58 protein-coding genes and 1 tRNA gene (1 of these 59 cut by a window edge) are annotated in these 54,919 nt (G+C 68.0%); 26 read left to right on the plus strand and 33 right to left on the minus strand.

Annotated elements, in window-relative coordinates:
* Positions 1-318 precede the first annotated feature (318 nt).
* Positions 319-2,475, plus strand: a complete 2,157-nt coding sequence (locus tag J0F76_RS08135) for a YjbH domain-containing protein (protein WP_242690071.1) — start codon at positions 319-321, stop codon at positions 2,473-2,475.
* On the plus strand, positions 2,472-3,122 hold the full coding sequence (locus J0F76_RS08140; protein WP_207467729.1) for a YjbF family lipoprotein: 651 nt from the start codon (positions 2,472-2,474) through the stop codon (positions 3,120-3,122). Before J0F76_RS08135 ends, J0F76_RS08140 begins: the two co-directional genes overlap by 4 nt.
* Positions 3,123-3,166: 44 nt before the next feature.
* Here J0F76_RS08140 and J0F76_RS08145 read toward each other — a convergent pair whose 3' ends face one another.
* The 8 genes from J0F76_RS08145 to J0F76_RS08180 form a co-directional block, all read right to left on the minus strand.
* The gene (locus J0F76_RS08145; RefSeq protein ID WP_207467731.1) at positions 3,167-4,639 is read right to left on the minus strand and encodes a mannitol dehydrogenase family protein; all 1,473 of its coding nucleotides are present in this window, start codon (positions 4,637-4,639) and stop codon (positions 3,167-3,169) included.
* A 30-nt stretch (positions 4,640-4,669) separates the two neighbouring features.
* Complete coding sequence (locus tag J0F76_RS08150; protein ID WP_207467733.1) at positions 4,670-5,443, minus strand: L-iditol 2-dehydrogenase; 774 nt, start codon at positions 5,441-5,443, stop codon at positions 4,670-4,672.
* Positions 5,443-6,444 carry an ABC transporter ATP-binding protein gene (locus J0F76_RS08155; protein WP_207467735.1) on the minus strand — a complete coding sequence of 334 codons (1,002 nt, stop codon included), beginning with the start codon at positions 6,442-6,444 and terminating at the stop codon, positions 5,443-5,445. The genes J0F76_RS08150 and J0F76_RS08155 overlap by 1 nt, the downstream gene beginning before the upstream one ends.
* A 12-nt stretch (positions 6,445-6,456) precedes the next feature.
* Entirely contained in the window at positions 6,457-7,281 is an 825-nt protein-coding gene (locus J0F76_RS08160; protein ID WP_207467737.1) for a carbohydrate ABC transporter permease, read from the minus strand.
* Positions 7,282-7,291: 10 nt separating this feature from the next.
* Positions 7,292-8,161: a carbohydrate ABC transporter permease gene (locus J0F76_RS08165; protein ID WP_207467739.1), complete on the minus strand. Its 870-nt coding sequence runs from the start codon at positions 8,159-8,161 to the stop codon at positions 7,292-7,294.
* A gap of 92 nt (positions 8,162-8,253) precedes the next feature.
* Positions 8,254-9,576 (minus strand): ABC transporter substrate-binding protein, encoded by a 1,323-nt coding sequence (locus J0F76_RS08170; protein ID WP_207467741.1) that lies wholly within the window; start codon positions 9,574-9,576, stop codon positions 8,254-8,256.
* 141 nt (positions 9,577-9,717) lie between these two features.
* A complete protein-coding gene (locus tag J0F76_RS08175) occupies positions 9,718-10,677 on the minus strand; it encodes a sugar-binding domain-containing protein (RefSeq protein WP_207467742.1) in 960 nt (319 codons plus the stop codon).
* A complete protein-coding gene (locus J0F76_RS08180; RefSeq protein ID WP_207467744.1) occupies positions 10,674-11,348 on the minus strand; it encodes an HAD-IA family hydrolase in 675 nt (224 codons plus the stop codon). Before J0F76_RS08180 ends, J0F76_RS08175 begins: the two co-directional genes overlap by 4 nt.
* Positions 11,349-11,455: 107 nt before the next feature.
* Between J0F76_RS08180 and J0F76_RS08185 the strand changes: the two genes are divergently transcribed.
* Complete coding sequence (locus tag J0F76_RS08185; RefSeq protein ID WP_207467746.1) at positions 11,456-12,670, plus strand: glycosyltransferase; 1,215 nt, start codon at positions 11,456-11,458, stop codon at positions 12,668-12,670.
* On the opposite strand, the gene J0F76_RS08190 is transcribed toward J0F76_RS08185, so the two are convergent.
* Complete coding sequence (locus J0F76_RS08190) at positions 12,642-13,253, minus strand: DUF2585 family protein (protein ID WP_207467754.1); 612 nt, start codon at positions 13,251-13,253, stop codon at positions 12,642-12,644. The two genes, J0F76_RS08185 and J0F76_RS08190, sit on opposite strands and share 29 nt — an antisense overlap.
* Before the next feature lie 57 nt (positions 13,254-13,310).
* Here J0F76_RS08190 and crtY point away from each other — a divergent pair, with 57 nt between their 5' ends.
* From crtY to J0F76_RS08205, 3 genes are read left to right on the plus strand one after another with little or no spacing between them, the layout of a single operon-like run.
* Positions 13,311-14,465, plus strand: a complete 1,155-nt coding sequence (gene crtY, locus J0F76_RS08195; RefSeq protein ID WP_207467761.1) for a lycopene beta-cyclase CrtY — start codon at positions 13,311-13,313, stop codon at positions 14,463-14,465.
* Positions 14,462-15,934 (plus strand): phytoene desaturase, encoded by a 1,473-nt coding sequence (locus tag J0F76_RS08200; RefSeq protein ID WP_207467763.1) that lies wholly within the window; start codon positions 14,462-14,464, stop codon positions 15,932-15,934. Before crtY ends, J0F76_RS08200 begins: the two co-directional genes overlap by 4 nt.
* A complete protein-coding gene (locus J0F76_RS08205) occupies positions 15,931-16,848 on the plus strand; it encodes a phytoene/squalene synthase family protein (protein ID WP_207467765.1) in 918 nt (305 codons plus the stop codon). Before J0F76_RS08200 ends, J0F76_RS08205 begins: the two co-directional genes overlap by 4 nt.
* Here the strand turns inward: J0F76_RS08205 and J0F76_RS08210 are convergent.
* Entirely contained in the window at positions 16,792-17,226 is a 435-nt protein-coding gene (locus J0F76_RS08210; RefSeq protein WP_207467767.1) for a sterol desaturase family protein, read from the minus strand. The genes J0F76_RS08205 and J0F76_RS08210 overlap by 57 nt on opposite strands.
* An 80-nt stretch (positions 17,227-17,306) precedes the next feature.
* On the minus strand, positions 17,307-18,266 hold the full coding sequence (locus tag J0F76_RS08215) for a polyprenyl synthetase family protein (protein ID WP_207467769.1): 960 nt from the start codon (positions 18,264-18,266) through the stop codon (positions 17,307-17,309).
* Positions 18,267-18,334: 68 nt separating this feature from the next.
* Between J0F76_RS08215 and fni the strand changes: the two genes are divergently transcribed.
* Complete coding sequence (gene fni, locus J0F76_RS08220) at positions 18,335-19,438, plus strand: type 2 isopentenyl-diphosphate Delta-isomerase (protein WP_207467771.1); 1,104 nt, start codon at positions 18,335-18,337, stop codon at positions 19,436-19,438.
* Here fni and J0F76_RS08225 read toward each other — a convergent pair.
* Positions 19,389-19,892 (minus strand): cytochrome b, encoded by a 504-nt coding sequence (locus J0F76_RS08225; RefSeq protein WP_242690072.1) that lies wholly within the window; start codon positions 19,890-19,892, stop codon positions 19,389-19,391. The two genes, fni and J0F76_RS08225, sit on opposite strands and share 50 nt — an antisense overlap.
* A gap of 141 nt (positions 19,893-20,033) precedes the next feature.
* On the opposite strand from J0F76_RS08225, the gene J0F76_RS08230 reads away from it, so the two are divergent.
* From J0F76_RS08230 to J0F76_RS08250, 5 genes are read left to right on the plus strand one after another with little or no spacing between them, the layout of a single operon-like run.
* Complete coding sequence (locus tag J0F76_RS08230) at positions 20,034-20,789, plus strand: CDP-alcohol phosphatidyltransferase family protein (protein ID WP_242690073.1); 756 nt, start codon at positions 20,034-20,036, stop codon at positions 20,787-20,789.
* An 11-nt stretch (positions 20,790-20,800) separates the two neighbouring features.
* Entirely contained in the window at positions 20,801-21,778 is a 978-nt protein-coding gene (locus tag J0F76_RS08235; RefSeq protein WP_242690074.1) for an ABC transporter substrate-binding protein, read from the plus strand.
* Positions 21,768-22,559: an ABC transporter ATP-binding protein gene (locus J0F76_RS08240; protein WP_207467784.1), complete on the plus strand. Its 792-nt coding sequence runs from the start codon at positions 21,768-21,770 to the stop codon at positions 22,557-22,559. The genes J0F76_RS08235 and J0F76_RS08240 overlap by 11 nt, the downstream gene beginning before the upstream one ends.
* Entirely contained in the window at positions 22,556-24,103 is a 1,548-nt protein-coding gene (locus tag J0F76_RS08245; RefSeq protein WP_207467786.1) for an ABC transporter permease, read from the plus strand. Before J0F76_RS08240 ends, J0F76_RS08245 begins: the two co-directional genes overlap by 4 nt.
* Positions 24,100-25,158, plus strand: a complete 1,059-nt coding sequence (locus J0F76_RS08250; RefSeq protein WP_207467788.1) for a glycosyltransferase family 4 protein — start codon at positions 24,100-24,102, stop codon at positions 25,156-25,158. The genes J0F76_RS08245 and J0F76_RS08250 overlap by 4 nt, the downstream gene beginning before the upstream one ends.
* Before the next feature lie 49 nt (positions 25,159-25,207).
* On the opposite strand, the gene J0F76_RS08255 is transcribed toward J0F76_RS08250, so the two are convergent.
* Together J0F76_RS08255 and J0F76_RS08260 are read right to left on the minus strand one after the other, a co-directional pair.
* The gene (locus tag J0F76_RS08255; RefSeq protein ID WP_207467790.1) at positions 25,208-25,711 is read right to left on the minus strand and encodes a YciE/YciF ferroxidase family protein; all 504 of its coding nucleotides are present in this window, start codon (positions 25,709-25,711) and stop codon (positions 25,208-25,210) included.
* Between the two features lie 249 nt (positions 25,712-25,960).
* Positions 25,961-26,866: a LysR substrate-binding domain-containing protein gene (locus J0F76_RS08260; protein WP_207467792.1), complete on the minus strand. Its 906-nt coding sequence runs from the start codon at positions 26,864-26,866 to the stop codon at positions 25,961-25,963.
* Positions 26,867-26,954: 88 nt separating this feature from the next.
* Here J0F76_RS08260 and pcaD point away from each other — a divergent pair, with 88 nt between their 5' ends.
* The 5 genes from pcaD (at position 26,955) to J0F76_RS08285 (ending at position 30,565) form a co-directional block, all read left to right on the plus strand.
* On the plus strand, positions 26,955-27,740 hold the full coding sequence (gene pcaD / locus J0F76_RS08265; RefSeq protein ID WP_207467794.1) for a 3-oxoadipate enol-lactonase: 786 nt from the start codon (positions 26,955-26,957) through the stop codon (positions 27,738-27,740).
* Positions 27,737-28,120 (plus strand): 4-carboxymuconolactone decarboxylase, encoded by a 384-nt coding sequence (pcaC, locus tag J0F76_RS08270; RefSeq protein WP_207467796.1) that lies wholly within the window; start codon positions 27,737-27,739, stop codon positions 28,118-28,120. Before pcaD ends, pcaC begins: the two co-directional genes overlap by 4 nt.
* Positions 28,117-28,845: a protocatechuate 3,4-dioxygenase subunit beta gene (gene pcaH, locus J0F76_RS08275; protein ID WP_207467798.1), complete on the plus strand. Its 729-nt coding sequence runs from the start codon at positions 28,117-28,119 to the stop codon at positions 28,843-28,845. The genes pcaC and pcaH overlap by 4 nt, the downstream gene beginning before the upstream one ends.
* A gap of 1 nt (position 28,846) precedes the next feature.
* A complete protein-coding gene (pcaG, locus tag J0F76_RS08280) occupies positions 28,847-29,419 on the plus strand; it encodes a protocatechuate 3,4-dioxygenase subunit alpha (RefSeq protein ID WP_207467799.1) in 573 nt (190 codons plus the stop codon).
* A gap of 93 nt (positions 29,420-29,512) precedes the next feature.
* On the plus strand, positions 29,513-30,565 hold the full coding sequence (locus tag J0F76_RS08285; protein ID WP_207467800.1) for a 3-carboxy-cis,cis-muconate cycloisomerase: 1,053 nt from the start codon (positions 29,513-29,515) through the stop codon (positions 30,563-30,565).
* A gap of 30 nt (positions 30,566-30,595) precedes the next feature.
* Here the strand turns inward: J0F76_RS08285 and J0F76_RS08290 are convergent, their stop codons facing one another.
* On the minus strand, positions 30,596-31,858 hold the full coding sequence (locus tag J0F76_RS08290; RefSeq protein ID WP_207467801.1) for an MFS transporter: 1,263 nt from the start codon (positions 31,856-31,858) through the stop codon (positions 30,596-30,598).
* A 172-nt stretch (positions 31,859-32,030) separates the two neighbouring features.
* A complete protein-coding gene (locus tag J0F76_RS08295; protein ID WP_207467802.1) occupies positions 32,031-32,873 on the minus strand; it encodes a 3-oxoadipate:acetyl-CoA acetyltransferase in 843 nt (280 codons plus the stop codon).
* Positions 32,874-33,050: 177 nt separating this feature from the next.
* On the opposite strand from J0F76_RS08295, the gene aroQ reads away from it, so the two are divergent.
* Positions 33,051-33,497: a type II 3-dehydroquinate dehydratase gene (aroQ, locus tag J0F76_RS08300; protein WP_207467803.1), complete on the plus strand. Its 447-nt coding sequence runs from the start codon at positions 33,051-33,053 to the stop codon at positions 33,495-33,497.
* 4 nt (positions 33,498-33,501) lie between these two features.
* Here aroQ and dinB read toward each other — a convergent pair whose 3' ends face one another.
* Complete coding sequence (gene dinB / locus J0F76_RS08305) at positions 33,502-34,614, minus strand: DNA polymerase IV (protein WP_242690075.1); 1,113 nt, start codon at positions 34,612-34,614, stop codon at positions 33,502-33,504.
* Positions 34,615-34,799: 185 nt separating this feature from the next.
* On the opposite strand from dinB, the gene J0F76_RS08310 reads away from it, so the two are divergent.
* The gene (locus tag J0F76_RS08310; protein ID WP_207467805.1) at positions 34,800-35,450 is read left to right on the plus strand and encodes a cysteine hydrolase family protein; all 651 of its coding nucleotides are present in this window, start codon (positions 34,800-34,802) and stop codon (positions 35,448-35,450) included.
* Here J0F76_RS08310 and J0F76_RS08315 read toward each other — a convergent pair.
* Both J0F76_RS08315 and J0F76_RS08320 read right to left on the minus strand, forming a co-directional pair.
* Positions 35,438-35,674: a hypothetical protein gene (locus J0F76_RS08315; RefSeq protein ID WP_207467807.1), complete on the minus strand. Its 237-nt coding sequence runs from the start codon at positions 35,672-35,674 to the stop codon at positions 35,438-35,440. The two genes, J0F76_RS08310 and J0F76_RS08315, sit on opposite strands and share 13 nt — an antisense overlap.
* 3 nt (positions 35,675-35,677) lie before the next feature.
* The gene (locus tag J0F76_RS08320; RefSeq protein WP_207467810.1) at positions 35,678-35,893 is read right to left on the minus strand and encodes a hypothetical protein; all 216 of its coding nucleotides are present in this window, start codon (positions 35,891-35,893) and stop codon (positions 35,678-35,680) included.
* A gap of 181 nt (positions 35,894-36,074) precedes the next feature.
* Here J0F76_RS08320 and J0F76_RS08325 point away from each other — a divergent pair, with 181 nt between their 5' ends.
* From J0F76_RS08325 to J0F76_RS08350, 6 genes are all read left to right on the plus strand, one after another.
* On the plus strand, positions 36,075-36,932 hold the full coding sequence (locus tag J0F76_RS08325) for an SDR family oxidoreductase (protein ID WP_207467812.1): 858 nt from the start codon (positions 36,075-36,077) through the stop codon (positions 36,930-36,932).
* Between the two features lie 12 nt (positions 36,933-36,944).
* Complete coding sequence (treZ, locus tag J0F76_RS08330; protein ID WP_207467814.1) at positions 36,945-38,654, plus strand: malto-oligosyltrehalose trehalohydrolase; 1,710 nt, start codon at positions 36,945-36,947, stop codon at positions 38,652-38,654.
* A complete protein-coding gene (gene treY / locus J0F76_RS08335; protein ID WP_207467816.1) occupies positions 38,651-40,897 on the plus strand; it encodes a malto-oligosyltrehalose synthase in 2,247 nt (748 codons plus the stop codon). Before treZ ends, treY begins: the two co-directional genes overlap by 4 nt.
* A 94-nt stretch (positions 40,898-40,991) precedes the next feature.
* Positions 40,992-42,107, plus strand: a complete 1,116-nt coding sequence (locus J0F76_RS08340; protein ID WP_242690081.1) for a sugar phosphate nucleotidyltransferase — start codon at positions 40,992-40,994, stop codon at positions 42,105-42,107.
* Between the two features lie 11 nt (positions 42,108-42,118).
* Complete coding sequence (gene glgX, locus J0F76_RS08345; protein WP_207467820.1) at positions 42,119-44,194, plus strand: glycogen debranching protein GlgX; 2,076 nt, start codon at positions 42,119-42,121, stop codon at positions 44,192-44,194.
* 16 nt (positions 44,195-44,210) lie between these two features.
* A complete protein-coding gene (locus J0F76_RS08350; RefSeq protein WP_207467822.1) occupies positions 44,211-44,555 on the plus strand; it encodes a DUF2934 domain-containing protein in 345 nt (114 codons plus the stop codon).
* 42 nt (positions 44,556-44,597) lie between these two features.
* Here J0F76_RS08350 and J0F76_RS08355 read toward each other — a convergent pair whose 3' ends face one another.
* The 10 genes from J0F76_RS08355 to J0F76_RS08400 form a co-directional block, all read right to left on the minus strand.
* A complete protein-coding gene (locus J0F76_RS08355; RefSeq protein WP_207467824.1) occupies positions 44,598-45,137 on the minus strand; it encodes a DsbE family thiol:disulfide interchange protein in 540 nt (179 codons plus the stop codon).
* A complete protein-coding gene (gene ccmD / locus J0F76_RS08360) occupies positions 45,130-45,273 on the minus strand; it encodes a heme exporter protein CcmD (protein ID WP_207467826.1) in 144 nt (47 codons plus the stop codon). Before ccmD ends, J0F76_RS08355 begins: the two co-directional genes overlap by 8 nt.
* Positions 45,270-45,995: a heme ABC transporter permease gene (locus J0F76_RS08365; RefSeq protein ID WP_207467828.1), complete on the minus strand. Its 726-nt coding sequence runs from the start codon at positions 45,993-45,995 to the stop codon at positions 45,270-45,272. Before J0F76_RS08365 ends, ccmD begins: the two co-directional genes overlap by 4 nt.
* Positions 45,996-46,037: 42 nt before the next feature.
* Positions 46,038-46,694: a heme exporter protein CcmB gene (gene ccmB, locus J0F76_RS08370; protein ID WP_207467830.1), complete on the minus strand. Its 657-nt coding sequence runs from the start codon at positions 46,692-46,694 to the stop codon at positions 46,038-46,040.
* The gene (gene ccmA, locus J0F76_RS08375) at positions 46,691-47,317 is read right to left on the minus strand and encodes a heme ABC exporter ATP-binding protein CcmA (protein ID WP_207467832.1); all 627 of its coding nucleotides are present in this window, start codon (positions 47,315-47,317) and stop codon (positions 46,691-46,693) included. Before ccmA ends, ccmB begins: the two co-directional genes overlap by 4 nt.
* Positions 47,314-47,667 carry an Mth938-like domain-containing protein gene (locus J0F76_RS08380; RefSeq protein WP_207467833.1) on the minus strand — a complete coding sequence of 118 codons (354 nt, stop codon included), beginning with the start codon at positions 47,665-47,667 and terminating at the stop codon, positions 47,314-47,316. Before J0F76_RS08380 ends, ccmA begins: the two co-directional genes overlap by 4 nt.
* Positions 47,667-48,647, minus strand: coding sequence for a protein translocase subunit SecF (secF, locus tag J0F76_RS08385; protein WP_207467836.1), 981 nt, complete (start codon positions 48,645-48,647; stop codon positions 47,667-47,669). Before secF ends, J0F76_RS08380 begins: the two co-directional genes overlap by 1 nt.
* 10 nt (positions 48,648-48,657) lie before the next feature.
* Positions 48,658-50,322 (minus strand): protein translocase subunit SecD, encoded by a 1,665-nt coding sequence (secD, locus tag J0F76_RS08390; RefSeq protein ID WP_207467837.1) that lies wholly within the window; start codon positions 50,320-50,322, stop codon positions 48,658-48,660.
* Positions 50,323-50,358: 36 nt separating this feature from the next.
* Positions 50,359-50,691, minus strand: coding sequence for a preprotein translocase subunit YajC (gene yajC / locus J0F76_RS08395; RefSeq protein WP_207467845.1), 333 nt, complete (start codon positions 50,689-50,691; stop codon positions 50,359-50,361).
* Positions 50,692-50,814: 123 nt separating this feature from the next.
* Entirely contained in the window at positions 50,815-51,981 is a 1,167-nt protein-coding gene (locus J0F76_RS08400) for a M20 aminoacylase family protein (protein ID WP_207467847.1), read from the minus strand.
* A gap of 61 nt (positions 51,982-52,042) precedes the next feature.
* On the opposite strand from J0F76_RS08400, the gene mazG reads away from it, so the two are divergent.
* Positions 52,043-52,861, plus strand: coding sequence for a nucleoside triphosphate pyrophosphohydrolase (gene mazG, locus J0F76_RS08405; RefSeq protein ID WP_207467855.1), 819 nt, complete (start codon positions 52,043-52,045; stop codon positions 52,859-52,861).
* Positions 52,862-52,920: 59 nt separating this feature from the next.
* On the opposite strand, the gene dusA is transcribed toward mazG, so the two are convergent.
* The 4 genes from dusA to J0F76_RS08425 form a co-directional block, all read right to left on the minus strand.
* Positions 52,921-53,907, minus strand: a complete 987-nt coding sequence (gene dusA, locus J0F76_RS08410) for a tRNA dihydrouridine(20/20a) synthase DusA (protein ID WP_207467863.1) — start codon at positions 53,905-53,907, stop codon at positions 52,921-52,923.
* 29 nt (positions 53,908-53,936) lie between these two features.
* Positions 53,937-54,011, minus strand: a tRNA-Val gene (locus J0F76_RS08415).
* Positions 54,012-54,069: 58 nt separating this feature from the next.
* Entirely contained in the window at positions 54,070-54,357 is a 288-nt protein-coding gene (locus J0F76_RS08420; RefSeq protein ID WP_341351572.1) for an HU family DNA-binding protein, read from the minus strand.
* A gap of 168 nt (positions 54,358-54,525) precedes the next feature.
* Positions 54,526-54,919: the 3' end of a DEAD/DEAH box helicase gene (locus tag J0F76_RS08425; protein WP_207467868.1), read on the minus strand. 1,466 nt of this gene lie beyond the right edge of the window; only the last 394 of its 1,860 coding nucleotides appear in the window; its start codon lies off the right edge, out of view; the stop codon is at positions 54,526-54,528.

A 54,919-nucleotide genomic window follows, 5' to 3' on the forward strand; every position in this document is an offset into this window, starting at 1 on the left:
GCACGGCGGATCTGCCGCCCCCGCCCGCGACCGGCACCGCGCCCGCCGAAGCACCGGCCGAAGCACCGGCCGATGCCGGGACTCCGGCGACGCCGCGGCTTCCCGTTGCCCCCGCCACCCCGGCGGCCCCGGCCTCTGGCACGACCACGACCGAACCCGCCGAATGACGGTCTGACCGCCCCTGCGGCAGCCATGACGCACCTTGTCCACCAAGTTGCGTCACCGGGCTGTCAGGGGGACGGTTTCTGTCTATGATCCGGCCAAAAGCAGAACGAGGACACGCCACCCATGCGCCGATCCCCCCTTACAGGACGCCTGTTGGCGACCACCCTGCCCGTTGCCCTGGTGCTGGGATCGGTCAGCTCGACCGCGGTGGCCGAGCCGATGTATGGCCGGAACATGTCCACCTATGGCCTGCCCGGCGGGATCGATACGCCCACGGCGGAAACGCTGCCCGACGGCACGCTGGGCGCGACGGTGTCATGGTCGGACTATGGCCGGCGCAGCAGCGTCGTGTTTCAGGCGCTGCCGGGGCTGACGACCGTGCTGCGCTATTCGCGCGTGGACGGCATCAACGACTATCGCAACGACGGCTACATCTCGGACCGGTCGCTGGACGTGCGCTACCAGGTGCTGGATGAACAGGGCTGGCGTCCCGCCGTGGCGGTGGGCCTGCAGGACTTCCTAGGGACCGGCGTCTATTCGGGCGAATACATCGTCGCCACCAAATCGGTGACGCCAAGCGTCCGGGTCTCGGCCGGTCTGGGCTGGGGCGTTCTGGCGGGCAAGCCGCGCACCATCGACATCAACGACGAAGGCGGCACGCCGAATGCCGACGACTGGTTCCGGGGTGGCGCCAAGCCCTTCGCCTCGGTCAGCTGGCAGGTCAACGACCGGCTGAGCCTTGTCGCGGAATATTCGAACGAGGATTATGTCGCGAAATACAGCAGCGGCCAGGTGTTCCAGCAGGGCGAGGAGCCCGGCAGCGGCCTGAACCTTGCGGCCTTCTACCGCTTCGGCCAGAACTACGAGGCGGGCGTCTACGCGATCGGCGGGGAAACCATCGGCGCGCAATTCACCATCGCGCTGAACCCGCGCCAGGCACCCTACCCCTCGGGCTTGGAAAAGGCGCCCGCGCCGGTGCGCCCGCGCCCGGCACCCGCCGCCGATCCCGATGGCTGGTCCGGTGTCTGGGCCCAAGACCCGACCGCGCAGCCCGCCATCCAGACCGCCCTTGGCGAGGCGATGGCCAAGGAAGGCCAGACCCTGGAAAGCATGGCCCTGTCCGCGAACCGGGCCGAGGTCCGGCTGCGCAACGGCCGCTTCATCAACCAGGCCGAGGCCATCGGCCGCACCGCGCGGCTGATGTCCCGCGCCCTGCCGCCGTCGGTCGAGACCTTCGTCATCACCTCGACCGCCGACGGGGTGCCCACGTCATCGGTCACCGTCCGCCGCGCCGATGTCGAGCGGCTGGAGAACACCGAGGCCGGCCAGATCGCCGCCGCATCCGCCCTGTCGGACGCGCCCACGGGCGCGCCGGGCCTGGTGCGCAGCGAAGGCGTCTATCCGCGCTTCCGCTGGTCGATCAAACCCTACTGGGACCTGGGCATCTTCAGCGCCGAGGATGGCGTGACCCACGAGGTCGGCGCCGAGGCGCGCGCCAGCTACGAGATCGCCCCCGGCCTGGTCCTGACCGGCGCCCTGCGCCAGCGGGCCTTCGGCAACATCGACCAACGCGGCCCCGGCATCCCCGGCCAACGCGGCGAACACTACACGCCCGAGGAATATCTGGCCGATCCGTCGCTGGAAACCACGCCCGAAGGCGTGCCGCGGGTCCGGTCCGATACGCGCATGTATACCGGCAACAGCGACCCGGTGATCCCGGAACTGACGCTGGCCTGGTATGCCAAGCCCACCCCCGCCGTCTATACTCGCGTCACGACCGGCTTGCTGGAACGCGCCTATGGCGGCGTCTCGACCGAGGTGCTGTGGAAGCCCGCCAATTCGGCCCTGGCCCTGGGGGCCGAGATCAACCACGTCAAGAAGCGCGACTTCGACCAGTTGTTCGACTTCCGCGACTACGAGGTCACGATGGGCCATGTCTCGGCCTATTACGAATTCGCCCAAGGCTTCACGGCGCAGCTTGATGTCGGCAAGTATCTGGCCGGCGACAAGGGCGCGACGCTGACGCTGACCCGAGAATTCGCGAACGGCTGGCGGATCGGGGCCTATGCGACGAAGACCGACCTTTCGGCCGAGGAGTTCGGCGAGGGGAGCTTCGACAAGGGCGTCACGCTGTCGATCCCGCTTGGCTGGGCGACCGGGCAGCCCTCGCGCGAGCGGGTGGACGCCAACCTGCGGTCGCTGTCGCGCGATGGCGGTGCGCAGCTGAACGTCCGGGATCGCCTGTACAACCACGTTCGGGACAGCCATTCCGTCAAACTCTATGAAGGCTGGGGGAGGTTCTGGCGATGAACGGCACGTTGAAGATCACGCTGGCGGCGTCCCTGGTGGCCGGCCTTGCGGGCTGCGGCAACGACAGCGAAGGCAACGGCTGGGTGGGCGTGCTGGCCCAGGCCGCCGGTCAGGCGGTGGCACAGCGCCGCGCCGCGGATCAGCCGGCCGCACCCGCCAAATCGCCCGAGGAAGCCGCGGCCGAGGCGCTGCGCGTCAATCCCGGCCCGCTGATCCAGGCGGGCTTCGAAGGCCTGGGCCGCACGCAGGTGATGGCGATGACCGGGCAGAACGGCGCCATGCGCACCTTCATGACCCCCGCCGAGGAGGCGCTGATCCTGCGCGGCGGAATGCTGGTCGGTACGCGCGGCCTGGGCCATGACCTGTCCGTGGCCGAACCGGGCACCGAAGGGCTGATCCGCGCCGGCGCGTCAGGCAGCGGCACCCGCGTGATGCGCTACTTCGCGGGCGACGGGGTGGAACGGCCGCTGCAGTTCGCCTGCACCGTGGGCGCAGGCCCTGCGCCGGGCGTGACGGTTGAAAGCTGCGAAGGCCACGGCGCCAGCTTCCAGAACAGCTACATGGTGCAAGGCGGGCAGATCGCCGTGTCGCGCCAGTGGATCGGGCCAGACTTGGGCTATGTGACGATCCAGACGCTGCGACCCTGATCCTGCCGCAATGAAAAACTGGCCCTTTCGGGCCGGTTTTCCTGTCAGCTTCCCGACAGATAGCTGTCGATCGCGGCCCGGACGCCTTGTTCCTGCACGATTTTCAGCCTGCGTGCGAAGGCTTCCTGGAAACGCGGATTGGTGGCCAGGGGACCGAACACCGTCTCGTTCGCCAGGAAGGCCAGCGGATCGGCGCGCGAGGCGATGGCATGGTCGCGCAGGGCGTCGCTGTTGTCGTCGTTGGGCGCGATCTCATTCCCCGCCTCGTCGGTGCGTTCGCAATAGCGGCACCAGAAGGCGACCTCTTGCGCGAGGCCCTCGATGTCGCGGTCGTCCTTCAGCGCGTCGGCCAGCGTGGGAAGGATGAACTTGGGCTGGCGGTTCGACCCGTCCAGGCACAGGCGCGGGATCGTGTCGCCCACCTCGGGGTTGGCGAAGCGGCTGACGATCAGGTCCAGGTAGTCGTCATAGCTGACGCCGGGGATCGGCTGCAGGGTCGGAACGATCTCGCGCGTTTCCAGCGCGCGCAGCCAGGCGGCGATCTGCGGGTCTGCCATGGCGTCGTGGACGAAGTGATGGCCCAGCAGCGCCGAGGGATAGGCGATGGCCGCGTGCCCGCCGTTGAGGATGCGCAGCTTCATCAGCTCGTGCTTGCTGACGTCCTCGACAAATTCGGCGCCGACCTTTTCCAGCGGCGGGCGCCCCTGGGGGAAGTTGTCCTCCAGCACCCACTGGCGGAACGGCTCGCAGACCACGGGCGCGGCATCGGTGATGCCGAAGCGGTCGCTGACAAGCGCCCGTTCGCGGTCCGAGGTGGCGGGGGTGATGCAATCGACCATGGAATTCGGAAAGGCCACGTTGGCGCGTATCCACTGCGCCAGTGCCGGGTCGGACAGTTGCGCCAGTTCCGTCACCGTGCGTTCGCAGACATGGCCGTTTTCCGGCAGGTTGTCGCAGGACATGACGGTGAAGGGCTCTGCCCCCGCGTCACGCCGCCGGCGCAGCGCGGCCAGGATCATGCCGAAGACGGTCTTCGGCGCATCCGGATTGGCCGCGTCATGGGCTATGTCGGGATGGGCCGCGTCAAAGCCGTCGGTCTTGGCATCGACATAGTATCCGCCCTCGGTGATCGTCAGCGACACGATGCGGATCGCGGGGTCGGCCATGGCGGCGATCACCGCCTGCGGATCGACCGGGACGAAATCGACCATGGACCCGATCACGCGCGCGTTCAGCCCGTTCGGGTCCAGTTCGACCACGGTGGTCAGCCAGTCCTGCGCGGCCAGCCGGTCGCGCATGGCCGCGTCGCCCGGACGCACTCCCGCGCCGATCAGCGCCCAGTCCTGCCCCTCGCCCATGTCGAACAGGCGGTCGAGGTAATAGGCCATGTGGGCGCGGTGGAAGTTGCCGACGCCGACATGGACGATGCCGGGGCGCAGCGCCGCGCGGTCGTATCCGGGGCGGCCCACGGCGTCAGGCAGGTCATGCAGGGCGGATGCGTTCAGTGAAACGGCCATGGCCGAACCTTTCTTCTTGAGGGATGGGCGTCAGCTCATCCAGTTGCCGCCATCGACGTTGTAGGTCTGGGCGACGATGTAGTCGGCTTCGCTTGATGCCAGGAAGATCGCCATGCCGGTCAGGTCGGCGGCGGTGCCCATGCGACCGAAGGGGACGGCCTCGCCCACTTCCTTCTTCTTCTGGCCGGGGGCCTTGCTTTCGTACTTGGCGAAGAAGGCGTCCACGCCATCCCAATGCTCGCCATCGACCACGCCGGGCGCGATGGCGTTCACGTTGATGCCGTGTTCGATCAGGTTCAGTCCCGCCGATTGCGTCAGGCTGATCACGGCGGCCTTGCTGGCGCAATAGACGGCCACCAGGGCCTCGCCCCGACGGCCGGCCTGGGACGCCATGTTGATGATCTTGCCGCCCTGGCCGCGCTGGATCATGCCGCGCGCGACGGCCTGCATCATGAACAGCGTGCCCTGGACGTTGACGGCGAAGATGCGATCATAGTCGGCGCGGGTGATCTCGACGATGGGCGCGGCGGTGAACAGGGCGGCGTTGTTGACCAGGATGTCGATGCCGCCGAAGGCCGCCTCGACCTCGGCCACGCAGGCGTCGATGGAGGACTGGTCGGTCACGTCCAGCCGCACGGCGATGGCGCCATCGCCCAAGCCCTCGGCCGCCTGCCGGGCCGCGTCAATGTTGATGTCGCAGATCGCCACGCGGGCGCCTTCCGCCATGTAGGCGCGGGCGAACTCCAGTCCGATCCCGCGCGCCGCGCCGGTGATCAGCGCGCGCTTGCCGTCCAGTCGTCGCATCAGATGCGGTCTCCGTTCGTGTCGAATTTGTGGATCTTGTCTTCGTCCGGGGTGAGCCAGACGGTATCGCCGTGATGGAGGTTGACCTCTCCGGTGGAGCGGACGGTGATGGTCTCGGCCAGGCCGGTGTCCTCGACATAGAAGAAGCTGTCGGAGCCCAGGTGTTCGCTGACGCCGACCCGGCCCTTCCATTTCCCTTCGGTGGCCGAGATGCGGATATGCTCGGGCCGCACGCCGATGGTCTGGGCACCGTATTCGGCGGCGGGCGCGCCCGAGAACAGGTTCATCCGGGGGCTGCCGATGAAGCCCGCGACAAACACGTTGCGGGGGCGGTGATAGAGTTCCAGCGGCGATCCCACCTGCTCGATCCGGCCGGCCTGAAGGACCACGATCTTGTCGGCCATGGTCATGGCTTCCACCTGGTCGTGGGTGACATAGATCATCGTGGTCTTGAGGCGGTTGTGCAGCTCGCTGATCTCCAGCCGCATGCCTACCCGCAGCGCGGCGTCCAGGTTCGACAGCGGCTCGTCGAACAGGAAGGCCGCCGGTTCGCGCACGATGGCGCGGCCGATGGCGACGCGCTGGCGCTGGCCCCCGGACAGCTGGCCGGGGCGGCGATCCAGGTAGTTGGTCAGGTTCAGCGCCTTGGCCGCGGCCTCGATCCGGCGGTTCTGCTCAGCCTGCGGCACGCCCGCCATCTTCATCGGGAAGGCGATGTTCTTCCTGACCGACATGTGCGGGTAGAGCGCATAGGACTGGAACACCATCGCCAGCCCGCGTTTCGCGGGCGAGGCGTCGGTCGCATCCGCCCCGTCGATCAGGATGCGCCCGCCGCTCACGTCCTCCAGCCCCGCGATCAGGCGCAGCAGGGTGGACTTGCCGCAGCCCGAGGGGCCCACGAAGACCACGAACTCGCCGTCATCGATGCTCAGGTCCAAGGGCGGGATGACCTCGACCTCACCGAACCGCTTGGCCACGCCTTGCAGGGTAATCTGTCCCATCGTGTGTTCCCCTTATTTCACGGCGCCGAAGGTCAGGCCTCGGACCAGTTGCTTCTGGCTGAACCAGCCCAGGATCAGGATCGGCGCAATCGCCATGGTGGAGGCCGCCGACAGCTTCGCCCAGAACAACCCCTGGGGGCTGGAGAAGGAGGCGATGAAGGCCGACAAGGGCGCGGCATTGGTGGTGGTCAGCTGGATCGTCCAGAACGCCTCGTTCCAGGCCAGGATGATGTTCAGAAGCAGCGTGGACGCGATGCCTGGCACCGCCATGGGCGTCAGCACATACAGGATCTCGTCGCGCAAGCTGGCGCCGTCCATCCGCGCGGCTTCCAGGATCTCGCCCGGGATCTCGCGGAAATAGGTATACAGCATCCAGACCACGATCGGCAGGTTGATCAGCATCAGCAGGATCGTCAGCCCGATGCGGGTGTCCATCAGCCCGGTGCGCAGGAAGATCAGGTAGATCGGCACCAGCACCGCCACGGCGGGCATCATCTTGGTGGACAGCATCCACATCAGGATGTCCTTGGTCCGCTTCGTGGGCGAGAAGGCCATCGCCCAGGCCGCCGGGATCGCCACGATCAGCGCCAGGATCGTCGATCCCACCGACAGGATGACCGAGTTCAGGAAGGGACGGACATAGTTGTTCTGGCTTTGGACCGTTTGGTAGCTTTCCAGCGTGAACGAGGGCAGCAGATCGAAGCCCGCGATGGCCTCCTGTTCCGTCTTGAGGCTGGTGATGATAGTGTAAAGGATCGGAAAGAAGATCAGCAGGGCCACGAACCATGCGGCGATGGTCCAGCCGATCTTGGCGTTCCGGGTGACTGCGCGTGCCATGTGTTCCCCCTCAGTCCAGGTTGCGGCCGACGGCGCGCATCAGGAAGATGGCGATCACGTTTGCCAGCACGACGGCGATGATGCCCCCCGCCGCGGCGCCCCCGATGTCGAAGTTCAGGCGCGCGGCGCGGTAGATCAGGAAGGTCAGGTTGGTCGAGGCAAAGCCGGGGCCGCCGTTGGTCGTGACCAGGATCTCGGCATAGATGCCCAGAAGGAAAATCGTCTGGATCAGGATGACGACCGTGATCGCGCGGGCCATGTGCGGCAGCGTCAGGTAGAGGAAGCGGCTCACGGCGGGCGCGCCGTCCATCTCGGCCGCCTCCATCTGTTCCGTGTCCAAGGATTGCAGCGAGGTCAGCAGGATCAGCGTGGCAAAGGGCAGCCATTGCCAGGCCACGATCAGGATGATCGAGGTCAGCGGATACTGCGCGAACCAGTCCACCGGACTTGCCCCGAAGAAGCGCGCCACGTCCGCCAGCACGCCATAGCTCGGGTGCATGATCATGTTCTTCCAGATCAGCGCGGCCACCGGCGGCATCACGAAGAACGGGCTGATCACCAGGATGCGCACGATCCCCTGCCCCCAGATCGGCTTGTCGATCAGCATGGCGATGAAGGTGCCGCCGACCACGGTGATGAACAGCACGCCCAGCACCAGGACCAGCGTGTTCTTGATCGACTCGAAGAAAGCAGGGTCGGTGTAGAAATACTGGTAGTTGAACCACCCCGCCCAGCTGGTCATGCCCGGGTTCAGCAGGTTGTAGTTCAGGAACGAATAATACAGCGTCATGCACAGCGGCACGATCATCCACACGAACAGCAGGATGATCGCCGGCGCGCGCATCAGACGGGCAAGCCCTTGGGTCTGGCGGGTGGCCATGGCGGAAACTCCCTTGGCTGCGGGGCGCTGCCCCGGATGGCGCCGCCCAGAGGAGGGACGGGCGGCGCCGCTACAGGCAAAAGGGCGACTTGTTACTTGACGTAGCCGGCGCGGGTCATCTCGCGCAGGGTGTTGCCTTGTGCGCCCGCAAGCGCGTCATCCGCCGACATCTGGCCCGCCAGCGCGGCCGAGAACTGCTGGCCGACCGCCGTGCCGATGCCCTGGAATTCCGGGATCGCCACGAACTGCCCGCCGGTATAGGGGATGTCCTGGACCGAGGCCTTCTGCGTGTTGGCCGCGTTGATCGCCGTCAGGGTCATCGCCGCGAAGGGCGCTTCCTTCTGGTATTCGGCGTTCTCGTACAGCGAGGTCCGCGTGCCCGGAGGCGCCGCGCGCCAGCCTTCCTTGCTGGCCACCAGTTCCGTATAGCCCTTGCCCGTCGCCCAGGCGATGAAGGTCTTGGCCGCGTCCTGCGCGTCCGAGGACGTCGGCACGGCAAGGTTCCAGGCCCACAGCCAGTTGCCGTGGTTGTCCACGCCTTCCTTGTTGGGGAACTGCGCGAAGCCCACCTTGTCGGCCACCGTCGAATTGGCCGGGTCGGTCACGAAGCTGGCGGCCACCGTGGCGTCGATCCAGATGCCGCACTTGCCCTGCTGGAACAGCGACAGGTTCTCGTTGAAGCCGTTCGACGACGCGCCGGGAGGGCCGTATTCGTTCATCAGCGTCAGATAGTCGGTCAGCGTCGCCTTCCATTCGGCGCTGTCGAACTGCGGCTTCCAGTCGGTGTCGAACCAGCGCGCGCCATAGCTGTTGGCCATGGCGGTCAGGAAGGCCATGTTCTCGCCCCAGCCGGGCTTGCCGCGCAGGCAGATGCCGTACTGTTCCTTGGACTTGTCCGTCATCGCCTTGGCGGCGTTCATGATGTCGGTCCAGGTCGGGCTTTCGGGAATGGTCACGCCCGCGGCCTCGGCCAGGTCGGTGCGATACATCACCATGGCCGATTCGGCATAGAAGGGCGCGGCGTAAAGCTTGCCATCGACCGACAGCGCGTCGCGCACGGCGGGGACAAGGTCGTCGACGGCATAGTCGGCGTCGAACTCCAGCGGCACCAGCCAGCCCTGCTTGGCCCAGATCGGAACCTCGTAGGTGCCGATGGTCAGGATGTCGTACTGCCCGCCCTGCGTGGCGATGTCGGTGGTCACCCGCTCGCGCAGGATGTTTTCCTCGAGCGTCACCCATTCGACGGTGATGCCGGGATTGGCGGCGGTGAACTCGCTGGTCAGGCCCTGCATCCGGATCATGTCGCCGTTGTTCACGGTGGCGATGGTCAGGGTCACGTTGTCCTGCGCGGCTGCGATGCCGGCGGTGGCGCACAGCGCCGTCGCGCCCAGCAGGGCGCGAATGGTCATTGTCATGCTATCCTCCCTAGTCGTCTGGGCATTTGCCATAGCGACGGGCAAATACTCACAAAGCATCCGGCTCCTGTCAATCTGGAAAGTTTGACACGGGCTTTCGTTCCGCCAAAGCGGCAATTTCATTCTGCGGATTTGGCGGGATCAGCCGGCTAGCAGACGTTCGGCCGTGGCTTCCGAGGTGATGAGCCCGTTGACCAGATGCCCGGCCAGGGCGGCCCGGATCGCGGGAAGCTTCGCCTCTCCCGAGGCGACGGCGATCACCGGGCGGTCCGCCGCGCGCGGCAATGGCGCAGAAGCCACACGGGCATTGAAGGCGCAGTCTATCAACTGGCCGCCCGCGTCATAAACCCAGCTTGTGATCTCTCCGGCCGCGCCCAGGGCTGCAAGCTCGTCCATCTCGGCCGCGCTGACGAAGCCGTCCACGAACAGGGGGGCGCTGCGGTCCATCTGGCCGATGCCGACCAGCGACAGATGGGCTTCCTCGCACAGGCGGATGGTGTTGCGCACGGCTTCCTGCCCGCGCATGGCGGCCAGTTCGGCGGGATCGCGCGCCAGCACCGGCAGGGGATAGGGATAATGCGGCGCCCCGATCCGTTCCGCCAGGCTGATCGTCGCGTTATAGGGCGAGGCCGAGCCGTCCTGCATCATGTTGCCCAGCCGGGACACGACCACATGCTGCGGGCAGGACATGCGGGGAAGCTGTTCCACCGTGGCCTTCAGCGCGCGGCCGGTTCCCAGGCTGATGATTCGCCGTTCGGGCGATTTCAGCGTCTTTTCCAGTTCCGCCGCCGCCGCGATGGCGATGCCGGTCAGCAGGTCCGGCGCGGCCGGGTCCGAGGGCACGACCTCGCAGAAGATCAGGCCGAAGCGGTCCGACAGCGCGCCCGCCAGATCCATGCAGCGCGCGATCGGATGGTCCAGCCGGACCTTGATCAGCCGCTCGCTGACGGCCATGGCCACCAGCCGCTGGGCCGACTGGCGGCTGACGCCCAGCTTGCGGGCGATTTCGTCCTGCGTGTTGCCCGCGACGTAATACAGCCATCCGGCCCGCGCCGCATCGTCCAGCCGCACGGCATCGAAGGTGGGTCGCGAGGCGTTCACGGGATATCGGCTCCTTCCGGCTGATCCGTCAACAATTGCGGAAAATCGGTCCAGTTGTCAAAGGACTGCACCCCGTCCGGCAGGACCATCGGGTCCGTTCCGCGCAGATGCGCGCCCCCGGCATAGTGAAGGATGCGCATTCCGGCGGCCAGGGCCGCGGCGATGCCGGGGGCGCTGTCCTCGATCACCAGCGCGTCGGCAGGCGCGCAGCCCATGCGGTCCGCCGCGAACAGGAAAAGGTCGGGCGCGGGCTTGCCGCGGCGGACCTGGCTGGCGGTGAAGACACGGCCCGCGAAGCGGTCGGCCAGGCCCAGCACCTGCAAGGTCCGCCCGGCCCGTTCGGGGCTGGAGGACGTGGCGATGCAGCTTGGCACCGACAGCCCGTCCAGCATCGCCATGAATCCGGGCGTGTGACGCAACTCGGCCGCGAAACGTTCCAGCAGGCGGGTGCGATAGTCCATCTCGAATTCCGCGGGCAGCGGGTTGCCGAAGCGCTGGCGGATCGTCGTGGCGACGGTGGGAAAGCTGCGGCCTAGGAAGTCGCGGCGGACGTCATCGGGCGTCACGGCGATGCCCAGCGCTCCCAGCCGGTCGATCAGGACCGAGGCCGACAGGACCTCGCTGTCGGCGATCACGCCGTCGCAGTCGAAGATGATCAGCTTGACCGGCACCCCTGGCCCTCCTTCCCCGTCACCCTGACGGAAAGCGGGGTGAAAGCACAAGTGCAACCCGGCGGCGGATATGGCACGACAGGCGGAACACACCACGCCGAGGCTTCATGCGCGCCGTCCTGATCACCCCGCCCCTGCCCAGCCACCTGCGCGCCTTCGAGGCGCTGGCCCGCGAACTGACCTGCCGGGGACACGGGGCGACCATCCTGACCGAACCGGGTGTTGCCCTGCAAGGCGGCGTCGCGCAGGCCACGCTGCCCGGTCTCCCTGCCCGCCCCCAGCCGCGCCGCCTTCTGGCCGAGATCGTGGCGGGCGCGCGGCGCACCGACCGCATGTGCCGCGACGCCCAGGCGGTGCTGCGCGAGTTGTCCCCCGACGTGATCCTGGGGGACCAGATGGAGCCTGCGTCCGGCCTGCTGGCGCGCGCGCTTGGCGTGCCGCTGGTCTCGGTCGCCTGCGCGGTCCCCATGGACCCCGAACCGGGCATCCCCCTGCCTTTCCTGGGCTGGCCCCACGACATCACCGCCGAAGGGCTGCGCCGCAACGCGGGCGGCGAACGGGTGGCCGACCTGCTGATGACGCCGCAGTCGCGGGTCATCCGCCGCTGGGCCGGTGCCTGGAACCTGGGCGACATCCGGCGCCTGCAGGACTGCCTGTCGCGCGATCTGACGCTGTCGCAGATGGCGCCGGGCTTCGACTATCCCCGCCCGGCCGATGGCGGCCATATCCTGCAGCTTGGCCCTTTCCGGCGCGGCCAGGCGGCAGAGGCTTTCCCGGCCGACATCCAGCCGGAACCGGGACGGCCGCTGATCTATGCCTCGCTGGGCACGCTGCAGGGGCATCGCGCGGGGCTGCTGTCGCGCATCGCGCTGGCCTGCAGGCGGGCCGGGGCGCAGGTGCTGGTGTCCCATGCCGGATGCCTGACGGACGAACAAGCGCGGGCAATCCCCGCCGACTGGGTCCGCGCCTTCGTGCCGCAGCAGGCGGTTCTGGAACGGGCCGACCTGTGCGTGACCCATGCCGGGCTGAACACCGCGCTGGAATGCCTGAATGCCGGGCTGCCGATGCTGGCCCTTCCGTTGACCCACGACCAGCCGGGCGTCGGCGCGCGGATCGCCCGCTGCGGCGCGGGCCTTCGCTTGCAGCCCTGGCAGCGCGGCACCGCGCGGATCGCGGCTGCGGTCGGCACTGTGCTGAACGATCCCGGCTATCGCGACAGGGCGCGGCATTTTGCCGCAGAGGCCCGGACATGGGGTGGCGCGGCCAGCGCCGTTGACGCCATCGAGGCCCTTGTCACCCCAAGAAGGCACGCCACAGTGTGATCCCGAACCCGTCGCCCATCCAGAACGACAGCAAAAGCTCTGCCGCAATGGCGATGGCCGCGACCAGCCACCCTGCCAAGGGCAACGCCAGCAGCGCGCCAAGCGCCGCGACAAGGGTGTCGGCCATCGAATTGGCGATGCTGTCCCCGTGATAGGCCAGCGGATCGCCCGCGGAATAGCCGAACATCTCGATGCTGAAGGGCAGGTTCTCGACCATCTCCCACAGGGTGCTGCTGACGATCACCGCCGCCATCAGCGTCCAGAAGGGCCAGTCGGGCCGCTTCCACCGGACCAGCCTGACCAGCACCGCGCCGAAGATCATGTGCAGCAGGCTGTAGGGGTCCAGCACCGTGCGCGAGTTCAGCCGGACATCGCCCGGCAAGGCCCAGATCTGGTTGCAGTCGCAGCCCAAGGGTCGCTGCAGGATCGCCAGGAACGCAAGCTTCGCGGCCAGGGCCAGAACGATGAACAGGGCCGCCTGCCTGCCCCTGCCGCGCAGGCGCGGCAAAGTGCTTGCAACCAGAGGCGGGGTGGCGGATCGTTCAAGCAGGGGCGGGGCGGCGGAACGGTTCTCGTCTTTCATCGTTGCCACAGTAAGGGTGCCGTCCGCGGTGACAAGGGGCCACAAGATCAACGGAATATGACAACGCTTTCCCCTGACATCGCCATCGCGGGCGCGGGTCTTTCCGCGTCTCTGGCCGCGCTGCGGGTTGCGCCCGCCGCGCGCGTGCTACTGATCGACCAGCGCCCCGACCCGCTGACGGGGCACACCTGGTCCTTCCACGACGGCGACATCGACGCGGCGCAGCGGGCATGGCTTGCCCCGGCGATCCGGCGGACCTGGGACGGGCAGGACGTGCGGTTCCCCGGCCACGCCCGGCAGTTGCGGTCGGGCTATGCCTCGCTGGATGCCGACAGCCTCGGGGCGGTCGTGGCAGGCCTGCCGAACATCACCGTTCTAAACGCCAGGGTGGCCTTCATGGACCCGCAGGGCGTGACGCTGTCGGACGGTCGGCGGATCGAGGCCGGGGTCGCCATCGACGCGCGCGGCTTCCGGCCCCATCCGGCCATCGAGGTACGTTTCCAGAAGTTCCTGGGACAGGAGATCCGCCTGGCCGCGCCCCACGGCCTGACCCGCCCGGTCATCATGGACGCCACCGTCCCGCAACAGGACGGCTATCGCTTCTTCTACCTGCTGCCCTTCGACGACACCCGCCTGCTGGTCGAGGACACCTTCTATTCCGACGCGGCCCATCTGTCCGCGGACCGGCAGCGCACGGCCATTGCCGACTATGTTGCGGCCAAAGGCTGGCAAATCGCGGCGGTCGAGCGCGAGGAAACCGGCGTCCTGCCGATCACGCTGCGCTTCGATGCCGACGCCTTCTGGAAGGACATGCCCGACATTCCTGCCATCGGCCTGCGGGCGCTGCGGTTCCACCCTCTGACTGGCTACAGCCTGCCCCATGCCGTGCGCAGCGCTGACCTGATCGCGCGGCATTGGCAACAGGGACCACGCGCCGTGGCCCATGCGCTGCGACGCGATTCGCTGGCCGACGCCCGGGCGCAGGGCTTCTATCGCCTGCTGTCGCGAATGCTGTTCGAGGCCGCCGCCCCCGACGAACGCCGCCGGGTGATGGAGCGGTTCTATCGCCTTCCCGAACCCCTGATCGAACGCTTCTATGCCGGGCAAAGCACCCTGGCCGACAAGGCGCGCATCCTGACCGGACGCCCGCCCGTGCCGGTCTCCAAGGCGCTGCGCTGCCTGTCTGATACCCTGAAGGAACGACCTGCATGACATCCTCTTCCGGCAAGACGGCCGCCGTGATCGGCGCGGGCCTGGGCGGGCTGGCGCTGGCCATCCGCCTGCAAAGCGCGGGCGTCGCCACGACCGTCTTCGAAAAGCGCGACAAGCCGGGCGGGCGCGCCTATGTCTATCACGACGCGGGCTTCACCTTCGACGCGGGTCCCACGGTCATCACCGACCCGGACTGCCTGAAGAAGCTGTGGCGCCTGTCGGGCCGCGACATGGCCGAGCACGTGACCCTGCTGCCGGTCGATCCCTTCTACCGCCTCTGCTGGGAGGACGGCACCGTCTTCGACTATGCCGACGACCAGGACTCGATCGAACGCCAGATCCGGGCGATCAACCCCCCCGATGTCGAGGGCTATCGCCGCTTCCTCGCCTATTCGCGCGACGTCTACCGCGAGGGTTACGAGAAGCTGGGCACCGTCCCCTTCCTGCATTTCAGCGACATGATCCGCGCCGCCCCGCAACTGGCGCGGCTGCAGGCCTGGCGATCGGTCCATTCGATGGTCGCGCGCCACATCAAGGACGAACACCTGCGGCAGGCCTTCAGCTTCCACACGCTGCTGGTGGGCGGCAACCCGTTCTCCACATCGTCGATCTATGCGCTGATCCATGCGCTGGAACGGCAGGGCGGCGTCTGGTTCGCCAAGGGCGGCACCGGCGCCCTGGTCGCGGGCATGGTGCGGCTGTTCCAGGAGCTTGGCGGTACCATCCACCTGAACGCGCCCGTGGACCGCATCGAAACGGAAGGCAACCGTGCCACCGCCATCCACGCGGGCGGGCAGCGCCATCCCTTCGACATGGTCGCCAGCAACGCCGACGTGGTCCACACCTATCGCAAGCTGCTGGGCGATGCGAAGGGAGAGCGGCTGGCGGCCAAGCGCCATTCCATGTCGCTGTTCGTGATCTATTTCGGTCTGCGCGGCCTGCGCCCCGAGTTGCGCCACCACATGGTCCTGTTCGGCCCCCGCTATCGCGAGCTGGTGAACCAGATCTTCGCGGGCCGCGATCTTGCCGACGACTTCTCGCTGTACCTGCACGCGCCCTCGGTGACGGACCCCGACCTCGCGCCGGAAGGATGCAGCGCCTATTACGTCCTGGCCCCCGTTCCGCATCTGGGCACCGTGGACCTAGACTGGGAGCGCGAGGGGCCGATCTACCGCGACCGTATCCTCGACTACCTTGAGGCGCGGTATATCCCCCACCTGCGGCGCGACCTGATGACGGTGCGACACTTCACGCCGCTGGACTTCCGGTCGGAACTGAACGCGCATCTGGGCTCGGCCTTCTCGATCGAGCCGATCCTGACTCAGAGCGCCTGGTTCCGCCCCCACAATCGCGACGACCGGCTGGGCAACCTGTACATCGTCGGCGCGGGCACCCATCCCGGCGCGGGCATCCCCGGCGTGGTGGGATCGGCCGAAGCCACCGCCTCGCTGATGCTGGAGGACGCATGACCGACACGACCCTGGACCAGGCCCGGCAATCCATCGCCGTGGGGTCGAAAAGCTTCGCCATGGCCTCTCGGTTCCTGCCTGCCGGGATGCATGAGGATTGCGTGATGCTCTATGCCTGGTGCCGCCACGCGGATGACGTGATCGACGGGCAGGAAGCCGGGTTCGCCAACGGCGCCGCGCACGACCCCGCCGCGCGGCTGGCCGAGTTGCGCGACCTGACCCATCGCGCCCTGCGGGGCGATGCGGCGGCCCCGGTCTATGCCGGACTGGCGCGGGTGACGGCCGCGCGCGACATTCCGCACCGGCATGTCGATGAACTGCTGGACGGGTTCGCGATGGACGTGGAGGGCCGCGTTTACCACAGCCTGGGCGACCTGCTGGACTACTGCTATCACGTCGCGGGCGTGGTGGGCGTGATGATGGCGCGGATCATGGGCGCCCGGGACGAACCCGTGCTGGACCGCGCCAGCGACCTGGGGCTGGCCTTCCAGCTGACCAACATCGCCCGTGACGTCATCGACGACGCGCGGATCGGGCGGACCTACCTGCCGCGCGACCTGCTGGCTGCTGAGGGGATCGACGCCATTGACCCCGACGATCTGTTACAGCGTGCGGCGCTGCACCGCGTCGCCCTGCGCCTGCTGGACGAGGCCGAAACTTACTACCGCAGCGCGGATGTCGGCATCGCGGCCCTGCCCCGCCGCCCTGCCTTGGCGATCGCCGCCGCCCGCAACATCTATCGCCAGATCGGCGTGAAGCTTCGGACCACGGGACCGGACGCCTGGAACGGGCGCCTGTCCACGACCAAGAACGAGAAACTGCGGCTGGCCGCCAAGGCCGCGGCAGGCACGATCCTGTCACCGCGGCGCGGCGCGGTGCCCGTCAGCCGCGACGGGATGTATACTCGGCCGTAGGCGCGCCTTCCTGTTGCCGTCAAGCTGCTTGACCAGCGTCGGCACCGACGGGGCATAGATGAAGCCGAAGCTGACGCAGCCGTCCTTGCCATCGACCGCGTGGTGCAGCCGATGCGCCTGATACAGCCGCTTCAGATAGCCCTTGCGCGGGACATAGGTGAAGGGCCAGCGCTTGTGGACCAGCCCGTCATGGGCGATGAAATACAGCACGCCATACAGCGTCATGCCCGCCCCCAGCCAGATTGCGGGCCACCAGCTTTGCCCCCACCAGAACAGCGCGATGGATGCTGCGGCAAAGAACACCCCGTAAAGGTCGTTCAGTTCGAATCCGCCGTCATGGGGCTCGTGATGGGACTTGTGCCAGCCCCAGCCGTGCATGACCTATTTGTGCGTCCACCAGGCCATGAACTCCATCGCCGCGACGGTGCCCAAGGTGATCGGCAGCGGGCCAAGCCAGCTCACCGGGCGGCGCCTGCCTTGGGTGCGGCCTGCGGCACGCGGTCCAGCATGGGGGTGAAGATCGCGTCGATCATGCTGCGGAAGGGATCGGGGGTCAGCCCCGCGCCGACCAGGGCCTCGTCCGCCGAGGCAAGCAGAGCCCGGCAGCGGCGCAGCGCCTCGTCGGCGCCATAGACGGCCAGATAGGTTTCCTTGCCGATGTCCTGGTGGCAATCCTTGCCGGTGGCGGCGCTGTCGGACAGCATGTCGATCAGGTCGTCGGCGATCTGGAAGGCCTGGCCCAGATCCTCGCCAAAGCGGCGTAGCAGGCTGCGCTTGTCATCCGCCTGCCCGCCCAGGATCGCCCCGGCCTCGACGGCGGCGCAAAGCAGGGCGCCGGTCTTCAGCGCGTTGATTCGGGTGATCCGGTCTAGGGCGCCGCTTGCCCCGTCCGCATCCGAGAACCCGTTCAGGTCCAGTTCCTGCCCCGCCACCAGGCCTTGCCAGCCCATGACCCCGGACAGGATGGCGACAAGCGCGCGCCGCTGGCCGTCCTCCAGCCCGTCCAGGCCGTTGGCGATCGAGATCGCGTGGTTCAACAGGCCGATGGAGGTCAGGATCGCCGTCGCCTCGCCAAACTGGGCATGGGTCGTGGGCCGGCCCCGCCGCAGCAGGGCGTTGTCCATGGACGGCAGGTCATCGACGATCAGCGATGCGGTGTGGACCATCTCCAGCGCCACGGCCATGTCCAGGACCGCGTCGCCGTCGGCCGCGTCGCCGGCCACCAGGTGCAGCAGATAGGGGCGCAGCCGCTTGCCGCTGGACATGGCGTCGCGCGCGGCCTCGACCAGGCGGGCGGGCGCGGGCGACAGTTGCGACAGGTGGTGGGTGATCCGCAGGTCAAGCTGGCGCACGAAGCCCGCCTGTGCATCGGGATGGCGGGTCGCGGCGTTCGACTTGTCTATTGCCTGTGGGTGCATGAAAACTGGTCCTTCAGGGCTGGCGCTGCGCCGAACAGGTCAGCGCGCAACGACAAGGGCTGCCAAACATGACCCATCCCGACCCTTCGCTTGGGAAAGACAAGATTTCCGATCTCACACTTACCTCGCGCAAGGAACAGCATCTGGATGTCGTGCTTGCCGGACAGGCAGGCGCGACGGTGACGACCGGGCTCGAGGCGGTCATATTCGAACACGTCGCCCTTCCCGAAGTTTCATGGGATGACGTCGATTTGTCCACCGATTTTCTGGGTCACAGGATCGGCGCGCCGGTGATGATCGGGTCGATGACCGGCGGACCCAGCCGTGCCGGCGCGATCAACCGCGCGCTGGCCCAGGTGTGCCAGCAGTTGCGCCTGCCCCTGGCGGTCGGATCGCAGCGCGTGATGATCGAGGGGGGAAGCGCCGCGGGTCTGGATGGCAGCCTGCGGCAACTGGCCCCCGACATCCCGATCCTGGCCAATTTCGGCGCCGCCCAGCTGAACCGCGGCTTCGGCCGCGACCAGGCCATGCGCGCCCTCGAGGCGATCGGCGCCGACGCCCTGATCCTGCACCTGAATCCCCTGCAAGAGGCGGTCCAACCGGAAGGCGACCGCGATTGGCGCGGCCTTGCCGCAAAGATCGGCGCGCTTGCCCGCGCCCTGCCCGTCCCTGTCGTCGTGAAGGAGGTCGGCGCGGGCCTTTCCGCCCCCGTCGTCACCCGCCTTGCCGCCGAGGGCGTCACGGTCTTCGACGTGGCGGGCGCGGGCGGCACCGACTGGGCGCGGGTCGAGGCGGCGCGCGCCCCCGACCGTGCCGCCGCCCAGATCGCCGCCTGCTTTGCCGGATGGGGCATCCCCACCGCCCGGGCCATCCGGGGCGCGCGGCAGGCAGCGCCCGATGCGACGATCATCGGGTCCGGCGGCATCGTCACCGGCCTTGACGCCGCCCGTGCGATTCGGCTGGGCGCCGACGTTGTGTCGCTGGCGGGCGCGGTGCTGGCCTCTGCCATCGATGGGCCCGAGGCGCTGGAACGCCAGTTGGCCGTGGTGCTTGGGCAGCTTCGCACGGCCTGCTTCTGCACCGGCAGCGCGGATCTTGCCGCGCTGCGCCAGGCGCGGCTGGTCAGCCCCGACCCGGCCACATCCGGGACCATACCCCGTCCCGGCGGATAAGGGCGTGCTGCAGGGCCGCGCCGATGTGGATCGCCAGAACCGCGATCAGCAGAAAGGCCGCCGTGGCGTGCAGCGCCTGGGCGGCATCGGCCAGCTTGGGCGTCTTGCCGATCCAGGGCCCGAAGCCAAGGCGGTCCAGAAGCTCGATCGGATAGCCGCCCGCGCGCACCCGCACGAAACCGCTGAGCGGCATCACCACCAGCAGGACATACAGCATCACATGGGACACGGCCGCGGCCCGTCGCTGCCAGGCGGGAACCGTCTCTGGCAGGGGCGGCGGGCGATGCGTCAGGCGATAGGCCAGCCGCACAAGGATCACCGGGATCAGCAGCGTGCCGAGGTTCTTGTGAAACAGGAACAGCGCATCCTGGACCGGCCGCGCCAGTCCTTCCTGGGTCATGACCAGCCCGGCGGGGATCATCGTCAGCACGGCGGCGGCGGTGATCCAATGCAACCATCGGGCGGGCGGTCTGTAGCGTGGCAAGCGCTCTGGCATGATGCGAACCCCTCGGGCGATGATACCGGGATCGCCGTCATTTGAACAGGGCTTCAAATCGCCGCTTGACGCATGTCGCGGGCCGATTAGTCTTTGTTTATGCGCGATCATCCGACCCCAGGCGACCGGCTCGCGCCATCCGACACGCGGGATGCGATCCGCGTTCGGCTGGGGTTCTGCGCGCTGGCCTGCATGGCGCTGATCGCCGCGACGCGACCGGTCTTCCAGACCTCTCTCCCGGCCCTGCTTGCGGCATCGGGCGCGTTCCTGCTGGCCGCGGCCCTTGTGGCCCTGTGCATGGACCGCAGCTATCCCCATCCCCGGATGGGCGCCTGCAACGCGACGACGCTTGCGCGCGCGGCCCTGGTCGCGTCCCTTCTGATGCCGCTGGCGGACGGCCATGCCGCAGGATACGCCATCGCGTTCGTGGCAACGGTCGCACTGGTCCTGGACGGGGCCGACGGCTGGCTGGCGCGGCGCAGCGGCCTGACCTCTCGCTTCGGGGCGCGCTTCGACATCGAGGTGGATGCGGCGCTGGCGCTGATGCTGTCGCTTCACGCACTCGCGGGCACATCCGTCGGGGCCGAGGTGCTGGTCCTGGGCCTGATCCGCTATGCCTTCGTTCTGGCTGGCCGGGTCTGGCCCTGGCTGCGCGGCGATCTGGCGCCCAGCCGCCGCCGCAAGCTGATCTGCGTGCTGCAGATCGCGGCCCTGATCGCCTTGCAGGTGCCCGACCTGCCGCCGGACGCCGCGATCCTTCTGGCGCGCGGCGCGGCCGTCGCGCTGGCCTGGTCCTTCGCCATCGACATCGCCGCCCTGCGCGCCCGCGCCCTTGCCCTTGGACACGCCCCATGACATTCGACCGGATGAACAGACGCGACTTCCTCGGTGCGACGGCGGGCCTTGCCGCCTCTGCCGGGCTTCGCGCGCAAGCCGCCTGGGCCCAAGTGCCGGTCGCGCTGCAACTGTCATGGCTTCATTCGGTGCAGTTCGCGGGAAGCTATATCGCGCTGGACCGGGGCTGGTGGCGGGAGGCGGGGCTCGAGGTCTCGTTGCTGCAAGGCGGCCCGAACGCCCCGGTGGAGCCTCCGGTCGTGGCGGGCAATGCCCTGGTCGGGATCTCGGCGGCCGATTACGCGGCGGCTGCCGTGGCGCAGGGTGCCCCTTTCCGCATCATCGGCGTGGCGATGCAGAAGAACCCCTTCGTGATCGCCTCGCTGGCGGACAATCCCATCGCCTCGCCCGCCGACCTGCCCGGCAAGCGGATCGGCATGGCGGTTTCGAACACCCCCGTCCTGCAGGCCCTGTGCAGCCTGAACGGCGTGGATATCGCGGCCGTGCAGATCGTGCCGACCCAGTATTCCGCGCAACCCCTGGTCGCGGGGCAGGTCGACGGGCTGCTGTGCTGGGAAACCGACCTGCCGGTCGCCATGGCGATCCAGGGCATCGAGGCGCACACGATGCTGATGGCCGACCACGGCTATGCGCTTCAGTCGCAGACCTATGTGGCGACCGTGGACAGCCTCGCCACCCGGCGCAAGGAACTGGTGGCCCTGATGGCGGGCGAGGCTCGCGGCTGGGACGCCTGTCGCGCCGACACCGACGCGGCGGCAGAACTGACCGTCAGGATGTTCCCCGATGCCGGGATGGACCTGCCCACCCAGCAGCTTCAGGCCCGGCGGCAGGTGCCGCTGATGTTTTCGGACCTGACCGATGCCCACGGATTCGGCTGGTGGACGGACGAGACGGTCGAGGAGAACATCCGCATCCTGTCCCTGCTCGGCCGGACGGTGACGCGGGATCTGTGGGACCGCTCGATCCTTGAAGACGTCCATGCCGGATAGCGCGTCGCTTTCGATCACCTGCGCCGGACTGACGAAGATCCACGACAATGGCGTCGCGGCCGTCGATGCGCTGGACCTGCGCTTCGAGGCGGGCCGGACGACCGCCCTGATCGGGCCGTCGGGCTGCGGAAAGTCCACGCTGCTGCGGCTGGTCGCGGGACTGGACCGGCCCACGACGGGAACGGTCGGCATCGCCGGGCTGCCCCCTGTCCAGCAGGCCAGGCGCGGCGTGATCTCCATGGCGTTCCAGGACCCCTCGCTGCTGCCGTGGCTGACCCTGCGCAAGAACGTCGCGCTGGCCCGCAAGCTGGCCCGGCAGCCCGCCGATCCCCGCCTGGTGGACGAACTGATCGCGCTGGTGGGCCTTGAAGGCTTCCAGGAGACGCGCCCCGCGGCCCTGTCGGGCGGTATGCGCCAGCGCGCGGCCATTGCGCGGGCCCTGGCCACGCGGCCGCAGGTGCTGCTGCTGGACGAGCCCTTCGGCGCGGTGGACGAGCTGACGCGCCGCCAGCTTGCGCGCGACTTGCCGCCGTTGTGGCAGCCGCTGGGCACGACCACCCTGCTTGTCACCCATTCGGTCGACGAGGCCGTGCTGCTGGCCGACCGCATCGTCGTCCTGTCCCCGCGCCCCGCGCGCGTCGTGGCGGACCTGCCGGTCCCCCTGCCCCATCCCCGCCTGCCGCAGCTGACCGAAACCCCTGCCTTCCGGCGCATCGCCGCCCGCGCGCTGCAGGCGCTGGCCCAAGGCGTGGGCGACAACCCCGCACTGGCCGCGCAATGACCGCGCTGGCGCGGCGGGCCGGACCCGTGCTGCTGTTGCTGCTGCTGTGGCAGCTTGCGGCCACCGCCACCGGCGGGCAGTTCCTGCTGGCCGGACCCGCCGAGGTCGCGGCCTGGCTTTCCGACAATCCCGGCCTTGTCGGCCGCGCGCTGTCCGTCACGCTGGCCAGTGCGGCTTGGGGATTTCTGGCGGGCAACCTGGCCGCGATCCTTCTTGTCGCGGCAGCGATGCTGTGGCCGCCGGTGCTGGGGCTTTTGACCGGGCTGGCGCTGATCGTCTTCTGCCTGCCGCTGATCGCCACCGGCCCCATCCTGCGCGTGATGATGGGACCGGGCGACGGCCCGCAGGTCGTGCTTGCCGCGCTTGCCGTCTATTACACGACCCTGATCCCGTTGCTGGCCGGGCTGCGGGCCGTGCCCTCGGCCTGGATCGACCTTGTCGCCTGCCTTGGCCGGGGCCACCTGGCGCAGCTTGTCCATGTGCGCGCCCGTGCGGCATTGCCCTATCTGGTGGCGGGGATGCAGATCGCAGCCCCGGCGGCGTTCCTGGGCGCCATGGTGGGCGAGTTCACGGGGGCCGAGCGCGGCATGGGCGTGCTGACCGTCCGCTTCATCCGCGACCTCAACACCGCCGCCCTGTGGAGCCTGGCCAGCATCGCGGCCCTTGTCTCGATCGCCGTCTATCTTGGCGTGGGTGCGGCGGGCCGCTTCCTGCGGCTGGAGCGGCCGCCCGTGATCCTGGCGCCGCCGCGCCTGCCGCAGGGATCGGCGGGAAGGCGGCTTGGCCGGGCCGTGCTGCTTGCCGGGGCGACGCTGGTCCTGTGGTGGGGCGGGATGGAGGCCCTTGGCCTGAACCCCTTCTTCGCCAAGCGCCCGCCCGACCTGTTCGCGGCCCTGTTTCTTGCGCCCGATGCCGGGGCGACATGGCAGGCGCTGCTGCAGGCGGCCGCCCAGACGGCCGTTTTCGTCCTGCCGGGCTATCTGGCCGGGCTGGCGCTTGGCACGGGGCTTGCGGTCGCGCTGTCGCTGGTCCCGGCGCTGTCGGGACTGGTGACGCCGCTGGCCATCGCCCTGCGTTCCGTTCCGGTGGTGACGACGGCACCGCTGGTCGTGCTGCTGCTGGGACAGGGCGCCTTGGGAACGATCGCCCTTGTCGCGCTGATGGTGTTCTTTCCCACCTTTGTCGCCTGCCAGCACGGCCTGCAGCAGGCGCCGGGCCAGATCCTCGACATCCTGCGCAGCCATGGGGCGGGACGCGTCCCGCAGATGCGGCATGTCCGCCTTCCCGCGATGCTGCCCGCCTTCTTCGCATCCGCCCGGATGGGCGTCCCGGCCGCGATCCTGGCGGTCACGGTTGTCGAATGGCTGGCGACTGGGCGCGGGCTTGGCAACCTGATGACGCTGTCCGCGTCATTGTCCGACTACACCATGCTGTGGCTGACGGTAGTGCTGGTGACGCTGGCCTCGGTGCTGTGCCATGGCGGCGTCGCCTGGATCGAACGGCGCGTGCTGCGCCTTTACGCCCCCGAGCAGGTGGAGGGATGACCCCCTGCCCCGCCGCCTTCGCGATCCCGGGCGACATCGCCACGCTGACCGGCGGCTATCTGTACGAACGCCGCCTGCTGGACGGGCTGCGGCTGATCGGCCACGACATGCTGCACCTGGAACTGCCCGCCAGCTTTCCCGATCCCTCGGCCCAAGACATGGCGGTGGCGCTTGCCGCCCTGGCCTCGGTCCCGGCGGACCGTCCCGTGATCCTGGACGGGCTGGTCTTCGGGGCCATCGACCCTGCCGGGCTGGTGCAGATCCGGGCGCCGCTGGTGGCGATGGTACATCACCCGCTGGCGACGGAAACGGCGCTGACGCCCGGACAGCGCGACCACCTGTTCGCCACCGAACGGGCCAACCTGCGGCTGGTGCGGCACGTCCTGGTGCCAAGCCCGCATACAAGGGCGATCCTGATCGACCGCTACGACGTGGCGCCCGACCGCATCACCATCGCCCGGCCGGGCGTCGAACGTCCGCGACTGGCACCGTCGCCGGTCTCGCCGCCGCTGATCCTGTCCGTGGGCATCCTGCACCCTCGCAAGGGACATGACATCCTGGTCGAAGCCTTGGGGGGTTTGGCCGACCTGGACTGGCGCGCGGTGATTGTCGGCAGGGCATGGGACCGCGCCCATGCCGCAGCCCTGGAACGGCAGATCGCGGCAAGCCCGGTCGCCCCCCGCATCAGGCTGGCGGGACAGGTCACGGATGACGCTTTGGAGCGGTTGTATGCGCAGGCGACCGTCTTCGCGCTGGCCACGCGCTTCGAGGGCCACGGCCTAGTCTTCGACGAGGCGCTGGTCCGCGGCCTGCCCATCGTCAGTTGCCGCACGGGTGCCGTGCCGGACACCGTGCCGCCCCAGGCGGGATTGCTGGTTCCCCCGGCTGATGCCCCGGCTTCCGGGGGGGCGTTGGCCCGGGTGCTGACGGATGCGACGCTGCGGCGGCGCTTGGCCCAAGGCGCAAGCCGGGCCGGCAAGGACCTGCCCGGATGGGATCACACCGCCGCTGTGGCCAGCCGGGTTCTGGCCGAGGTCCGGGCAGCCGCGACATGAAAACAGGCGGCCCGCCAACGGACCGCCTGCAAGACCCAGACCTGAAGGATCAGGCCACCGCCTTGTCGGTGGCAGCCGCGTTGATCACGGCTTCCGCCAGGCCGGTCAGCTTTTCGTCGGTGGCCGATTCTTCCTGCAGCGTTTCGTCCAGCAGCGACACCGCGTCGGCCATGCCCAACTGCTGCGCCCAGGCCTTCAGCGTGCCATACCGGCTGATCTCGTAGTGCTCGACCGCCTGGGCGGCGGCGAGAAGGCCCGCGTCCAGCGCGGGGCTGCCCTTGAATTCGTCAATGATGTCCTCGCCCTCGGCGATGATGCCTTCGATGGCGTCGCAGGTCTTGCCGCGCGGGCGCTTGCCGATCAGTTCGAAGACCTGTGCCAGACGCTCGATCTGGGTCTGGGTTTCCTCCTCGTGCGTCTTGAACGCGGCCTTCAGATCCTCGCTTTGCGCAGCGCGGGCCATCTTGCGCAGCGCACTCAGGATCTTGCGTTCGGCATAGTAGATGTCCTTGAGCGTTTCATGGAACAGCGTGTCCAGCGTCTTGTCGGCCATGGAAAAACTCCTTCCTTGGGTTCGCCGCGACCGGGTCGCGGCATCGGATGTCCTTCCAACAATCGCGCCTTGCGCTGCGTTCCCCCCGGCCATGGCGGATGATATTTATTTATCAGCGGAACCGCCGCTTCGCCCCGACCAGCCGACGCGCCTTGTGCGGTCGCATTGCCGACGTTTGGGCGAAAGCCGATCCCGGACGGCTGAAATCCTTTCGCGGCGTGACCGGCCCGGGACCTGTACGGACCTGCCCTACTGAACGGCGGCGTCCTCCAGCGCGGCGATCAGGGCCTGCGTCTCGGGGCGCGGATCGTCGCCGTCCCGCAGGGATATGCCCACCGGGCCGCCCAGCAATTCGTTGCGGATCGGCAGGATGACGAGGGTGCCCGTCTCGATTTCCGGGCGCACGACCCCTTCCGAGATGAACCAGACCGTGTCGGATCGCATCACGACCTCGCGCCCGAAGGCCAGCGAGACGTTCTCGAAGGCGGGCTGCGGATCGGTGATGCCGACCGTATGCAGCCAGCTTCGAACCGACCCTGCGATCATTGCCCCCGCCGGCGGCAGCATCAGCGGATGGCGGGCCAGATCGGCATAGTCCCAGCCTTGCCGCAGCAGGGGATGACCCGCGCGCACCACCGGCACGACGCGTTCCCAGTACAGGCGCCTGAAGCGCAGCCCCTCGGTATTGCCGGCCGGCGGCATCCGGCCGACGACCAGATCCAGTTGCCCCTCGCGCAGCAGCGACAGCAGCAGCCAGTTCGGTCCCGTCATCACGTCCAGCAGGACATCCGGGCGGGTGTCCCGGAAGGCAAGCGCCGCACGCGGCACCAGGCCCGTTGCGGCCGTGGGCAGGACGCCCACATGCAGGCGCGGGCGTTCCGGCGGGGGCGACAGCACCAGCGCCTGCGCGCGCTCCAAGTCGGCCAGGGCGGTGCCCGCATGGGTCTGGTAGACGCGCCCCGCAGGCGTCAGCGCCAGCTTGCGGCCCGAGCGGTCGAACAGCTGCACCCGCAGGATGTCCTCCAGTTCACGGATGGTCTTGGACGCGGCGGGCTGGCTGACATGCAGCGCCTCGGCCGCAGCGGACAGGCTGCCGAGGCGGGCAGTTTCCAGAAAGCAGCGCAGGTGGCGCAGGCGCAGATGGGAATGAAGCATGGATAACTTCTAGGTTATGATCAGGTTGCGTCATTATAATTTTCATCCACTGCCCTGTCATGGCATAACTTGCGCCAAAGGAGACAGAATGCAGACCATTTCCACATCAGACATCACCCTGCACATCCGCGACGAAGGCCCGAAGGATGGCCGCGTGGTGATGTTCGCCAATTCGCTGGGCACCGACCTGCGTGTCTGGGACGCGCTGCTGCCGCTGCTGCCCGCAGGGCTGCGCATCGTGCGTTACGACAAGCGCGGGCACGGGTTGTCGGACGCGACGCCCGCACCCTATACGCTGGACCAACTGGTTGCCGATGCCGAGGCGGTCTGCGACCGGCTTGGCCTGACGGAGATCACCTTCGTGGGCCTGTCCATCGGCGGGCTGATCGGCCAAGGGCTTGCGGCCAGGCGCCCCGATCTGGTCCGCGCGCTTGTGCTGATGGATACGGCCGCGAAGATCGGTACGGCGCCCATGTGGCAGAACCGCATCGACGCGATCAACGCGGGCGGCGTGGCGGCCCTGGCGGATCCGATCCTGGAACGCTGGTTCACCCCCGCCTTCCGCACCACGAACCCCGAATTCGCCCTGTGGCGCAACATGCTGACCCGCACATCCGTCGCAGGCTATACCGGCTGCTGCGCGGCCATCGCGGGGGCGGATCTCACTGAGTCCACCCGCGCCCTGCGCCTGCCGGTGCTGGCGATGGCGGGCGACCGGGACGGATCGACCCCGCCCGACCTGGTCCGCGCGACCGCCGCCCTCTGCGGCGCGGATTTCCACATCATTCCCGATGCGGGCCATATCCCCTGCGTCGAACAGCCCGCAGCCACCGCCCGCCTGCTGGCCGATTTCCTGGAAAGGACCGCCCCATGACCGACCGCCACGCCCAAGGAATGCGGACCCGCCGTGCGGTTCTGGGCGACGCCCATGTGGACCGGGCCGAGGCCGCGAAGTCCGACCTGGACCAGCCCTTTCAGGATCTGATCACCGAATCGGCCTGGGGCACCGTCTGGTCGTCCGACGCGATCACCCGGCGCGAGCGGTCCATGCTGACCTTGGCCCTGCTGGCCGCGACCGGCAACTTCGAGGAAATTCCCATGCACATCCGGGCCACCGCCCGCACCGGCGCATCCAAGCGCGACGTGATGGAGGCCTTCCAGCACGTCGCCATCTATGCCGGCGTCCCCCGCGCGAACCACGCCATCAAGCTGGCAAAGCAGACCTATGCCGAGATGGAGGCGGCATCCGAATGACAGATCTTGGCCCGCTGATCCCGCGCGACCGCGAGATGCATCCCGAACCCTACTGGCCCGACTACAAGACCTCGGTCGCGCGGTCGCCCCACCAGCCGCTTCTGTCGCTGGAATCCGGCCCGTCCGAGGAAACCGGCCCGACCTTCGGCCATTCCCGCTTCGGCGCGCTGGACAACAACCTGATCCTGAACTGGACCAAGGGCGCGGCCCCCGCCGTGGGTGAGCGCATCCTGATGCACGGCCGCGTCCTGGACGAGAACAACCGCCCCGTCCCGAACACGCTTGTGGAAATCTGGCAGGCCAATGCCGGGGGCCGCTATCGTCACAAGAAGGACACCTATCTGGCCCCGCTGGATCCGAACTTCGGCGGCTGCGGGCGGACACTGACGGATGAGAACGGGTATTACCAGTTCCTGACCATCCGCCCCGGCGCCTATCCCTGGCCGAACCGGGGCAACGACTGGCGGCCGATGCATATCCACGTCTCGGTCTTCGGGCACAGCTTCGGCCAGCGCCTGATCACCCAGATGTATTTCGAGGGCGACCCGCTGATTCCGCTGTGCCCGATCGCCGCGACGATCCGCAACCGCTCGCAGCTTGACCGGCTGGTGGCGCCCTTGGACATGGCCCGGTCGCGACGGCTGGACTTCCTGGCCTACAAGTTCGACATCGTGCTGCGCGGCCGCCGCCAGACCATGTTCGAAAACAAGCTGGAAGGAATGTGAGATGGTCCAACCGCTGAGCCATCAACCCGAAACGCCCTCGCAGACCGCGGGACCCTATGTCCATATCGGCCTGATGCCGACCTATGCCGGAAACCCCGGCTATTACGACGAGGAAATCGGGGTTTCCCCCGTCGCCGAAGGCGCGCAGGGCCAGGTCATCGAGATCGTGGGTTCCGTCTATGACGGCACCGGCTGGGCCTTGCGCGACGCGCTGATCGAAAGCTGGCAGGCCGACAGCGCGGGCCTGTTCCCCGGCCAGGACGGCGCCGACCCCGCCGTCAGCGGCCATTGCCGCTTTGCCGCCGATGCGGTGACGGGGGAATTCACGCTGCGCACCGTCAAGCCCGGCCCTGTCCCGTCGCGCTATGGCCGGGCCTTCGCGCCCCACATCTCGCTATGGATCGTCGCGCGGGGGATCAACATCGGCCTGCAGACCCGCATCTATTTCGAGGACGAGGACAACGAGGGCGACCCCCTGCTGTCCCGGATCGAGCAGCGTCCCCGCGTGAACACGCTGATCGCGAAGAAGATCGGGGATGGCCGGTATCGTTTCGACATCCGCCTGCAGGGCTAGGGCGAGACGGTGTTCCTGGACATCTGACCACCGGATTTGACAGAAGCGGCGCGGGGGCCACCCTCGCGCCGCTTTCGCATGGAAGGACAGGACATGAGCGACGTTTTCGACCACCCCTGGCTGGGCGGCCTGTTCGCCGATCCCGACATGGCGGCATTGTGGTCGCCCGATGCCCAGTTGGCCGGGATGCGCGCCTTCGAGGCCGCGTTCAGCCGCGCGCTTGGCCGGGCGGGTCTGGCCCAGGCTGCCGAGGCTGCGGCGCGGGCCATTGAAGGGATGGGCTTCGACATGGCCGACCTGCGCGCAGGCACCGGGCAGGACGGCGTCGTGGTGCCGCGCCTGGTCCGGCAGATGAAGGCCGCGGCAGGCGATGCAGCGGAGGCGGTCCACAAGGGCGCGACATCGCAGGACGTGATCGACACGGCCACGGCCATGGCGATGCGCGATACGCTGGCGCTGGTGGATGCGCGGCTTGGCACGCTGGCCGGGGCGCTTGAAGAGTTGACCGCCCGCTTCGGCGCCCGCCCGCTGATGGGCCGCACGCGGATGCAGGCCGCGACCCCCATCAGCGTGGCTGATCGCATCGCGCCTTGGCTGCTGCCGCTGGCCGATCACCGCGCCCGCATTGCCGAGGCGCGGCCCCGCATCGCGCGGCTGCAACTGGGCGGCGCCTCGGGCGACCGCGCGGATCTGGGCGACAAGGCTGCGGCCGTGGCGGCGGACGTGGCCGGGGTGCTTGGCCTGGAGAGCCCGCCCCGCGCCTGGCACCCGATGCGCGACGGCGTGGCGGAATTCGCGGGGATCCTGTCGCTGATCACGGGAACCCTGGGCAAGATGGGCCAGGACGTGGCGCTGATGGCGCAGCAGGGGATCGGAGAGATCGAATTGTCGGGTGGCGGCACCTCGTCGGCCATGGCTCACAAGCAGAACCCGGTCTTGGCGGAACTGCTGGTGACGCTGGCGCGCTTCAACGCGGGACAGCTTGCCCTGATCCATCAGGCGCTGGTTCACGAACAGGAACGGTCCGGTGCGGCCTGGGCGCTGGAATGGATGGTCCTGCCGCAAATGGCGCAGGCTGCGGGGCGCGCCCTGACAGTGGCGATCACGCTTGCCGGACAGGTCCGGCGGATCGGCACCCCCGAATAGCAAAGGGGCGCTTTTCGCGCCCCTTTCTCGTCACACCTTCTGGCGGATCACGGTGGACTGCACCAGCGCCAGCGCGCCCAGCAGGCCCACGACGGCGAAGACATAGAAGCCCCAGGGGTGGCCCAGTCCCATCGACACCAGCGTGCCGCCGACCAGCGGCCCGGCGATGGCGCCAAGGCGACCGACCCCCGCCGCCACGCCAAGCGCCGTGGCGCGCACCCCCGGCGGATAGTTCGAGGCCACGAAGGCATAGACCAGCACCTGCGCCGAGAACACGAAGCAGCCGGTCAAAAACACCATCGGATACAGCAGCGCCGGACCCATCCTGACCGACAGCACGGCCAGCAGGACGCCGCCGCACAGGAACCAGGCCACCGCGGCGACCTTCAGCCCGATGCGGTCCCCCACCCGGCCCGCCACCAGCAGCCCGGCAATCGCTCCCGCGTTCAGCAGCAGCAGCAGCCACAGCCCGCCCGTCAGGCTGTAGCCCGCCGTCACCATCAGCTTCGGCAGCCAGGTGTTCAGCGCATAGACCAGCAGCAGCCCCATGAACGAGGTCACGCAGATCGCGACCGAGTTGCGCAGCAGCGGCCCGCGGAACAGCGAGGCGAGCGACGCCCGTTCCTCGGGGGCCTGATCGACCTCAGGCAGCACCAGGCCATGGCGCGTGGCGATCGCCTCGGCCTCGGCGCGGCGGCCGCTTGCCAGCAGGAAGGACGGCGATTCGGGCAGATGGCGATACATGATCGGTGCCAGGATGAAGCCGGGGACGGCGCCGATGATGAACATCGCGTGCCAGCCCAGCGTCGGCAGCACGAGGATGCCCAGCAGCGCCGTGGACACCGCGCCCACATGATAGCCGGTCATCACCGTGGTGGACGCCTTGCCCGCCCGCCCGCGTGAGAATTCCGTCACCATGGCGATGGCGGTCGGCAGGCAGCCGCCCAGGCCGAAGCCTGCCAGGAAGCGGAAGATGCCAAGCTGGACATAGTTCTGCGCGAAGGCGCAGGCCAGCGTCAGCGCGGAAAACATCAGGACGGCGAAGATCATGACCTTGCGCCGGCCCAGCCGGTCGGTCGCGATGCCGATGGACAGCGCGCCCAGCGTCATGCCGACAAGGCTGATCGTGGACACGAAGGTCGCCTGCGCCGGGGTCATCCATGGCACGTCGCCGCCCGTCAGCGTCGGGATCAGGGCGCCCAGGACGACCAGGTCGAACCCGTCCAGGACAACGGCGATCCAGCACAGGACCGCGACGGCGCGCGCAGCAGCGTTTCGAGAGGTGGGTGTCACGTTTGTCTCCTTCCCATCGGGGACGGCGACAGGTTTCCCCACCGTGGCTACGATCCGCGAAACGTCCTCATCCCCTGCACCGGAGTTACCATGCCGCAGCCGTGCGGCAAAGCACCACGCTTAGCCGCAACCATGATATCTGCATGGCCTTCCATATACGGAAGGTTATGGATCACGCAGCCTGCGGCATCCGCAGCCCCAGGATCTGTCGTGCCTGCTGCCATGTCGCGACCGGGCGGCCGTGTTTTTCCGCGATCTCGGCCGCGCGGCGAACCAGGGCGGCGTTCGACGGGGCCAGCCGGTCGCGGTCAAGGCGCACGTTGTCCTCCAGCCCCGTGCGGGCGTGGCCGCCCGCGCCGATGGCCCATTCGTTCAGTACGATCTGGCTTGGCCCGATCCCCGCCGTGCACCAGGGCGCATCCTCGCCGAACAGGCGCTTGACGGTGTGTATGTAGTAGTCGAACACCTCGCGATCGGCGGGCATGGCGTTCTTCACGCCCATCACGAACTGGACATAGGGACGTTCCCTGATCTGCCCCGCCTTCCACATCTGATGCGCCTTGAGGATGTGGGACAGGTCGAAGGCCTCGATCTCGGGCTTGACGTCATGGGCCAGCATCTCGGACGCGAGCCAGTCCACCAGGTCGGGCGGGTTCTCGTAAACGCGGGTGGGGAAGTTGTTCGATCCCACCGACAAGGATGCCATGTCGGGACGCAAGGGCAGCATCCCGCCCCGCGCCTGCCCCGCGCCGGACCGGCCGCCCGTGGACAGTTGCACGATCAGGCCGGGGCAGTGCTTTTCCAGCCCTTCCTTCAGGCGGGCGAAGCGGTCAGGATCGCTGGTGGGTTTGCCCTCGTCGTCGCGAACATGGCAATGGGCGATGGTAGCACCGGCCTCGAACGCCTCCTGCGTGGATTCGACCTGTTCGGCGATGGTGATCGGCACCGCGGGGTTGTTGTCCTTGGTCGGCAGCGATCCGGTGATGGCCACGCAGATGATGCAGGGATTGGTCATGGCACGCCTTCCGGGCTGAAGAATCGACCGCGATCATCGGCGAAAAGCCGCTTCGCTTCCAGAACGGTTTGGATCTGCAACGATACCCGCAGGATCTGGTGACAGCAGAAGCCGTTTGACGCGCGGCGATTCCCCGTTCAGGTTCGCCCGCACCCCGTCTGCCCAAGGTCCACCGCCATGCCGAAGCTCGTCTATATCCTTAACGGTCCGAACCTGAACCTGCTGGGCAAGCGCCAGCCCCACATCTATGGCCACGAGACGCTGGCGGACGTGGAGCGCGACTGCGCGGCGCTGGCGGCCGAACTGGGGGTGACGACACGCTTCCTGCAGTCCAACACCGAGGGCCAGATCATCGACTGGATCCACCAGGCGCGAGAGGACGGCATCGGCATCGTCATCAACCCCGCTGCCTATACCCATACCTCGGTCGCCATCCTGGATGCGCTGAATGCCTTCGACGGGCCGGTGATCGAGGTCCACATCTCGAACGTGCACAAGCGCGAAAGCTTCCGGCACCATTCCTATGTCAGCCTGCGCGCGGACGGCGTGATCGCGGGCTGCGGCACGGAAGGATACCGGCTGGCCCTGCGGCGCATCGTGACGCTGACGGCGGACGAGGGCTAGGGCGTCACAAGCCCTGCAATCCCAGCGTCAGTTGCTGCCCTTCGCCCTGATCCTCGCTTTCCAGCGACGACAGGGTGACGCCCAGCAGGCGCACGCCCTTTTCCACCGGGAACAAGGGCTGCAGCAGTCCCACGGCGATCGCCTCCAGATCCTGGGCGCCGTGGACCGGGCCGGTCAGGGTGCGGCTGCGGGTGATCTGCTGGAAATCGGCATACTTCACCTTCAGCGTCACGGTGCGGCCCGTCAGGTGCCTGCCCTCGCAATGGCGCCAGACCTTTTCGGCCAGCGGCGCGATCTCGCGCCGGGCCAGGTCGAAATCGTGGATGTCGGCGGAAAACGTGTCCTCGGCGCCGACCGACTTGCGGATGCGGTGGGGTTCCACCGGGCGATGGTCGATGCCGCGCGCGATGCGGTAATACCAGGACCCCGCCTTGCCGAAATGGTGGCGCAGGAAATCGGGCGAGCGGGCCTTCAGGTCCGCGCCGGTGACGATGCCCAGACGCTCCATCTTGGCGGCGGTGGCGGGGCCGATGCCGTGGAACTTCTTGACCGGCAGGGCGGCCACGAAGGCCGGGCCGCGCGCGGGGGTGATGACCGCCTGGCCGTTGGGCTTGTTCAGGTCGCTGGCCAGCTTGGCCAGGAACTTGTTGTAGGAAATCCCGGCGGACGCGTTCAGCCCCGTCACCTGCCGGATGCGGTCGCGGATCATCAGCGCGATGGTGGTGGCGATGGGGATGTCCTTCTTGTTGCGGGTCACGTCCAGATAGGCCTCGTCCAGCGACAGGGGCTCGATCAGGTCGGTGTGTTCGGCAAAGACCTCGCGGATCTGCTGCGACACCGCGCGATACACTTCGAACCGGGGCCTGACGAAAATCAGGTCGGGACAGCGGCGCCTGGCCGTGACCGAGGGCATGGCCGACCGGACGCCGAAGACCCGCGCCTCGTAGCTGGCGGCGGCGACCACGCCGCGCGCCGCGGACCCGCCGACCGCAACCGGCTTGCCCCGCAGGTCGGGATTGTCGCGCTGTTCGACCGATGCGTAGAAGGCATCCATGTCCACATGGATGATCTTGCGCAGGCTGGGCGCCACCTCGTCGCGATCCTCTGGTTCCATCATGCGGGGCTTCCGATCCGCCATTGCCTGGTGCCGCCGATCCTAGCCGAGCCGCCAAAGGAAACAAAGACGGAACAAGCAGGCACAGCCATGCTGCTTGGGCCGCAGAACAAATGTTTACGCAGGCAGCCTTCCTGCAACCCGCGGCCACGGGCCACGGTTTGGTCCCCACGATCAAGGAGGATGGCATGAGCTTTCACAAGCCCACCGATGCGGCCGGAAAGGTGAAGGAAGGCCTGGTCTACGGTCCCCCCGGCAGGAACGCGGCGCATCTGTGCATCGACATGCAGCGCCTGTTCGACAAGGGCTCGGACTGGGCGGTCGAGTGGTTGCGACGGGTGCTGCCGCAGGTCTGCCAGGTGGTGGAACTGTATCCGGCGCAGACGATCTTCACCCGCTTCATCCCGCCCGAAACGCTGGAGGACGCGCCCGGAAGCTGGCGCCGCTATTACGAAAAATGGCCGCAGATGCTGCGCCGGAACCTTGACCCGGACTTCCTGCGCCTGCTGCCGGAACTGGAGCTTCATCTTGAAACGGCCCGGCTTTTCGACAAGCCTGTCTACTCGCCGTGGATGGACGGCCGGCTGCACCGGATGCTGCAGGAAAGCGGGGTCGACACGCTGGTCGTGACGGGGGGCGAGACCGATGTCTGCCTGCTTGCGACCGTGATGGGCGCCGTCGATCTGGGCTATCGCACGATCATCGTGTCCGACGCGGTCTGCTCCTCGACCGACGAGACGCATGACGCGACGATGCAGGTCTATGCGAACCGCTTCGGCCAGCAGATCGAGATGATCGAGACGGACAGGCTGCTGCAGGCGGTCGTTCAGGGCGCCTGACAGCCAAGGCGGTCGGCCAGGTCGCGGAACACCTGGGCGATCGCCAGTTCAAGTTCCAGCCCCTCGACGATGACGGCGCCGGGGTCTTCCTGTCCGTCATGCATCACCTGGCGCTCGGCCAGCCAGTCGCACAGGGACCGCCGGCCTTCCGCATCCAGAAGGCCGGGCAGCGCGTCGATCAGCTTGGCATGGGCGATCTGCCGGGCGTCGCCGTTGTCCTGCATGGATCAATACCCGCCGGGAGGATCGCTGGCCGGGAAGGATTCGTCCACCGCCTCGTCCACGCGATCCCATTGGCGCGGCGGGGCCGACATCTCTCTGGGCCCGGCGGGGCGGACATAACGATAGTCCCGGTCCTCATCGGTGCGGGCAACGGCCTTGGCGATCAGCCCCGCCACCATCATCAGCGCACCGCCCGCAATCAGCATATCGCAATTTCGCATGGTCTTGCTCCGTCATGTCTGCGGTCCAACGACCCGGCGGCGGCAGTTGTTCCCCGCCCGCCGCCGAGGAATTTTCAACTGATAAACAGCAAGGTGGAAACCCATCGGCGGCATGGCGGTTCTGAAAGGGCATCCCGCCCGCAGGAACGGGCGGCCATTCACCAGCAACAGGAGGCCGCAGATGCGCGATTATCCCAAGCCCCCCTTCCCGAAGCAGCAGCAGGACCTGCCCGGCAGCTTCCAGAAGATGGACCCCAGGCCGGACCACGGCGAGGAAAGCTGGAAGGGCGCGGGCCGGCTGGACGGCATGAAGGCCCTCATCACCGGCGGCGACAGCGGCATCGGCCGCGCGGTCGCCATCGCCTACGCCCGCGAGGGCGCGGACGTGGCGCTGTCCTATCTGGACGAGACCGACGACGCCCAGTCCACCGCGCAACTGATCCGCGATGCCGGGCGCGAGTGCCTGACCTTCGCGGGCGACATCTCGGACCCGGAACACTGCCGCAGGATCGTGGCCGAGACGGCGCAGAAGTTCGGCCGCATCGACATCCTAGTCAACAACGCCGCCCACCAGGAAACCTTCGACAAGATCGAGGAGATCCCGGACGAGGAATGGCAATACACATTCGCCACCAACATCCACGCGATGTTCTACCTGACAAAGGCCGCCGTTCCGCACATGAAACCCGGAAGCGCCATCATCAACACGGCTTCCATCAACGCCGACGATCCCAGCCCGAACCTGCTGGCCTATGCGACGACCAAGGGCGCGATCCAGAACTTCACCATGGGCCTGGCGCAGATGCTGGCCGAACGCGGCATCCGCGCCAACGTGGTGGCCCCCGGTCCCGTCTGGACGCCGCTGATCCCCGCCAGCATGGACCCCGAGAAGGTGTCGAAGTTCGGCGAGAACTATCCCATGAAACGGCCCGCGCAGCCGGTCGAGCTTGCCTCGGCCTATGTGATGCTGGCCGAGCCGATGTCCTCCTATGTCTCGGGCGCGACGATTGCCGTGACCGGCGGCAAGCCGATGATGTGACGGGTGGAACGGATGACGCGACATTGGGGCGGGCAATGGTCCGACAACGGGTGGACGGCGCGTATCTGGGCGCCGGACGCGGACGAGGTGGGCCTGGTGCTGCGCGGCCAGCATCACGGCATGGCGCGGCAGCCGGACGGTTTCTGGTCCGTGACGGTTCCCGCGCGGGCCGGGGACGAATACCTGTTCCGCATCGACGGCAAGGACATCCCCGACCCGGCGTCGCGTCTTCAGGCGGGCGACGTGCAAGCCCCGTCGGTCGTGACCCGTCCCGCCGATCCTGCCGGACTGGCGGCATGGAAGGGCCGCGACTGGGCCGAGGCGGTGATCTACGAGCTTCACCTGGGCACCTTCACCCCCGAGGGCACGCTGGCGGCGGCGACCGCGAAGCTGGCGGAACTCGCCGGCCTGGGCATCACCGCGATCGAGATCATGCCCGTCGGCCAGTGGTCCGGAGAACGCGGCTGGGGCTATGACGGCGTGCTGCCCTATTCGCTGCATCCGGCCTATGGCAGCCCCGACGACCTGCGCGGCTTCGTGGATCACGCCCATTCGCTGGGCCTGATGGTCATGCTGGATCTGGTGATGAACCATTTCGGCCCGGATGGCGCCTATATCCATCATGCCGCGCCGCGTTTCTTCGACGAGAACCGCCACACGCCCTGGGGCGCGGCCATCGACTTTTCCCAGGCAGCCGTCCAGGAATACTGGATCCAATGCGCGGAATACTGGGTGGGCGAATACTGCCTGGACGGGCTGCGGCTGGACGCGGTCCATCAGATCAGCGGCCCCGGCGCCGACGACTTCATGCGGACCTTCGCCCAGCGGGTCCGCGCGGTCGATCCGTCCCGCGCCATCCACCTGGTCGTCGAGGACGAGCGGAACGAGCCCGGTCTGCGCCAGAACGGCTATGACGCCACCTGGAACGACGATTTCCACCACGCGATCCATTGCAGGCTGACCGGCGAATCCGACAGCTATTACGCCAGCTTCTCGCACGATCCGGTCGGCGACCTGTGCCTTGCCCTGGAACGCGGCCATATCGAGGAAGGCCAGCCCCGCCCCGGCCGCGACACGCCGCGCGGCGAACCGTCGGGGCACCTGCCGCCCACGGGCTTCGTCAACGCGACCCAGACCCACGACCAGGTCGGCAACCGCGCGCTTGGCGAACGGCTGTTGTCCTTGGCCGATCCCGACGGGGTGCGCGTGGCCTATGCGCTGCTGCTGGTGGCACCCTACATCCCCATGATCTTCATGGGCGAGGAACGCGGCGCGACCACGCCCTTCCTGTTCTTCGCCGACTACGAGGGCGATCTGGCCGAGGCCGTGCGCAAGGGCCGCGCCGCCGAGTTCGCGGGCGTCGCCAGCCTTGGCGAAAAGGTGCCCGACCCCCTGTCGCCCGATACCTTCGCAAGATCCAGGCTGAACTGGAGCGAACGGGACGCCGGCGACTGGCTGGACCTGACGCGCCGGGCGTTGGCGTTCCGCGCCAGTCATGTCGTGCCGCTGCTGAAGTCCGGGCGCAGCGCCCCGGCCAGCGTTACGCGCCATGGCAAGGCGTTGCTGTCGGCCACCTGGCACTTCCACGGCGGGACGCTGGAGCTGTGGCTTTCCCTCGGGCAGGTTGAACCGGATCTGAAACCGCCGCAGGATGCGGCATTCTCCGTGGGCCGCGTTGGCCTTGACCCCTTCGCCCTTTCCATCACCGCAAGGCCCAAATGACCCCTGCTATTCCCACGGCGACCTATCGGTTCCAGTTGCGAGACGGCGTCGATTTCGCGCGCATCACCGGACTGCTGCCCTATCTCAAGTCGCTCGGCATCTCGCACCTGTATCTGTCGCCGATCTTCACGGCGCAGTCAGGGTCCACCCATGGCTATGATATCATCGACCCGACGCAGATCGACCCCGTTCTGGGCGGGCGCGACGGGTTCGAGGCGCTGGCCCGCGCGGCCAAGGCGCAGGACCTGGGCATCATCCTTGACATCGTGCCGAACCACACGGCCTTCACGCTGGAAAACCCGTGGCTGCTGGACGTGCTGAAGCAGGGGCAGGCCAGCCGCTATGCCCGGCATTTCGACATCGACTGGGACGCGGGCCCGCTGGTGCTGCCCTTCCTGCCCGAGCCGTTCGAGAAGATGCTGGCCGACGGCGCCTTCAGCACGTCGGGCGGGCAGTGGCGCTTTGGCGACGTGTCCGTGCCCCTGGCCGAGGACAGCCCCGTTACCGATGACCTGCGCGCCCTGCACGACACCCAGAACTGGCGCCTTGTCCATTACGAGATGGAGCGCGACGGCATCACCCACCGCCGCTTCTTCAACGTCACCAGTCTGATCGGCATGCGGGTCGAGGATGACCGGGTCTTCGACGACACCCACAGCCTGATCTTTGATCTGGTCCGCAAGGGTCTGGTCCAGGGCTTGCGGGTCGATCACATCGACGGGCTTGCCGACCCCGAGGCCTATCTGCACCGCCTGCACGAGGCGCTGCCCGACACCCCTGTCTGGGTCGAGAAGATCCTGGTGGGCGACGAGACCCTGCCCCCGGAATGGCAGACGGTCGGCACCACCGGCTACGAGGCCGCGCGCCTGATCGCCCGGCTGCTGACCGATCCCGCAGGCATCGAGGAGCTTGACGGCCTGTGGCGGCAAGCCACCGGGATCGACACCGATTTCCGGGCCGAGTTGCGCCAGGCCAAGCTGGACGTGCTGGACAACGAACTGGCGGCCGAACGGCGGCAGTTGGCCGACATGGCCGCCGCGGCCACCCGCGGCTCGCCCGTGGCCGAGCCCGGCCCGGAATCGCTGCGCGAGGCGATCACCGCCCTGCTGGTCGCCACCCCGCGCTATCGCACCTATGTCACCGACACCGCCCGGTCTGATGACCGCGACCTGCTGCGCGCCATCGCCGACGACGCCGCCGAGGGCCTGCGCGGGCGCGCGGTGGTCGACCTGCTGGTCGACCTGATGCTGGACCCGCAGACGGACGCGGCGCGCACCCTGGTCCGGCGGTTCCAGCAGGTGTCGGGCGCGCTGCTGGCCAAGGCGCAGGAGGACACGGCAGGCTTCCGCTGGACGCGCTACCTGCCCGCGAACGAGGTTGGCGCCGAACCCGACGAGCCCACCGTCACGGCCGAGGAAGCCAATGCCTTCCTGGCGCGCCGCCGCGCGTCCGACATGACGCTGGTTTCCACCCATGACACCAAGCGGTCGGGCGATTCCCGGATGCGGCTGGTGGCGATCAGCCACCTGCCCCGTGCCTTCATGGCGCTGTATGACGCGGCAAGCGCCCTGCCGCCGGCCGAAGGGGTCGAGGCGCGATGGCGCTGGTATGTGGTCCAGTCGGCGCTGGCGGTCTGGAACGGGGAGGTGGACCGCACGGCGGACCGTCTTGGAGGCCATATCGAGAAGGCGATGCGAGAGGCCAAGCTGACCAGCTTCTGGTCGAACCCGGACGCGACGGCGGAAGCCGCCACCCAGGCCTTTGCCCGCGCCGTGCTGGAACACTGGAAACGCGATCCCGACCCCGCCCTGCAATCCCTGCTGGACCGGGGCGAGGCACTGTCCTTTGCCCAGCTTGCGCTGCAGATGCTGCTGCCGGGTTTTCCCGACATCTACCGGGGCGACGAAGGCCGGCTTCTGGCCCTGACCGACCCGGACAACCGCCTGCCGGTCGACTGGGACACGTTGTCCGCCCCGCCCGAAGCCGGCGGCAAGCTGCACTGGACTCGGACGCTTCTTGCCATGCGCAGGGAACACGCGGACTTCCTCCGCGATGCCGACGCCTTGGTCGAGGTCGACGCGTCCGGGGTGCGGCTGGTGCGGCGTCTGGGCGACCGCCGGATGGTCGCCGCTTTCGCGCGAAAGGGCATGGCGGTGCCGGCAGAGGGGCCGGGCCGTGTCTTCGGCGACGGCAGCCATGTCGGCGTGGCGGTCGATTCAGGGTCGGGCATCAATAATATTTGATAAAACAAGGAACAATCTGCCGTTGCATCGGTTGCGGGACCAGACAGGCCCGCAAGGCATGTCCTTCCCAACAAAGGATCGTCCGGTGTCAGAGATGCAGCCCTGCCCTTCCCATGCCATTCCAGCGCAGCAAACGGTCGCCACCATCCTTCTGGCAGGGGGCAAGGGCACGCGGCTGCACGATCTGACCGCCGCCGAAAGCAAGCCGGCGGTCCCCTTCGCGGGCCGCAACCGCATCGTGGATTTCGCCATGGCGAACGTCGTCCGCTCGGGGCTGGACAAGCTGCTGGTGGCCACCCAATTCGCCCCCGCGACGCTGAACGAACACCTGCCCGTCCGCTGGGGCAGGCATTTCGACGGGGGCGCGCTGATGCTGCGCGACGGGCGCGACCGCTACCTGGGCACCGCCGATGCCGTGCGCCACAACTGGCGGCAGGTCCAGGACTGGGGGGCGGATCATGTCCTGGTGCTGGCGGCGGACCACATCTACGACATGGACTACGCGGCGCTGATCGCGGCCCACCGGGCATCCGGCGCGGCCGTCACCGTGGCGGTTGACGTGGTTCCGGTCGCGACGGCCAGCGGCTTCGGCGTGATGCATACGGACGCGGGCGGCAAGATCGTCTCGTTCCTGGAAAAGCCCGCCAATCCCCCCGCCATTCCCGGAGAGCCGGATCGCGCGATGGTTTCGATGGGCGTCTATGTCTTCGACCGTGGCTGGCTGGAGGGCGCGCTGTTCGGCGAAGACGTCGAATCGCTCGACTTCGGGCACGAGGTCATTCCCGCCGCCGTGGCGCAGGGCCTTGCCATGGCCTATCGCCTGCCCGACGGCCCGGCGGGCCGGCCCTACTGGCGCGACGTGGGCACGCTGGACGCGCTGCGCCAGTCGCACCTGGATTTCCTCCGCGACCAGCCGGCGCGGCTGCCCAGCCTGTCGCCGGTCGCGGACTGGTATCTAGGCCGCGGCAGCGTGATGATGCCGGGCGCGCTGGTGCCCGCCTCGGCACGGCTGACCTGCACCATCGTGGCGCCCGGCGCCAAGGTGCCGCAGGGCCTGGTCACCGGCGAGGACCCCGACGAAGACGGCCGCTGGTTCCGCCGCGAGGGCCGGACGGTCCTGGTCACCCAAGCCATGCTGGATCGCCGCGAAACGATGCGTTCGCCCATCATCCCCGCAAAGCGCGCGCACCATGCCCGCGATGTTGCCTGAGACAATCTGGAATGCGTGACATGAAGCAAGCCCCCGCGTTCGACCTCAGTGTCATGCGCCCCGACATCCTTGGCGCGGAATTCCTGGGCGAAGGCACGAACTTCGCCCTCTTTTCCGACCATGCCACCCGCGTCGAACTGTGTCTGTTCGACGAGACCGGCAAGCACGAGCAGCATCGCATCGACCTGCCCGAGATGGAGGGCGGCATCTGGTTCGGCTACCTGCCCGGCGTCAGTCCCGGCCAGGTCTACGGCTACCGCGTCCACGGCCCCTACGAGCCCGAGCAGGGCCACCGCTTCAATCCCAACAAGCTGCTTCTGGACCCTTACGCACGCGAGTTGCGGGGCCAGATCCAGTGGGACGATTCGCTGCACGGCTATCAGGTGGGCGAGGACGACCTGAGCTTCGACACCCGCGACAGCGCGGCCTTCATGCCCAAGGCGGTGGTGGTCGACGCCAAGTTCGACTGGGACACCGACCGCGCCATCCGCACGCCATGGCAGAACAGCGTGATCTACGAGGCTCATGTCAAGGGCCTGACCCAGATGCACCCCGGCGTGCCGGAAGCCGATCGCGGCACCTTCCGCGGCCTTGCCAGCGATGCGGTGATCGAACACCTGCACCGCACCGGCATCACCGCGATCGAGCTGCTGCCGATCCACGCATTCGCCAACGACCGCTTCCTGGTGGAACGGGGCCTGTCGAACTACTGGGGCTATTCCACGCTGTCCTTCTTCGCCCCCCATGCGCCCTACCTGAAATCGGGCCAGATCCGCGAGGTGAAGGAGGCGATCCGCAGGCTGCACAAGGCAGGCATCGAGGTCATCCTGGACGTGGTCTACAACCACACGGCCGAGGGCAACGAGCTGGGCCAGACGATGTCCTTCCGCGGCATCGACAACGCGTCCTATTACCTGCTGTCGCCCGACAATCCCCGGCACGGTTTTGATACCACCGGCACCGGCAACACGCTGAACATGGCCCATCCGATGGTGCTGCGCATGGTGATGGATTCGCTGCGCTACTGGGTCGAGGCGATGCATGTGGACGGCTTCCGCTTCGACCTGGCATCCACGCTGGGACGAGAGCCGCAGGGATTCGAGCGCGACGGGTCCTTCTTCAACGCGATCCGCCAGGACCCGGTGCTGTCGGGTGTCAAGCTGATCGCGGAACCCTGGGACATCGGCGAGGGCGGCTATCAGGTCGGCGGCTATCGCTGGCCGTTCCGCGAATGGAACGACAAGTTCCGCGACGACACCCGCGCCTTCTGGCGCCGCGATCCGGGGCTGACCCCCGCCCTGGCGGAACGCCTGTCGGGATCGCCCGTGCAGTTCAACCACAGCCTGCGTCCCGCGACGTCCAGCGTGAACTTCGTCGCGGCCCATGACGGCTTCACCCTGTGGGACACGGTCAGCTTCAACGACAAGCACAACGACGCCAATGGCGAGGAAAACCGCGACGGCCACGACCACAACATCTCGGACAACTTGGGGGCCGAAGGCGCAACGGACGATCCCGGCGTCATCGCCGCGCGCGTCCGCCGCGTCCGCGCGATGCTGGCGACCGTCCTGCTGAGCCAGGGCGTGCCGATGATCCTGGCGGGCGACGACCTCGGCAACAGCCAGGACGGCAACAACAACGCCTATTGCCAGGACAATGCGATCAGCTGGCTGGAATGGGACAAGGCGCGCGACGACGTGAGCATCGCCGTGCAGGCGCTGACCGCCTTCCGGCAGGACGTGTCGCTGGCGCAGTCGCGCTTCGGCGCCGCCCCGGGCGATGCGCAGGAACGCCAGCCTGTCATCCAGTGGCTGCATCCGCGCGGCGGCGAGATGGAGGAAGGCGACTGGGGGGACGGTGAGTTGCGCTGCTTCGGAATGCAACAAACCTTGCCAAACGGACCGGATGTGCTGATCGTGGTCAACGCGGGCGAGGATGCGGAATTTGCCCTTCCCGACGGCGAATGGCAGTTGCGCATCGACACTTCGGACGAGCAGCCGGCACAGGACCGTCCCGTCAGTGGCACCATCCCGGTGCCGTGGCAATCCGTCCTGGCCCTTGTCGGCGGCGACAAGTCACAAGCGTAAACCAGAGGAGAGAACCATGGATCAGGACCACCAGGAGCGGATCAGGCAACGCGCCCACGAAATCTGGGAAAGCGAGGGCCGCCCCCAGGGGCGCGATGCCGACCACTGGAGCCGCGCCGAACAGGAACTGAAGAACGAGATGGGCAACGAGCAGCCGGCCCAGGACGCAGGGCCCGAACTGGCGCAGACGGCCAAGCCGACCCGCGCCAGGGCGTCGAGGACGACCAAGGCGGCCAAGGCCGACAAGTCATCGTCGACGAACGAGCCCGCCAAGCCCAGGCGGACGCGCAAGACCAAGGCGACCGACGAGACAGCCGAGCCGCAAGCCGAGTCGACCCCCTACCTGAACGACGGCCCGTGATACCCGGCCGTCATCCCGTCCGGTGCTGCCGGGCGGGATGGCCTATTCGGCTGCCCGTGCCTTCTCAAGCTCGGGCAGGAAGCGGTTGGTGAAGTCCTCGCGGACCAAGGGTCCGGCGAAGCGGTACAGGACCTTGCCCTCGCCATCGACGATAAAGGTTTCGGGCGGGGCCGTCACGCCCCAGTCGATGGCGCCGCGTCCCTTGGGATCGGTCGCGATCGCCGCAAAGGGATCGCCGCCTTCCTGCAGGAACGACAAGGCGTTCGCGTCCACGTCGCGCAGGTCCACGCCATAGACCGGCATCTGCTTGGCCAGTTCCATCAGCGTCGGGTGTTCCGCCCGGCAAGGCGGGCACCAGCTTGCCCAGAAGTTCACCAGCTTCACGCCGGGCTGGCGCAGCATCTCGTCGGTCAGCTGCGTCTTGCCCGGCAGCGTGGTCTGCGGCACCGCAGGCGCCTCGCGGCCGACCATGGCCGAGGGCAGCGCGTTCGGCTCGTCCCGGCCCATGCCCCACAGGAACATGCCCGCCAGCGCGGCGAATGCCAGCGGCGGAAGCGCGACAAGCGGTGAAATCCTAGCCATGTCTTTCCTGCTTCTCCAGGTCGCGGCGCGCGCGGGCATTGGCCGCCAAGGTCTGCCAGATCAGCGCGCCCAGCAACGCCAGCGAGATGCCATAGGCCCCCAGCACCGCGCCCGCATATTTGCCCAGTTCGATCATGCGCGCATCTCCCTCGCCTGCAGGGCGGCCAGGCGGCGCCTGCGGATTTCCGTGCGGGTGCGGACCAGCAGCAGCGACAGGAACAGCAGGCCGAAGCCCAGCATCGTCAGATACAGCGGATAGCGGTAGACCGCGCTCATCCGTTCGCCCGATTGCACCGACAGGCTGGCGCCCTGGTGCAGGCCCTGGTTCCAGAACAGCACCGCATAGCGCGACAACAGGGCGAAAACCGATCCAACAAGGCACAGTACGCTGGTCAGGTCGGCGGCGCTGTCGGGGTCCTCGACCGCCGACCACAGGGCGATATAGCCCAGGTAGAACAGCAGCAGGATCAGGAAGCTGGTCAGGCGCGGGTCCCATTCCCACCAGGTGCCCCACATGGGCTGGCCCCAGACCGCGCCGGTGACGAGGCCGATCACCGTCATCACCGCACCGACGGGGGCGGCGGCCTTGGCGGCAAGCGCGCTGACATGGTGGCGGCGGATCAGCCAGATCAGCGACGCCACCAGCATCATCACCCAGACGTTGATCGCCATCATCGCGGCGGGCACATGCAGGAAGACGATCTTGACGGTCGAGCCCTGCCGGTAATCCTCGGGCGTGAGGAACCCCCAGGCAAGGCCCGTGACCGTGCAGACCGCGGCCCCCGCCACGACCCATGGCAGGACGGCGCCGGACGTGCGCATGAACTTGACGGGGTTGGCGTATTCCCAGATCGACATATCGGCTTCCTAGCGTCGGCTCGGTTGCGGCTCAAGCCTGCTTCAGCGCAGATTGACCCGCAGGGCGGCGGCTGCGGCAAAAGGTACCAGCGCAAGCACCCCCGCCGTGATGCCCGCCAGAAACAGCAGCGGCGTTGCGGTGTCGCCGCCATCCTGCCCCCGGCGGATCATCTCGGTCCCGAAGATTAGCGTAGGGATGTAAAGCGGCAGGACCAACAGCGACAAAAGCAGCCCCCCGCGCCGCAGCCCCACGGTGACGGCGGCCCCGAAGGCGCCCAGCATCGACAGCGCTGGCGTGCCCAGCAGCAGCGACACCAGCAGCGACGGGATCGCGGCGCCCGGCAGGTGCAGCAGGATGCCGAACAAGGGCGCCGCGACGATCAGCGGCAGGCCGGTGGTGATCCAGTGGGCCACGGCCTTAACGGCGACTGCCCCTTCCAGCGGCAGGGGCGAGGTCGCCAGCAGGTCCAGGCTGCCGTCCTCGTGGTCCAGGGCGAAGATGCGGTCCAGCGACAGCAGGCAGGCCAGCAGCGCGCCCAGCCACAGGATGCCTGCGGCGATGGGCTGCAGGGCGCTTGTCTCTGGCCCGACGCCGAAGGGCACAAGGGCGCAGAGGATCAGGAAGAAGGCCACGCCCAAGCCGAAGCCCCCGCCCGCCCGGACGGCCAGCGACAGGTCGCGGCGCAGAAGGGCGATCACGCGAAGGCCTCGTTGAAGCCTGCGGGGCGCGCGGCCCGGACGGCCTTCGCCTTGAAGGGCGTCAGGTCCAGGACCCGCGCCTCCAGCCCCAGGTCGATATGCGTGGCGATCAGCGCCGCCCCCCCTGCCGCAAGATGGGCGCGAACCATGTCGGCGAAGCGCGCGACCGAGGCCGCGTCCAGCGACACCGTCGGCTCATCCAGCACCCAAAGGGGACGCCGGGCGACCAGAAGGCGGGCAAGGCCCAGCCTGCGCTTCTGCCCCGCCGACAGCGCCGCCGCCGGCCGGTCCGCCAGCGCCACCAGATCCATCGCCGCCAGGGCAGGCGCCAGATCGCCGCCGCCAAAGACCCGCGACCAAAAGCGCAGGTTCTCGGCCACGGTCAGCGCGCCCTTCAGCCCGTCGGCATGGGCGGCATAGGCGACCGTGTCCTCGGGCATGTCGATCCGGCCGGCGATGGGCGGCTGAAGGCCCGCGACCGTGCGCAGCAGCGTCGTCTTGCCGATGCCGTTCGGGCCGCGCAGGATCAGCGCCTGTCCTGCCGCCAGCGTGAAGGACACCCCCTCGACCGTCCGCAGACCGCCGCGCGCGACGGCAAGGTCATGGACGGCCAGCAGCGTCACAGCGGCAGAAGCGCGCAGGCGACCCGCCGCCCCTCGGCTATGGTGACGTTGTAGGTGCGCGCGGCGGTGGGCGAGGCCATGGATTCGACCGCCACCCCCTTGTCGCGCAATGCGGCGACCAGATCGGCGGGGGCATGGGCGATCGCTTCCCCCAGGCCCAGGAACAGCACGTCCACCTGCCCCGCCAGCGCCATCAGGGCCGCGCGATCATCCAGGCCGCCCCAAGCTACGGCGCCCGCCCCCGTCACCAGCACCGCGCCCTGGATGACCTGACCGCCGACCCGGAAGAAGCCGGGGCCATAGCCATCGACCGCCGCCGCGCCGCCGAACTGGGTGGGAGTCAGCTTCATCAGGGGCGTTCCGCGTTTTCAAAGGGCGACGCGGCCAGCTTGGGGTCCTTCTTCGACCAGTCCCGCTTCACGCCCAGCCACAGCACGATGTTCTTGGCGACATAGATCGTGGAATAGCAGCCGACGACCACCCCGAACAGCATCGCGATCACGAAGTCGCGGATCACGTCGCCGCCGAAGATCAGCATCGCCGTCAGCGCGATCCCGGTCGTGACGGCGGTCATCACCGTGCGCGACAGCGTCTCGTTGGTGGTCAGGTTCATCAGTTCGATCAAGGGCCGCGTCTTGTACTTCATCAGGTTTTCCCGCAGCCGGTCGAAGACCACGACCGTGTCGTTGCAGGAAAAGCCCAGCGTCGTCAGCAGCGCCGCGATGGTGGTCAGGTCGAACTTCAACTGGAACAGCGAAAACAGCCCGACAGTCAGCAGCACGTCGTGGATCAGCGACACCACGCAGCCGATGGCGAACTGCCATTCAAAGCGCAGCCAGATATAGGCCATGATGCCCAGGCAGGCCGCGCCCACGGCATAGAAGGCCGTCTTGATCAACTCGCCCGAGACCTTCGGCCCGACCGATTCGACGGATGCGAAGGTGATCTGCGGATCGACCTGATGAAGCGCGGCCTCGATCTGGTTCAACTGCTCGGGGCTGACCGAGCCGGTCTCGTCGGTGGTGCCGATGCGGATCATGGCGACATGGCGGTCGGCGCCGAAGCTGGGGTCGAAGACCTCGGTGATGGCCAGGTCGCTGAAGCCCAGGTCGTCCAGGGCCTCGCGGTAATCGCCCACCTCGAAGGCGGTCGTGCTTTCGGTGCGGATGGTGGTGCCGCCCTTGAAGTCGATGCCGAAGTTCAGGCCCATGGTGGCGACCAGAACCAGCGACAGAACCATCGCCGCCATCGACGCGCCGAAGGTCAGCCACTGCCAGCGGAAGAAGTCGATCCGGGTGTTGTCGGGGACGAGTTTCAGACGGAATGCCATATCGGTCCCCTTACAGGATCAGTTCTTTGGGCTTGCGCCATTCCAGCCACCACACGATCATCAGACGCGTCAGGAAGATCGCCGTGAAGACCGAGGTGACAAGCCCGATGGTCAGCGTCACGGCAAAGCCCTTGACCGGCCCGGACCCCAGGAAGAACATCACCGCCGCCGCGATGAAGGACGTGACGTTGGCGTCGATGATCGCGCTCATCGCCTCGTCGAAGCCGTCGCTGATGGCTTTCGCCACGCGTTTGCCCGCGCGCAACTCCTCGCGGATGCGTTCATAGATGATGACGTTGGCATCGACCGCCGTGCCGACGGTCAGCACGATCCCGGCGATGCCCGGCAGGGTCAGCGTGGCCCCCATCACCGACATGATCGACAGGATCAGGATGACGTTGGCGATCACGGAAATGGACGCGAAAGCCCCGAACAGCCCGTAGCTGGCGATCATGTAGGCCACGACCGCCGCCGTCGCGATCACCGACGACAGACGCCCCGCGTCGATGCTGTCCTGGCCCAGTTCCGGGCCGATGGTGCGTTCTTCCAGGAAATCCAGTTGCGCGGGCAACGCGCCGGCGCGCAGCAGGACGGCCAGCTGGTTCGCCCCGTCGAAGTCCATCGACCCCGAGATCTGCCCCGACCCGGCGGTGATCGCCTGCCGGATCACCGGGGCCGAGATCACCTTGTTGTCCAGCACGATGGCGAAAGGCTGGCCGATATTGGCGCTGGTATAGGCACCGAACTTGCGCGCGCCCGTGGGGTTGAAGCGGAAATCGACCGAGGGCTGACCATTCTGGTCGGTCGAGGGGACCGCGTCGGTCAGTTCCTCGCCGGTGACGACGGGGCTTTCCTCCAGCGTGTAGTACAGCCCCTCCTGATCGGCGGCCGGCAGGATCACCTGCCCCACGCCGGGCCGCGCATCGGGGTTGGTGCCGGTGCCCACGACGGAATTGAAGGTCAGCTTGGCGGTGGTGCCGATCAGCGACTTCAGTTCCTCGGCCGAGCCGATGCCGGGCACCTGGATCAGGATGCGGTCGGCGCCCTGGCGCACGATGGTCGGCTCGCGGGTGCCGACCTCATCGACGCGACGGCGGATGATCTCGACGCTCTGCTGGACGGTGCGGTCGTCGGTCACGGCCTTTTCGGCGTCCGACAACTGGATTGTCAGGGCATTGCCCGCCTGCTGGATCGCAAGGCTCTGCTGGCCCGCGCCGGTCAGGGTGGTGACGGGATTGGAAAAGCCGCGCACGATCTCGGTCGCGCGGGCGATCTGGTCCGCGTTCTCGATCTCGATCTTCAGCGTGCCCTCGGGCGAGGGCAGGCGCCGGATCGCGCCAAGGGTCGCGCGTTCATCGGCAAGCGCGCGGCGCAGTTCGGGCCACAACGCATCCATGCGGGCCTTGTAGACCTCGGCCACGCGGACCTCGCCCAGCAGGTGGGCGCCGCCGCGCAGGTCAAGGCCAAGCGCCACGACAGACGACGGCAGCCACGATGGCCAAGCATCGCGCGCGGCGGCGAGTTCAGGCGTTTCGACGCCTGTGCGCTCGATTTCGGCCACGGCGTCGTTGTGGGATTCGACTTTGGCGTAGAACAGGTTGGGCACGGCAAAGCCGATACCCAGAAGGCACAGCCCGATGATCAGGATGCGTTTCCAACGGTCGATCTGAAGCATCTTCGCCGAAGCCCTTGCTGTGATCTGGTTTCCGGGTCAGCCGTTGGCCGCGACGGGGGTGGTGGCCGACAGCACCTGCGACACCGTGCCGCGCACCACGCGGACCTTCACGCCGGTCGCGATCTCGACCTCAAGCTCGTCGTCGCGCACGGATGCGACCTTGCCGATGATGCCGCCCTGGGTGACGACCTGATCGCCCTTCTTCAGCGCCGACACCATCTCCTTGTGCTGCTTCACGCGCTTCTGCTGGGGGCGGATCATCAGGAAATACATGATCGCGAAGATCAGGATCAGCGGGATGAACTGCGCGAAGGCGGCGCCGGAGCCGGCGTTGCCTGCGGCCTGGGCATAGGCGGGGGTGACGAACATGAGATATCCTTTCGGCTGTCATGGCGGTCTGACCCCGCCCGGATTGGCGCGCAACCTATCCCCGCCATCCCAGCTTGGCAAGGAAGGCCCGCCCGCAAGCCAACAGCGAACAGGATCGTGAAGTCAGCGCGGGACGGGCTGCGCGCGTTCGACCAGCCGGGCCAGGAAGCTGGCCCCGATGGGCGAAATCGCGTCGTTGAAGTCATAGGCCGGGTGGTGAACGCTGGCCGTGTCGCCCTGGCCGATGAACAGGTAGCAGCCGGGCCGCGCGTCCAGCATGTAGCTGAAATCCTCGGCCCCCATCTCGCGCCCCGCATCGCCCGAGACATTAGCATGACCCAGGATCTCGGCTGCGACATCGACGGCGAAGGCCGTCTGGTCGGGGTCGTTGACGGTGGCGGGATAGCCCTCGACATAGTCCAGCCGGATCGACAGGTCATAGGCCTCCGCCTGCCCTTCGCAGATCTGCGTCATGCGGCGGCGCACCATCTCGCGGACATGGGGGGCAAAGGTCCGCACGGTGCCGCAGATGTAGGCCGTGTCCGGCACGATGTTGTCGGCGCTGCCCGTGTGGATCTGCGTGACCGACAGCGCCAGGTCGTCCAGGGCGTAATGGTTGCGGCTGGAGATGGTCTGGATCGCGTTCACCACCGCCACGGCGGCCACGATCGGATCGGCGGTCAGGTGCGGCATGGCGCCATGCCCGCCGCGGCCCTGGACGTGAATCTCGAACGTGTCCACGGCGGCCATGATCGGGCCGGGCGTGGTGTTCATGGTGCCCACCGGCAGGCCGGGGCTGTTGTGCATGGCAAAGACCGAGGCGATGCCGAAGCGGTCCATCATGCCGTCGCGCACCATCGCCTCGCCCCCGCCGCCGTTTTCCTCGGCCGGCTGGAAGATCAGGGCCACGCGGCCCGCAAAGTTGCGCGTTTCCGCCAGATAGCGCGCGGCGCCCAGCAGCATCGTAGTGTGCCCGTCATGCCCGCAGGCGTGCATCCGGCCCGGCACGGTGGATGCGTGGTCCAGGCCGGTCGCCTCCTCCATCGGCAGGGCGTCCATGTCGGCGCGCAGGCCGATGGTGGGGCCCGGCCCCTGCCCCTCGATGATGCCGACAAGCCCTGACTGCCCGATGCCGTCATGGATCTCGTCCACGCCGAAGTCGCGCAGGCGCTCGGCCACGAAGGCGGCGGTGCCGTAGCAGTCGAAGCCCAGTTCCGGGTGCCGATGCAGGTGCCGGCGCCAGGCGGTCATGTCATCCGAAAATTCGGCGATGCGGTTCAGGACGGGCATGTGGACTTGACCTTGGCACTGTGGCAATGGCCCATCAGGACAGAAGCGAAGGGAAATCGCAATGACCGAACCGACGCGCCGCGACCCCCGCGCCGAGATCGCCCGCCTCATCGACATCATGGCGCAGTTGCGCGATCCGCGGACCGGCTGCCCCTGGGACATCGAGCAGGACTTCGCCTCGATCGCGCCCTACACGATCGAGGAAGCCCACGAGGTCGCCGACGCCATCGAGCGGCAGGCCTGGGGGGAACTGCCGGGCGAGTTGGGCGACCTGCTGCTGCAGGTGGTGTTCCATGCGCAGATGGCGTCCGAATCGGGCCTGTTCGACTTCGCGGATTGCGCGGCGGCGATTTCCGACAAGCTGGTCTTCCGCCATCCCCATGTCTTCGGCACCGAGAACCGCGACAAGTCCGCCGAACAGCAGGTCAAGGACTGGGAGGCCATCAAGGCGGTCGAGCGCGCGGGCAAGGCCGAGCGCGGAACGCTGGACGGCGTGGCGATGGGCCTGCCCGCGCTGACGCGCGCGATCAAGCTGCAGAATCGCGCGGCCCGCGTAGGCTTCGACTGGCCGGGCGCCACCGAGGTCCTGGACAAGATCGCCGAGGAAACCGCCGAACTGGTCGAGGCGCGCGACAGCCTGGGGCCGGAGGCGCTGGAGGAGGAGTTCGGCGACCTGTTGTTCGTGATGGCGAACCTGGCGCGGCACCTGAAGGTCGATCCCGAACAGGCGCTGCGCCGGGCCAATGCAAAGTTTACCCGGCGCTTTCAGGCCATCGAAGCGGCTCTGGCGGAACGGGGACGCAGGCCCGAGGACAGCGATCTGGCAGAGATGGACCGGCTTTGGGATCAGGCAAAGGCTGCCGAGAAGGCGGCGGAGTAAGGGGGCTTCGCCCCCGTCCCTGCGGGACTCCCCCAGGATATTTTTGCCAAGATGAAGTGTCAGGCGGCCAGTTGCGTGACCTGTCGCAGGGCCGCGTCATAGACCTCGATCCCGCCTTTCGACGCGCCTTCGGACAGCGTCCGCTTCCATCCCCGCGCGCCCGGCATCCCGTGGAACAGGCCCAGCATGTGCCGCGTGACCTGGTGCAGCCGACCTCCTTCCGCCAGATGCGCCATGATATAGGGGCGCATCGCCAGCGCGACCTGTTCGGGATGCTCGAACGGCGGCGCCTCTCTCCAGAGCCGGTCGGCCTGGCCCAGGATGTCCCAAGGCTGGTGATAGGCCGCGCGTCCGACCATCACGCCGTCCATCGCCTGCAGGTGATCGCGCACCGCATCGAAGCTGGCGATCCCGCCGTTAATCGACAGGTGCAGGTCGGGGAACTGCTGCTTCATGCGGTGGACAAGCGGATAGTCCAGCGGAGGAATGTCGCGGTTTTCCTTGGGGCTGAGGCCCTGCAACCAGGCCTTGCGCGCGTGGATCGCGATGCGCCGGACGCCTGCGGCCCGCATGGTTGCGATGAAGGCGGGCAGCACGTCCCCAGGGCTCTGGTCGTCGACGCCGATGCGGCACTTGACTGTCACCTCGACGGGGCTGGCGGCGATCATGCGCCCGACACATTCGGCCACCAGATCGGGCGTCTTCATCAGCACCGCCCCGAAGCAGCCCGACTGCACGCGATCGCTGGGACAGCCGACGTTCAGGTTGATCTCGTCATAGCCCCATTCGGCGGCGATTCGGGTCGCCGCCTCAAGCTCTGCCGGGTCCGAACCGCCAAGCTGCAGCGCCACGGGATGTTCGGCAGCGTCGAAGTCCAGCAGGCGGGAACGGTCGCCATGGATGATCGCCGGCGCCGTCACCATTTCGGTGTAAAGCAGCGCACGGCGCGACATCAGGCGGTGGAAGATGCGGCAATGCCGGTCCGTCCAGTCCATCATCGGCGCAACGGAAAGGATCGCGGCATTTTCGGCAGCGGTTTTCAGCATCTGGCAGGTGCGGCCCGGGAAAGGAAGGATGGTGGGTGATAACGGATTTGAACCGCTGACATCTTCGATGTGAACGAAGCGCTCTACCGCTGAGCTAATCACCCGTGGGCGCAGCATCTAACAGGCGTGAAAGGCGACCGCAAGGGCGAATCGCCCCTGAATTCAGTCGAAGGGCGCCGGGTCCTCGGACCTCCGGATGCTGCCCGGCCTGCGACGCAGGCGCAGGGTTATGATCTCTCCGCCCCGCTGGTCGCGTTCCAGGTTCACACGGGCGCGGCCCAGGGGCGGCACGGCAAGCGTCTCCCCGGCCGAAAGGGCCTTGCCAAGCTGGGCCAGCGTGGCCTCGATGATCGGGCGCGCATCCGCCTTCTTGGCACCGCTTGCGGCGACGACGCGATCGACAAAGTCCTTCTTCTGCAGAACCATCGCTGGCTGCGGATTTCGGGGCACGCCCCCATCCTTGTCCGGCGGGGCAACATGTTTGATCATCACAAGGAACTCCGACACAACTAAAACACCGAGTTCAGCGTGAGACCGATTTTACCTACGGTCAACATTTATCTGAACACGCGCCGGAGCATGCGAGAAAAGCCGCGCATGGACATGCGCGGCCTTGTCTCAACGGTCGTTCTTGCGCGGCTTTCCGCTTTTTTTCGGTGCAGCGAACTTGCCGCGATCCTTGCCCGCGGGCTTTGCCCCCGCCCCGCGGAACCCGCCGGGCTTTTCGGCCCCCGCGGTGTCGCGGGCAGGCTTGGCCTTGGCGCGATCCTCGGGGGTCCAGCGGGCCTTGCGCGGCTTGGCCGAGGTGTCGGGCTGCGCCTCGGCACGCTCGGGTTTGCGCCACTCGCCCTCGGGCTTGCGGCGGGCGGGGCGTTCGGCGGGGCGCGGTGCCCGCTCAAGGTCGGGCTCGCCGTCCAGGCGGCGCATGGTCAGGCCCGGCTCAAGCTCCAGGGTCTTGCCGAACTTGCCGGCTTGGCCCACGGCGATCTGGACGAAGGTCTCGTCCTGGCGC

The sequence above is a fragment of the Paracoccus fontiphilus genome (assembly GCF_017356265.1).
Lineage (GTDB): Bacteria > Pseudomonadota > Alphaproteobacteria > Rhodobacterales > Rhodobacteraceae > Paracoccus > Paracoccus fontiphilus.

Coding starts and splice junctions, on each gene's coding strand:
- J0F76_RS08155 (WP_207467735.1), bottom strand. CDS start 6,444: ATGGGACAGATTACCCTGCAAGGCGTGGCCAAGCGGTTCGGTGAGGTC.
- J0F76_RS08200 (WP_207467763.1), top strand. CDS start 14,462: ATGACATCCTCTTCCGGCAAGACGGCCGCCGTGATCGGCGCGGGCCTG.
- pcaH (WP_207467798.1), top strand. CDS start 28,117: ATGACAGATCTTGGCCCGCTGATCCCGCGCGACCGCGAGATGCATCCC.
- J0F76_RS08185 (WP_207467746.1), top strand. CDS start 11,456: ATGCGCGCCGTCCTGATCACCCCGCCCCTGCCCAGCCACCTGCGCGCC.
- fni (WP_207467771.1), top strand. CDS start 18,335: ATGACCCATCCCGACCCTTCGCTTGGGAAAGACAAGATTTCCGATCTC.
- crtY (WP_207467761.1), top strand. CDS start 13,311: ATGACAACGCTTTCCCCTGACATCGCCATCGCGGGCGCGGGTCTTTCC.
- J0F76_RS08235 (WP_242690074.1), top strand. CDS start 20,801: ATGAACAGACGCGACTTCCTCGGTGCGACGGCGGGCCTTGCCGCCTCT.
- J0F76_RS08190 (WP_207467754.1), bottom strand. CDS start 13,253: ATGAAAGACGAGAACCGTTCCGCCGCCCCGCCCCTGCTTGAACGATCC.
- yajC (WP_207467845.1), bottom strand. CDS start 50,691: ATGTTCGTCACCCCCGCCTATGCCCAGGCCGCAGGCAACGCCGGCTCC.
- J0F76_RS08210 (WP_207467767.1), bottom strand. CDS start 17,226: ATGCACGGCTGGGGCTGGCACAAGTCCCATCACGAGCCCCATGACGGC.
- J0F76_RS08325 (WP_207467812.1), top strand. CDS start 36,075: ATGCGCGATTATCCCAAGCCCCCCTTCCCGAAGCAGCAGCAGGACCTG.
- J0F76_RS08230 (WP_242690073.1), top strand. CDS start 20,034: ATGCGCGATCATCCGACCCCAGGCGACCGGCTCGCGCCATCCGACACG.
- J0F76_RS08340 (WP_242690081.1), top strand. CDS start 40,992: ATGCAGCCCTGCCCTTCCCATGCCATTCCAGCGCAGCAAACGGTCGCC.
- J0F76_RS08365 (WP_207467828.1), bottom strand. CDS start 45,995: ATGTCGATCTGGGAATACGCCAACCCCGTCAAGTTCATGCGCACGTCC.
- secD (WP_207467837.1), bottom strand. CDS start 50,322: ATGCTTCAGATCGACCGTTGGAAACGCATCCTGATCATCGGGCTGTGC.
- J0F76_RS08285 (WP_207467800.1), top strand. CDS start 29,513: ATGAGCGACGTTTTCGACCACCCCTGGCTGGGCGGCCTGTTCGCCGAT.
- mazG (WP_207467855.1), top strand. CDS start 52,043: ATGACCGAACCGACGCGCCGCGACCCCCGCGCCGAGATCGCCCGCCTC.
- J0F76_RS08295 (WP_207467802.1), bottom strand. CDS start 32,873: ATGACCAATCCCTGCATCATCTGCGTGGCCATCACCGGATCGCTGCCG.
- ccmD (WP_207467826.1), bottom strand. CDS start 45,273: ATGATCGAACTGGGCAAATATGCGGGCGCGGTGCTGGGGGCCTATGGC.
- J0F76_RS08315 (WP_207467807.1), bottom strand. CDS start 35,674: ATGCAGGACAACGGCGACGCCCGGCAGATCGCCCATGCCAAGCTGATC.
- J0F76_RS08310 (WP_207467805.1), top strand. CDS start 34,800: ATGAGCTTTCACAAGCCCACCGATGCGGCCGGAAAGGTGAAGGAAGGC.
- pcaD (WP_207467794.1), top strand. CDS start 26,955: ATGCAGACCATTTCCACATCAGACATCACCCTGCACATCCGCGACGAA.
- J0F76_RS08380 (WP_207467833.1), bottom strand. CDS start 47,667: ATGAAGCTGACTCCCACCCAGTTCGGCGGCGCGGCGGCGGTCGATGGC.
- aroQ (WP_207467803.1), top strand. CDS start 33,051: ATGCCGAAGCTCGTCTATATCCTTAACGGTCCGAACCTGAACCTGCTG.
- J0F76_RS08160 (WP_207467737.1), bottom strand. CDS start 7,281: ATGGCACGCGCAGTCACCCGGAACGCCAAGATCGGCTGGACCATCGCC.
- J0F76_RS08140 (WP_207467729.1), top strand. CDS start 2,472: ATGAACGGCACGTTGAAGATCACGCTGGCGGCGTCCCTGGTGGCCGGC.
- J0F76_RS08240 (WP_207467784.1), top strand. CDS start 21,768: ATGCCGGATAGCGCGTCGCTTTCGATCACCTGCGCCGGACTGACGAAG.
- J0F76_RS08245 (WP_207467786.1), top strand. CDS start 22,556: ATGACCGCGCTGGCGCGGCGGGCCGGACCCGTGCTGCTGTTGCTGCTG.
- pcaC (WP_207467796.1), top strand. CDS start 27,737: ATGACCGACCGCCACGCCCAAGGAATGCGGACCCGCCGTGCGGTTCTG.
- secF (WP_207467836.1), bottom strand. CDS start 48,647: ATGGCATTCCGTCTGAAACTCGTCCCCGACAACACCCGGATCGACTTC.
- J0F76_RS08260 (WP_207467792.1), bottom strand. CDS start 26,866: ATGCTTCATTCCCATCTGCGCCTGCGCCACCTGCGCTGCTTTCTGGAA.
- J0F76_RS08350 (WP_207467822.1), top strand. CDS start 44,211: ATGGATCAGGACCACCAGGAGCGGATCAGGCAACGCGCCCACGAAATC.
- J0F76_RS08255 (WP_207467790.1), bottom strand. CDS start 25,711: ATGGCCGACAAGACGCTGGACACGCTGTTCCATGAAACGCTCAAGGAC.
- J0F76_RS08215 (WP_207467769.1), bottom strand. CDS start 18,266: ATGCACCCACAGGCAATAGACAAGTCGAACGCCGCGACCCGCCATCCC.
- J0F76_RS08205 (WP_207467765.1), top strand. CDS start 15,931: ATGACCGACACGACCCTGGACCAGGCCCGGCAATCCATCGCCGTGGGG.
- J0F76_RS08145 (WP_207467731.1), bottom strand. CDS start 4,639: ATGGCCGTTTCACTGAACGCATCCGCCCTGCATGACCTGCCTGACGCC.
- J0F76_RS08165 (WP_207467739.1), bottom strand. CDS start 8,161: ATGGCCACCCGCCAGACCCAAGGGCTTGCCCGTCTGATGCGCGCGCCG.
- J0F76_RS08355 (WP_207467824.1), bottom strand. CDS start 45,137: ATGGCTAGGATTTCACCGCTTGTCGCGCTTCCGCCGCTGGCATTCGCC.
- J0F76_RS08150 (WP_207467733.1), bottom strand. CDS start 5,443: ATGCGACGACTGGACGGCAAGCGCGCGCTGATCACCGGCGCGGCGCGC.
- J0F76_RS08320 (WP_207467810.1), bottom strand. CDS start 35,893: ATGCGAAATTGCGATATGCTGATTGCGGGCGGTGCGCTGATGATGGTG.
- dusA (WP_207467863.1), bottom strand. CDS start 53,907: ATGCTGAAAACCGCTGCCGAAAATGCCGCGATCCTTTCCGTTGCGCCG.
- pcaG (WP_207467799.1), top strand. CDS start 28,847: ATGGTCCAACCGCTGAGCCATCAACCCGAAACGCCCTCGCAGACCGCG.
- J0F76_RS08400 (WP_207467847.1), bottom strand. CDS start 51,981: ATGCCCGTCCTGAACCGCATCGCCGAATTTTCGGATGACATGACCGCC.
- treY (WP_207467816.1), top strand. CDS start 38,651: ATGACCCCTGCTATTCCCACGGCGACCTATCGGTTCCAGTTGCGAGAC.
- J0F76_RS08250 (WP_207467788.1), top strand. CDS start 24,100: ATGACCCCCTGCCCCGCCGCCTTCGCGATCCCGGGCGACATCGCCACG.
- J0F76_RS08170 (WP_207467741.1), bottom strand. CDS start 9,576: ATGACAATGACCATTCGCGCCCTGCTGGGCGCGACGGCGCTGTGCGCC.
- glgX (WP_207467820.1), top strand. CDS start 42,119: ATGCGTGACATGAAGCAAGCCCCCGCGTTCGACCTCAGTGTCATGCGC.
- treZ (WP_207467814.1), top strand. CDS start 36,945: ATGACGCGACATTGGGGCGGGCAATGGTCCGACAACGGGTGGACGGCG.
- dinB (WP_242690075.1), bottom strand. CDS start 34,614: ATGATGGAACCAGAGGATCGCGACGAGGTGGCGCCCAGCCTGCGCAAG.